The following is a 55,680-nucleotide window of genomic DNA, read 5'->3' on the forward strand; positions in this document are numbered from 1 at the left end:
GGGGCGTTCGGCGATCTTCAGCTTGCCGGAGCGCTTCTCCTCGAAGACCTTCACGCAGATCGGATCCCCCCTTGTTGACGGAGCCGGAACCGATGCTCTGCTTGCCGACAAGCAGAGCTGCAGTAGAGGCGTTTTCGACCGCGCTTCCGAGACCCCTTCTCTGCAAGGTCGATGGGTGACTTGCCATGTAGGAGTTGCGTTAGCACGGACCGACGTGCATGAAGGAATTGGGAGAACCGGCGAGAATCACCCCCGCCCAACCGAACCCTGAGCATGGCCTCGTCCATGAATCTTTCAACGTCGTTCTCCGCGTCGAATGAGGCAATAGCGTGGGTCTCAACGTAGGACCCGGCGCTGCGTCCTTGCTTGCTCACCGAGCTTCCTCCGAAGGGCATTGTTCCTTGCCCGAGTCATCGTCTCCACCATCATCGACTACGCCGCCCGGCTGGGCGGGCCTATGGAAACCGAACGCCGTGGCGAAGGCCCGATAGACCTCACGGGCGTCACTACGAGGAGCGCGCAGCAGCGCGGACACGGTAACCAGAACGATCGCCGCCACAAACACGGTCAGCATCCAGGCACTCGACGACGTCGCGGCGGCCAGAGCGGACAGAATTTTGTGCACAGGCACGGGAACCTCCTGAAACGACGAAAGGCCCTCGGCGTGCGCCGAGGGCCTTTCGGGATGAGCTGGGTGGAAGACCAAAAAACCCCAGCCGTTGGCTGGGGTGAGTTGCACATAGCTGTGCTGCTGGAAGGCAGCTTATCAACGAGGGCTCGAACTCACAAAGGTGCTGGTAGATCGAATGCTAAGGGCGACAATGAATTTCGTAACGCCCTCGGTTGTCCGGACATTCGGGATGCCTCGGCAGGCGGATGGCGCGGATTTCCTCGCCGGAGCGGCGGCTGAGCTCGTGGGCGCGTTTTCCGAACACGCGGAAGGCCCGCAGAAGCGATCTGCGGGCCTTCGATGCGACCGGACCGGGTGGCTGTTCGCCTCAGGCGGCGAGGGCGGCGGTGATCTTGCGGGTCATCTCGGCGGTGGCAGGGCCGGGCTGGGCGGCGGCGTCGATAGCGACCGCCACGGTGGTGGCGAAGTTGGTGGCCTCGGCCGGGTCCTGCTGCCCCAGCAGGTGCATCGAGGCGCTCAGCGCGGGCAGTACCTGGTCGGCGAGGGCGGCCACGGACTTGCCGTAGACGTTGACGTCGCGTTTCTTCTCGGACAGGACGTGCCCGACCGTGCCGGTGGCCGAGCACAAGGCGACCGAGCCGCGGGTGGCGGCCTTGTGCGGCGAGCCGCCGGTGGCCCCTGCCGCGGCGACCAGGGCGACGGCGCCGTAGGCGGCGGTGCGCAGGGTGGTCTTGTCCTGGTCGGTGAGGGTGATGGTGCTCATGGTCGTGGACTCCTCGTGATGTGGTGCGCCAAGCGGCTCGGTGGACGAGCGGGCTGGATTGTCCGCGTGGACTTTTCGTGGCCCGCCGGGCTGGGGTGCCCGTGTCGATGTGACTACTGTCGCCGGTCGCGCTGATAGCGACCTGACGGCGGCCTGACGCGCCACCTACACGCCCACACCGTGACCCGGGCCCGTGCCGCCGGCGACCGATCTTTTCCGAACATCGTCAGGCGCTGGGTTCCACTCGACAGCACCGCCCTCGGGCGCACCAGCAGGATCTGCCTGCTGGTGCCTGCTGACCCTGCAGATCATTTGTCGGGATGTAGAGGACCGGAAGGATCCCCTTCGGCCAGTTGGTGTGCGTACTCGCGCAATTGCTGAAGTTCCAGAGTGGCAAGCGATCTTGGGCCGACCTGGTCGACCTCATGTAGGTCGGCGTCCGTCGCGGCAAGATCGTCGTGGTCCGCCCTGAAGACGACCACGGCGCACCGGCCTACGCCAAGGACAAGCCTCGCACCTGCGTCTACCGCCGACCCGGCGACCCCTGCCGCCTGTGCGACAGCACCGTCCTCCACTCGGTCCTCGACGCCCGAAACCTGTTCTGGTGCCCCACCTGTCAGCCCGCCTGACTGCTCCTGTTGAACCTCTTCCCGTCAGGTCCGGTACGCCGAGCATGAATCGCTCCATGCCCTCGGCGCCGAGCGGCGCTTGCCGCAGAAGTCACTAGAGGTACGCATCTCCGTTTCACATTCGCCCTGCGAAGTTGTGATCGTGGGGCTAAATTGGTCACACGTCCAGGAGATCGCTGGACGGATCATTGCTTGTACTCGAAATCGACTGTCCTGCACCGTTATCGAGCAGGAGGCGTTTCGATGTGAATCACACGAGAGCAGCTTTTCCATGCGATACATCATTCTGATCACCGCTTCCCTCGCCCTCGCCCTCGCTGTCGGGGCTGGACCCGCCACCGCCGAACCGCTCACGGTGGAGGATCCCAGCGCGACACCGGTCGATGCGACGACCGATGTGGCGCTGCCGCCGGGCCAGGCCTGTCTGCAGAGTTTCCTCAGCGGCTGGGCCAAATCGGCTGCGACCGGGTCGGTTACCGGGTCCGCGACCGGGTTCCTCGGGGGATCCTCTGGTGGACCGCAGGCCGGATCCGCCGCCGGGTTGGCGGCCGGGATTCTCAGTGCTCTGACCAGTGGGTCCGGCGGCGGACTCGCCGCCTGTGGTCTCGACGAACTGAACAACGATGCGCCCGACGGCTTTACCGGCTCGACCACCGGTCCAGGTCGCGGATATCTGACCGGGTCGGCCAGCGGCTTCGCGTCCGGCTCCAGCAACGGTCTGCCGAGCGCACTGGGTGGCAGCGTGCTCTCCGGATTGTTCGGCGCATTGACCAGCGGCTCGAGTCAAGGATCGAGTCACTAGGAGAACGGGTTTCGGCATTGGTCGGGTCCGGACCCGGGGTCCGGACCCGACCTACGCGGGCGTCCACCTTCACGGCGCACCGCCGCGTCGACCGTTCACAGGTAGCGCATCTCGTTCAACACCCCTTCGTACGGGAGTTGATTTCCGGGAGGATACCGGTGGACCACAGCCCTCGGCTGACACTCCACAGCACCCGGCGCACGACACCACCACACCAAACCGCCACGGGCACAACCAGAAACCAACCGTCGGCCAGTCCTCGCAGCCGACCAACATCATCATCGGCAGCCAAGCACCAACTAGCCCCACGCGCATGCCGAGCGCGAAAACCGGTACCCAGCAGGCCGCTACGTCATATCCGCCCGATTTTCGGCGAATGCTACGGCTACCCCTGCTCACCGTATGCGGTGGCTTGCGCACTCTCGTTTGGCGAACGCTTCAAACCTAGGTACATTAGGTTTCACCCTCATCTGCCTAGGTTGATGTTGCGCCGCCGCCTGCGGTTGCCATCCAGTCCGAATTCGAAAGAGGAGATACCGCAATGAGATCCGAGATGTTGCGCGTACCCGGCGCGTCCCTCTACTACGAGGTGCGCGGCAGTGGGCCGCTGGTACTGTTCCTGCCCGGCGGCGGGGGTGACGCGGCCTCGGTCGATCCGATCGCCGAGGTGCTCGAGGATCGGTTCACGGTGGTGTCGCTGGATCCGCGCGGGTATTCGCGCAGCGTGCTGGACGGGCCGCAGCAGACACAGCGGGTCGAGGTGCAGAGTGATGACGCGTTCCGGCTGCTCGGCCATCTCACCGAGGAGCCCGCGTTCGTGGTCGGCGGCAGTGCGGGTGCGATCGTCGGGCTGGATCTACTGGCCCGGCATCCGGATCGGGTGCGCCTCCTGGTGGCGCACGAACCGCCGTGCTTCGCGGTGCTTCCCGATGCCGCCGAGCAGCGCGCCATGATCGAGGAGGTCTACACGCTGTTCCGCACCGAGGGTCCGGCCGCGGCGGGCGCGCGCTTCCTGGCCGGGATCGGCAACGCGATGAAGCCGTCTCCCGTACCGGCCGAGCTGCCGCCGCGCAGCGCCGAGATGTGGTCGCGGCTGGCAGCCAACGGTCCGCTCATGCTGGAGTACGAACTACGGGAATTCACCTCCTACCTGCCCGATTACGAGGCGCTGGCCCCGGTGGCCGACCGGGTGGTCCTGGCGGTCGGGCGCGAGACGCGGGGTTGCCTGCCGTACCGCCCCGCCGTGGAGATCGCCCGCCGGATCGGCAGCGAGGTCACCGAATTCCCCGGCGCCCACAATGGAATGCGCACCGAAGCACCCGAATTCGCCGCGCAACTGGCCGACGCCATGACCGCCCGCCTACGGGCCGAAAGCGCCGGCCGCTGTTAGCGTCAGCGCATGATCACCGGCGCACACACCATCCTGTATGCCGAGGACGCCGAGGCGGCGCGGGCCTTCTTCCGTGACGTCCTCGGCCTGGCCCACGTCGACGCGCACGACGGATGGCTGATCTTCAAGTCGCCGCCCGCCGAACTCGCGGTCCATCCCGCCGCCGCCCCGGACAGCGGCCGCGCCGAGCTGTACCTCATGTGCGACGACCTGGCAGCCGCCATGGACGACCTGCACGCGAAGGGCGTCGAATTCACCTCGGAGGTCACCAATGCGGGCTGGGGCATGCTCACCATGCTGAAGGTGCCCGGCGCCGGGGAAATCGGACTGTATCAGCCCCGCCACGCCACCGCCTACGATCTTCCCTGATTGCATTCTCGGATGCTTTGCGCCCGTTCGCTTTTCGTGACAGCCTGAACCAACGGCCGGTACCCGGCCCGGACGCGAAGGGCGTGGCATGATTCTGGTGACGGGCGCGACCGGCAATGTCGGCGCCGAACTCGTGCAGGTGCTGGCAGGTGGCGCGGAACCGGTGCGGGCGGTGGTCCGCAATCCCGTGAAGGCCGGCCTTCCCGCCGGTGTCGAGCCGGTCGCAGGCGACATGACCGCGCCGGACACCCTGGCGGCCGCGCTGGCCGGAGTCCGAGCGTTGTTCCTTCTTCCCGGCTACCCCGGGGTCGCGCAGGCAGCCGCCAAGGCCGGGGTCGAACACATCGTCCAACTGTCCGGCGTCTCCGCGGCGACCGGTGACACCGGCAATGCGGTCACCCGCTACATGATGGCCTCCGAACAGGAGGTCACCGATTGTGGCGCAGCATGGACGATCGTGCGTCCCTGCGCATTCGACTCCAATGCCCTGCGCTGGCTGCCGCAACTCCGCGCGGGCGATACCGTGCGGGTCCCGTTCCCGACCGTGCGAACCGCGAGCCTGGACGCCTTCGATCTGGCCGCTGTCGCCGCGCACGCCTTTGCCGACCCCGCACTGCGTGGCGAAATCCTGTGGCCCACCGGGCCCGAATCCCTGCTGCCCGCCGAACAGATCGCCATTCTCGGCGACGTGCTCGGCCGGGACCTGGAATGCGTCGGCCTGAGCGACGAGGACGCCCGCACCGACATGCTGAAATCCACACCCGTCGAATACGTGGACGCGTTCTTCGACTTCTACGTGGCCGGCGCGATCGACGAGTCGATCGTGCGGCCCACCGTCGAGCAGGTCACCGGCCGTGCACCGCGAACCTTCCGGCAGTGGGCCACAATTCACGCCGAAGCTTTCCGCCAGGCCGGCACGGACACATAGGTGGCCGCGCGCGACAGCCATTCGATCGTCAGGATCACCTCACGGGAACAGCGTGTGGCGCGCGACCGGCCACAGTGGTGGCGGATCGGGTTCAGTCACGCAGCAGGTCGATGAGTTTGGTTTCGGAGAGGTCGCCGTGCCCGGCGTCGACCAGGCGCTGGAAGATCTGCTCGGCGGTGTGGCCGAGGGCGGCCGGGGTGCCGACCGCATCGGCCAGTTCCACGCCGATCCGGGTGTCCTTCAGTCGGAGCGCGGCCGTGAAGGCGATATCGCGGTCGTGGACGCCGGCCGTCATCTCCTGGCACATGCGGATGACGGTGGGGCTGGCCGCTCCACCCCGCGACAGGGTGTCGGTGACGACGGCGAGGTCGAGTCCGGCGAGTTCGGCGGTGCGCAGCGCTTCGGCGGTGGCGGCGATCTGGATGGAGCCCAGCAGATTCTGGATGAGCTTGTAGCTCGTGCCCGCCCCGACCGCGCCGAAATGCACGATGTCGGTGCACAGCGGCGCCAGCAGTGGACGCGCCGCGTCCAGATGCGCAGCGTCCGCACCGACGAACAGCGTCAGCCGCCCCGCAGCCGCCGCATCCGGCAACCCGGTCACCGGCGAGTCGAGATAACGAAGACCTTGCGCTGCGGCATGTTTCGCCAGCTCCAGCACCCACGTCCGGGAGATGGTGGAAAACTCCACCGCGAACGCTCCGGACGCATACTCCCCCGCCAGCGCGCCATCCGCGCCCAGCCACGCCGTGCGCGAGGCGTCATCGTCGGCCACCATGGCGAAAACGGCCTCGGCGCCACGCACCGCCTCCCGAGGGGTCGCCGCGAATGCCGCTCCAGCCCCGATGAGTTCGTCCGCCTTCTCCGGCGTCCGATTGAACACCGTCACCTCGTGCCCGGCACCCATTAGCCGCCCCGCCATCCCCGCACCCATACGCCCGACACCCAGAAACGCAATCCTCGCCACCCGCCGAACCCTACCGAGCCCCGATGTCTCCGGATGAACGGAATTCGGCATGCACTCGGCACATTGGCCCAGACACGAGATCGAATCAGTGGCCGCCCGGCTCCCAGCCGCACTTCGGCTGCCCTTCGCCGAGGATTCTGAAGTTGCGCAGAGTCACCGTCGACCGCCGATGAAATTCGGCATGTCGGTAGGCGGTGCGAACGGCTCCGGGTCGTCCCCACCCGGCGGTCCGGCAGCCAGGAGCGCGGCAATGGCCTCGCGCTCGGTGCCCTGCAGGGCGGGCAGGGTCGCGGAGACCGAATCGAGCACACCCGTCCAGGGCGAGCCGGCCTCCCGCAGCGCCAGGCGCATGACCTCGATGCCCGCGCGGTGCTCGTCGAGCAGCCGCTGCCCGGGAACCGGATGCGCCGAGGCGAATTCGAGCACCACCGCCAGGTGGTCGGACAGCTCGTCGTCGCCGAGCACCACCCCGGCGCTGCGGTAGATCTGCTCGAACCGCAGCAGCGCCATGCCGCGTTTGCGGGTGTCGCCGTAGAGGAACCAGGTCAGGTACGGGCTGAAGCGCTTGCCATGATCGAAGGTGCCGACGTATTCGGCTGCCGCGGTGTGCGGTTGCGTGGTGTCGAGGTAGGACAGCACCGGATGCAGAGGTGCACCCACTGCCTCGGGCAGCGTCGAAACGGCCCGGGCCAGGATGGGCAGCGAGTCGAGCAGCGCCTCGTCGGGATAGCCGAGCAGCAGCGACTGCACCTGCCAGGCTGCGATCTGCTGGGCGTCACCGGGCTCGGGTCGAGCGGTCCTGCGGCTCATCTGCGATGCCTTCCCGGCCTCTCGGTCAACTCCTCGTCCACCACACCGCCGCCATTGTCTCGCGCCATCCAGACCTGCCTCTCACCGTGTCGCGGCGCCATCCGTCGCGCGATCGATTATCCGAGCACACGAACAATCCGAACCTGGTGGCAAATTTTAGGCAATTGACGAATTCCAGACTGGTCAGTTACGCGAGAGCGATCCGGTATTCGACCACGGCAATTGTCAGGCGGTTCCGACGACCTCGCGTTCCACCCGGACGCCGAGCAGGATTTCCGAGACACCCAGGGCAATGGTCAACAGGCCCACCACGATCGACAGCGATGTCAGCGACTCGAACCGGACCACCCCGACCACCACACCGGCGGCCAGCGTCAACAGCCCGACCGCCTCCAGCCGGCCCGCTCCCGCGAACTGCTCCGACCACACGCCCACAATGGCTTGCACGATGCCCCGTACCACCCAGGCCATCCCAATCCACAAGGACAGCAACGCAACCCACTCACCGCTGGTGAACGCCCAGGCGGCCAGCACCAGCGCGATGATCGCGCTCACCACCTCGAGTACCTTCAACGCGGTGGCGATCCGCGCCCCGAACGCGACGACGAACTGCACCGCCGACGACGCCATCAGCGTGAGCCCGTACAGAATCCCCGCCACCGTCTGCGATTTGTCCGGCCACACCGCCATCACCACCCCCAGCACCACCGAGCAGCCGCCGGTCACGACCAGCGACTGCCAAGCCCAGTCGGCGAATACATCGGTTCGCCCCTCGATCCGATTGGCGGGCATGCCTAAATGATATGACTGATTTACCCAGGTAACTGGACGTCTGCAATCTCGCCGGCACCGGCGCGTCGCCCGTCGGCGAATTGCCCGGCACCCGAGAGCACGCACGACAGCAGGCGGACGAGCTCGGCCTGCCGGCAGGTGCCGGTCTTGGCGAACACCTGGCGCAGGTGGGTGCGTGCGGTATTCACCGAGATATAGAGCTCCTCGGCAACCGACGCCAGCCCGCTGCCGCGCAGAACCTCGAAGGCGACCTGCGATTCGGCCCGGGTCAGCCCGTAGAGCTCGCGCAGGGTTTCGCGTCCGCCCGGCTCCTCGCGTTCGGGATCGACGATCACCATCAGCGCCGCGCGGCGCGGTGACTCCTGCGAACCCGGGCAGAGCGGCAGGATCGACACGGTCAGCGGCAGCCGGCCGCCGTCGCGTGGAATGAGCAGGCGGGCCGCGGCATTCGACGGGCCGGTCTGCGCGGCCGCCGCCAGCAGGCGACGCAGCCGACTCGACACCGCGGGGTCGTTCGATTCCAGGCGCGCCGGCGCGCCCAGGCGCAGACCGTCGCCGGCCCGCAATATCGCCAGCGCCGCCGGGTTGGCGTAATCGACCCGGCCGCAACCGGATACCAGGGCCAGGCCGTGCCGGTGGCGGTCCAGCACGCTGAGGGCGAGATCCCGGTCGATGACGGCATCGCTCAGCCGCGCGGCGATGCCGAGGGCGTGGTCCAGGTGCGGCAGGAACAACCTCAGCACCCGTTCGGCCAGGGCGCGGTCCAGGTTCCGGTCCGCGCGCGGATAGACGGCGATCCAGGAGCCCGGCGTCGCCAGCCGCGCGAACACGCCGTCCCCGAGCTCGTGTGGCGCGGCCCAGCCGGTGCAGAACGGATGCCGGCGCCCGCCATCCGGTGGGATCAGCTCGCTACCGGTGAGCACCGTTGCGGTGAGCGCGGATTCGAGTACGGCCGCGAACGGATCGATGCGCCCGTAGCGCTCGTTGTAGCTAACGCGCAGCCCCTCGGTGGTGCTCGCGATCATGTACCGCCGCCCGCCCTGTGCCGTGACGAGGCAGCCGTGGTGGCCGCCGAGGCTGTCGGTGATGGCTCGCAGTGCGCGTGTCCACGCGCCGGGCTGTCCTGTCGCACGGTTGATCTCCGCGATCAGCTCGGAAAAGCCAGCGAGCGAGATGCCCGTCTCCCCCATGTCCATTGTCCCGCCCCCCATCAAGAACGATCACGTCCCGGCCGCCGAGCCCCGGTCGAGGGTGATACCAGTTTATCGGCCGGGCGCAGCGAGTTATCACAGGGAAATTCATCTGTTCGGGTGAGGAATCGGACGGGCGATCCCGCTTTACTCGGGTCACAGCAAACGGACGGGCACCGGATCGGCTGTACCGCAAGGGGGGAGAAGACTCATGGCTTTCACCAGGTATTGGCCCATGGGCGCCGGGCGGGTGGTCACCTCGAGATTCGGGCCGCGCGACGACGGCTTCCACTGGGGCGTGGACTTCGGCAAGGACGGCGGCAGCGGGGGCGAGCCGGTGTACGCGTCGCAAGGCGGCACGGTCGTGTACGCCGGTGCCGCAACGGGTTTCGGCGGACCGGATCCGGCGGGCTGGCTGGTCGTCGACCATCCGGCGGCGGACGGCGGGGGCACCACGGTCTACGGGCACATCATCCGCGAGGTCGAGCTGGGCAGCCGAGTCGAGGCCGGGCACCGTATCGCCCACGTCAATCCCGATTCCGGCACCAATGGCGGCGTCCCCCCGCACCTGCACTTCGAGTGGCACCGGTACTCGTGGGTGCCGCCGGGCCCGGATCGCCTGGACCCGCTCACCATGCTGACCGGCGCCGCCGAACCGCCCGCGCCCGACCAGAACGGACCCGATATGACGTCCAGCGCAACGATTTTCGGCATCGACATCTCGAATTACCAGAACGGGCTCGACCTCACGGAGGTCTTCGCCGAGGGATTCGAGTTCGTCATCGCCAAGGTCAGCGAGGGCGACTACTACACCGACGACTCCTGGCCCGCGTTCCGCGACGCCACACTGGCGGCCGGCAAGATCCTCGTCGGCTATCACTACGTGCGCGGCGATGTCGACGCCGACGCCCAGGCCGCGCTGTTCGTCGATCACCTCGGTGATCACAGCATCCCGGCCATGCTCGACCACGAGCTGAACTCCGGCGACATCGGCGTGTTCGAGGAGGTGCGCACCGCTATCGAGAATCGTGGTGTGCACGTCGCCCTCTCGTACCTGCCGCACTGGTACTGGGAAGGCACGATGGGCTCACCCGACCTGAGCGGAATTCCGCCGCTGATGACCTCGAATTACGGCGACGGCCGCTCGGGCTACGCCTCGGTCATCTACCCGGGCGACGACGACATCGGCTGGCAGCCCTACGGCGGCGCCGAGGTCGCGGTGTTCCAATTCAGCGACAGCGGCTCGGTAGCCGGTCGCTCCCTGGACGTGGATGCCTTCCGCGGCAGCCCCGACCAATTCCGCGCCCTACTCACAGGAGACGACATGAGCTTCACCGACGACGACCGCCGCATGCTGCGGGACATCTGGGCCCAGTTGCTCGGACAGGACGGCCACGGCTGGCCCCAGCTCGGGCAGAACGCCCAGGGCCAGAACCTGACTCCGGTCGACGCCCTCAGCGAGATCAAGAAGGACATCGAACACGACTGAGCCACGGCCGGGTTCGCCCGGTCGCATACGGTAGGTCAGCGGCCGGACCGCGGCTACGGAGCGCTCAGGAAGACACCGCGCGACGGGGTGCCGTCCGCGGCCGACCACAGCGCGTCGACGTGGCTGCGGTCGCGCTCGAGCGCCGGTCCGGTGGTGAGGCGGCGGTGGACGCGGATCAGCTCCGCGCCCGCGTTGGTCGAGCGGTCGGAATCGAAGGCGATATCGGTGTGGGTATCGGTGTCGATGACCGTCGGACGGAATCCGGGTGCGGGCCTAAGAATATCGCCGGGGACCACGTGCACGGTCAGGTCGGGGGTGTCGCTCGTGCTCTGGTCCTGGGCGGTGGCCTTGCCGCTCAGCAGCAGAGCGGCCTGCTCGATGAAGACCGGGTCGTGCGCGGCGTCGTAGAGCCAGCGCAGACCCAGCACACCGTGTTCGGAGGTGCCGATCAGCGCGTGGTCGAGGTCCTCGGCCCGCGCACCGCGGTAGGTCATGGGAATCAGATACGCCACCGGCTCCGCGCCCGAGGCGTCGGTGACGACCATGAGCTCGATGCCGACCTCGCCGGCCGGATCGTCGAGACGGAAGCCGCCGGACTTGGACAGCACCGGCGACTCGGCGCCGGAGTACCAGTGCCGGGTGGGCAGCCACCGCGACAGCAACTCCAGCTTGGTGGGCACCATGGTCGTCCTGTGGATCTCGGCCATGCCGCCATCCTGCCAGAGATGGGCGGGATCGCGTCGGAACTTCTTGCGGCGGTGCGTTATTCGTTGGGTCCGCGCAACTTTCGAAAGAAGTCACGCAGATCGGCGGTCAGCAGATCGGGGGCTTCCATCGCGGCGAAGTGGCCGCCGCGATCGAATTCCGACCAGTGCACGATCGTGTTCCGGCGCTCGGCGACACCGCGAATACTGCTGCTGCCCGGGAAGACCGCGACACCGGTGGGTACGCCGGAATCGGCCGGTGCGGCACCCCATTGCCGGGATTCCTTGTAGAGCCGCATGGAGGAGCCGGCGGTATCGGTGAACCAGAGCGTCGACAGATCGGTGAGGAGCAGGTCGCGGTCGATCGCCGCATCGGGTGTCGGCTTCGCCGGATCCTTGTAGGTGTTGACCACATCCAGGACCCACGCCAGCATCCCGGCGGGCGAATCGGACATCGCCGGGGCGAGAGTCTGCGGGCGCGTGGAGTGCATGCCCGCGTAGCCGGATGTCTCCAACCGGTTCCAGTCCTGGTACCGGGCCAGCTTCTCCCGGTCTCGGGCGCTGAGGTCGGCCGGGTCGATATCCCCGGCCGGGATCGTGATCGGGTCGTTGAGGTGGACACCGGCCAGGTGCTGCGGCGCGATCCTGCCCATCTGCGGTGCGATGAAGGATCCGGCGTCGCCACCGTGCGCCCCGTATCGCCCATAGCCCAGCGCGGCCATGAGCTTCGTGATCAGTTCCGCGCTGCGCTCGGTCGAGGCGTCCCCCGGCCGGTGGGTGGGACCGGAGAATCCGAAGCCAGGCAGGGTCGGGATGACCAGGTGGAAGGCGTCTGCGGGATTGCCGCCGTGGGCGCGCGGATCGGTGAGCGGGCCGATCATGCCGGTGAAATCCTCGAAGGGCCAGCCGTGGACCAGCACCAGCGGCAGCGCGTGCGGCTCCGGCGAGCGGACGTGCACGAAATGCATACGCTGACCATCGATTTCGGTCAGGAACTGCGGGTGGCGATTGCGCTCGGCCTCGTGAACGCGCCAGTCGTAGCCGCTCCCCCAGTACTCGCAGAGCTCCCGCACGTAGGCCGTCGGAATGCCGTAGGTCCAGCCCACCCCGGGCAGGTCCGCGGGCCAGCGGGTGCGGGCCAGGCGGGTTCGCAGATCCTCGATGTCGGTGGCCGGGATGTCGATTCGGAAGGGCTCGAAAATCGTCATGCGTCCACGGTAGGAACCAACTAGGTCAGATGCTGTCCTATACCGTCAGCGGATTCCCCTCGGTTCGCCCGCGTTCTACGCTGTTGGACAAGCGTTTCAGCCGCAGCGAGGCGGCCGGGTGAAGGGATCAGGCATCGTGGGCACCGCTTTTCCACCGGGACCGCCACTGCCACGCGCGGTGCAGACCGCCCTCTACGGCAAATGGCGCGGGACCCTGGTGCGCCGGTCGGCACGCCGCTACGGCGACGTCTTCACGCTCCATCTGGTCGCGCCCTATGCCGAGAACCTGGTGGTGTTCTCGCGGCCCGAGCACATCCGCGAGATCTTCGCCGCCGACCCCGCGGATCTGCATGCCGGCGAGGGCAATCGACTGCTGGTGCACATCATGGGCCACCATTCGCTACTGCTCACCGATGAGGACGAGCACGCGCGGGCGCGGCGGCTGCTGATGCCGGCGTTCGTCGGCTCGTCGCTGCGCGGCTATCGCGGACTGGTCGACACCATCGCCGCGGCACATGTCGACCGGTGGGTGTCGGGGTCGACGGTGCTCACGCTCGACGCGATGAACGATCTGACACTCGATGTCATCATGCAGGTGGTGTTCGGCATGACCGACGAACGCCGCCGCGCCCAGCTGGCGCCGCGGCTGCGCCGGATCGTCAATATCGATCCGATCATCTTCTTCGGCTGGAAGTATCCGTTCCTGGAACGGCGCGGACCGTGGAAACGCTTCCGCGACAACCAGAACGCCATCGACGAGCTGCTCTACAGCGAGATCACGGAGCGGCGCGCGCATCCGGACCTGGGGGCGCGCACCGATGTGCTGTCGCGGCTGCTGGCGGTCGGCTCCGGCGAGAACTCCACCGACGCACCGCTGTCCGACGAGGAACTGCGCGACCAGCTGGTGACACTGCTGCTGGCCGGGCACGAGACCACCGCGTCGGCGCTGTCCTGGACCTGCCACGAGCTGGCCGCCAACCCGGACGTCCAGGACCTGGCGCGCCGGGCGGCGCACGACGGGGACGAGAAGTACCTCGAGGCGGTGCTGAAGGAGGCCATGCGCCTGCACACCGTCATCGGCGGGACCGGACGGCGACTCACCCGCGACATGACACTCGGTGGATACGAACTGCCGAAGGGAACCGTGGTCGCGACCTCGATCCTGCTGGCGCATCGGCGCACGGAAGCCTTCCCGGACGCCCTGACCTTCCGGCCCGAGCGGTTCCTGGACGGCTCGGTCGCCGCCAACACCTGGCTGCCGTTCGGCGGCGGAGTGCGGCGCTGCATCGGCGCGGGGTTCTCGCTCATGGAGGGCACGGCGGTGCTGCGGGAAATCCTGACCCGCTACCGGCTTTCACTGCCCGACGGGGCGGGCAGCGAACCGTCGCGGATGCGCAATATCACCCACGTTCCGGCACACGGCGCGCGCGTGGTGGTCACCACCGACAACACGGTCCGGGTGTAGCTACCGGACCTCACCCGGTGACCGGGTGCACGTGCAGGGCACAGCTGTCGATCGTCACTGCGACAGTGCGGGTATCGGTCGAATTCGGCGGCGTGACCTGCAGATCCGTGTACAGCGGGCAATGATTGCCGGAGGCGTCGACGGCGATGCCCTCGACGACCGCGGTGCCCGGACGATTGGATTCCAGTGTCACGGTGGGCGGTTCGTCGCTGCCCTGCGGCAGGCCGCCCATGTATCCGCGCGGGGTCCGATCGGCGTGCAGCAGTGGGCCGCCCGCGCCGGTGTCGACACCCGGATAGCCGGTCAGCGTGCAGGGGGCCGCGCCGGCGGCGAGGCTGAAAGTGAGTTTCACGCCCCGGTGCCCGGTGGCCGGGGACATGACGTCGGCGGTCACGTCGACCTGGCCTGCGCCGCAGGCCGCCTGCCGCGCCGGGGCCGTGGTCTTTGCCTGCTGAGAACTCGGCGGAGCGACCGGAGCCGCGGTGCTCCCGCCCGCGACCGTGGCGCCGCCCGTGACTGCCGGTGATGTCGCCGGTGGTGATGTGGTGGACGCACTCGACGAACAGGCGGTCAGGCCGAGTGCGAGGACTCCCAGCGCGGCGAGAATCCCTGTGCGATAGTGCATTTCCCAACTCCTCCCGGTCCGGGAACATTGGCGGGCGGCCCCCGGCGTCTCCACACCCTGTATCGGTTCACGCCGCGCGAGTGTGAGCGCTCACTGCACCACCCAGGCTACGGGCGGTCCGGGAACTCCGCGGCTCGCCGCGCGTGCGCCCGCGCCACGAACCCCGAGCAGTCGGGGCACTCGCTGATGATCGGATGGGTGCATTCGAGCAGGTGCTCGAGGAACCGGTCCGTCGCCTCCAGCAGTTCGATGCGCTCGCGCACCTCGGCGCGGCGGTCGGCGATCATGTCCCGCCGGCCGTCATACCCGCTCACCCCGAGCTGCCGGATCTGGTCCAGTGACAGTCCGGTTCGCTGCAAAGTCTGGATCATGCGGGCGTAGTCGAGGATGTGCTCGTTGTAGCTGCGGTGACCCGACGGGCTGCGCGGCGGCGCGAGCAGGCCGACCGACTCCCAGTGCCGCAGCACGTGTGTCTCCACACCGAGCGCGGCGGCGGCGTCACCGATTCTCATGTCCTGGACTATGGCCACGATTTACCCCTTTACTTCATGTCGACCTTAAGTATTAGCGTTCCAGCATGTCCGATCCAGTGCGCAAGTCCACCGTCATCCAATGCTGCACCGCGGCAGTGAGTTCCATTCACGGCGCGGTCCGGCCGCGGCCCATCGACCAGCGGTTCCTGCGGTCCATCACCGACGCCGGGCTGCCGGCGACCGAGCGCACCGTCACGGTCACGCCGCTGCCGCAGTTTCCACGCTCGGCGCCGACCGCGGCGATCGTGGAGGGGGTGTTCACACCGCGACGAATCGCCAGCTCGCTGACCTCCTTCGTCGTCCAGCACCCCGACGCCACCTTCATCGTCGATCCGAGCTATTGCATCGACGCGGAGCACCGCGCCATCGCGCAGCTGCCCGCGGCCATCCGTCCCGTCGTGCGCCCGCCCGTCGAGACCATCCCGACCATCACCGGCCTGCAGTCCGAGCCCACCCTGCCCGCGCTCGATTTCGCCCTGCCCACGCACGCGCATTGGGACCACGTCTGCGGACTTCTCGACTTCCCGGGGCTGCCGGTTCACCTCCACAGCACAGAGCGGGACTGGGTGATGACCGGGCCGGTCGCGCCGGTCGGCGGTGTGCGCGATGCGCTGGTGGACCGCCCCACGATCGAGTACGACCTCGACGGCCCGCCGGTGCTCACCTTCACCCGCAGCCGTGACCTGTTCGGCGACGGCAGCGTGGTCCTGGTGGATCTCGCGGGCCACACGCCCGGCAGCGTGGGCCTGCTCGCGCACACCGCGCGCGGATGGATCCTGCTGGCGGGCGATGCCGCCTGGCATGCGCTGCAGATCGAGAAGGTGCGCCAGAAGTCCGGCTTCCCAGGCATTTTCGTCGACGAGAATCGCGACCTGACCTTCAAAACTCTGCACCGGCTGCACCTGGCGCAACGGCTCCTGCCGGTTATCCCCACCCATGATCACGATGCGGCACAGCAGCTCGTCGCACCTCATACGGAGGCCGCCGAACAGCTACCGTGAACGCATGGGGATCACCGTGCGCCCGGCGCAAATGTCCGATATTCCCGAATTAGCGCGCGTGCTCGGCATCGCGTTCTCCGATGATCCACTCATCACGTGGCTGATCCGGGACGACGCCACCCGGGCCCGTCGCGCCGCCGCCCTCTTCGCCGCCCAGGCCCGCCACCACTTCGTTCCCCTGGGCGGCGTCGAGGTGGCCTGCAATGACGCGAATTCCGTAGTCGGCGCGGCACTCTGGGCACCGCCCGGCCACTGGCACGTCGCCGACACCGCGATGCCGCCCCAGCTGCCGGGTCTCGCCTACGCCTTCCGGCACCGCTTGTTCATGGCCGCCAGGCTCGCCGACCGCATGGCGGCTGCCCATCCTCGCGAACCGCACTGGTATCTCGCCGTCATCGGCGCGCTGCCCAGCGTCCGCGGTCAGGGGTACGGCCAGGCACTGATGCAGTCCCGCCTCGAGCGATGCGACGCCGAGGGCATCCCCGCCTACCTGGAATCCAGCAAACCCCAGAATGTCCCGTACTACGAACGCTTCGGCTTCGACGTCACCGGCACCCTCGACGTGACCCGCGGCGGTCCACCGCTGTGGCCGATGTGGCGCACTCCGCGCTGACACGCAGATGCGGTGTTGCCGACCGGGATTCGGCCGGCAACACCGCATGTGCCTGACAGGGTTACGGTTTGCGGGCCATGCCTCCGACCACCAGCTGTTCCCAGACTGTCAGTTCCGGATTGCCGGCGTCGGACTCCGAGGGATCGGGACGCCACTGGGCGCATGGGCACAGGCCGTCCTCCTCCAGTGTGAGTGCACCGAAGAGGAACTCGATCTCCGGTTCGGTGCGGAAACGACCGCGACCGAACGCTTCCACGATCTTGTTCGCGGTCGCCACGGCCTCGCGGGTGGCGCCGGAACGGAAGTGTGAGATATAGAACCGGCTACCGGAAGGAAAGCGATCCGACCAGTACCGAACCACGCCGGCCGGATCCTCTTCGTCATTGACGAAGCTGAGGGTGATCCCGAACAGGATGCCCACCGGCTCGTCGAAGTTGATCACACGCTGTACGTCGGCATGCTTCTGAATGCTGTCCGGATCACGAATATCCGCTTCCAGCACCACGATTCCGTCATCCACGGCGAGCAGCGCCCGCCCGTGGGAAGCCACGAACGGGTCGTCGTCCACATACACGACGCGGGCGTCCGGATACACCTGCCGCACCACCTCGTGCACATTGACGCTGGCCGGCAGGCCGCAACCCATATCGATGATCTGGCGAATTCCGGCCGCCGCCATGGCCTTCACGGCCCGCAGCACAGCGTCCCGATTCGTGATGGCCAACCGCTCGGATCCGGGTAGGTCCTCGATGAAGTAGTCACCGACATCCTTGTCGATACCGTAGTTGTCGCGCCCGCCGAGTACGTAGCTGTATACGCGTGCCACGCTCGGCCGGGACTGCCGCGCTCGCATGGCGTTGATGTTCAAGTGTCACACCCCTCTTTCCTCACCGACGATACCGCTATCCACCAGGGAAATCCCGCGCCATCCACGCGAACACCGCCCGCCGCCCCGAACGGCGGATCGTGCCTATTGTGTAGCGCCCGCGGCGGCCACGGTCGTGGGCGCCGCGGCGGTGGTTGTCGGTGCGGGAGTGGTGGTTTGGGGCGCGGTCGTGGTGGTGGTGACCGGTGCGGCGGTTCCCGGATCCGTGGTGGTGGTCGGGGCGACCGTGGTGGTCGGCGTCGGGATTATGGACGCCGAGACCGGATCGGGGCAATGGCCGAGTATCTCACCGAGACGGTTGATCTCGGCATTGCTGCGCGGGTCACCGACATAGTTGATCTTGTCGGTGCACTTGATGTAACCGTCGGGCGCGGGAGCTCCGCCGGGAGCCGAGTCGGACACCGGCGGGGTATCGGGCGACTCGCCCGGGGGCTGCTGCTGCGGCGCCACGCCGCCCGGCGAGCCCGCCACGGGACTTCCCCCGACCGGCTGGCCCGCACCCGGACTCGCCACGGGCGCACCGGAAGTAGTCGAGACCGCCACCGTGCTCGTCACACTGGCCGACGGCTTGACCGTCGTCGCGATCGCGGTCGATTTTCCCGAGTCGCTCGAGCAACCCGCCACCACCGCGACCACCGGTGTCATCATCAGCACTGCGATACGCGTGGCCGTTTGCAGGCGCGACCGACCACGCCGTTCCGCCAGAGCGGACATCGATTCCTCCTGAGGGTGCAGCCCCAGCCCCGACTCATCCGCTGCACGAGCATCTTTCGCCGATCCGGAACCGAATCGGCAACCTTGAATCCAGGGGCATCAACACCCCCGCTCGACCCTAAGGGCTCCAGGAACCGGACGCCATCGTGCTCGGTGCCCCTATTTCCGTGGGCCACTTATCGATCAGGTACCTGCGATTTATCGATTGAGTGCCGACTCTACCCTCACGGCTTCGCCGCCGAGGCCGGATCACGCTGCGCGAGCAGGGCATCCAGCTGCTTTTCGGCGCGTTCGGCACGGGCCAGGGTCTGGGTGCGGGCATCGTCCAGCGCGGCGAGCCGTTCGGCGGCCTCCTGCCGCGTCTTGTCGACGGCGGCCGCCGATTCCGTACGCACCGCGGCCAGGTCGGCGGCGGCCTGCCGGCGCACCTCGGTGAGTTCCGTCCGCGACCGGTCGAGCTCGGCGCGGGCCCCCTTCAGTTCGTCCCGGGTGTCGGCGACCGCCTGATTGCGTTCGGCCACAGCGGCTTCGGCCCGTTCAATGGTGCGCTCGGCATCGGCGGCACGCTGCACGGCCAGATCGCGTTCCGCGCCCGCCGCGGTGATCCGCTGGGTGGCGTCCCGGCGCACCTGCTCGATCTCGGCGGCCGCCTTCGAGCGGGCCAGCTCGATGTCCTCGCCGGCCTGCTGGCGCGCCCGCTCGATGTCCTCGGCGGATTCCCGCCGGATGGTGCGGATCTCGGCCTCGGCCTCCGCCCGCGCCGCGAACACATCGTCCGCCGCCTGCTTCGTGACCCGCTCGACTTCCTGCAACGCGTCGTCGCGCGCGGTGAGTGCCTCCGCGATCCGGCCCTCGGCTTCCTCCGCGGCCAGCGCCGCGTCCTCGGCCGCCGATTCGGCTGCCGCCCGCGCTTCTGCGGCCTCCCGCCGCGCCTGCTCGGCCGCCACAGTGGCCATCTCCGCCTCCGCGATTCGCCGGGCCGCATCCGCCTGCACGGCCTGGACCTGAGCTTCCGCGACGGCCGGATCGGCCAGCGTGGACAACTCCGCCACGGCGGTATTGAGCGTCGTCCCAAGCTGTTCGGCGATCGCACGAAACTGTCCGAGCAGCTCATCGGCCCGCAGCCGAGCCACGGTCACCGGCCCCCGTTGCGTCACAGTGACATTCGCCGGGGGTGTCTCCCCCTCGGCCTGTTGCTGCCGTTGCCGCTCTCGCCAGGCCCGCCAGCGGGTGTGCTCCGGGTGATCACAGTATTCAGACGGACGCCCCGGCCCTCCGCCACGCGTAATCGGTTTGGTGCAGCCGGGGTAGTTGCAGATGCTCGACACAACGGAAATCGTAGCGTTGGTTTCGTCAGATCTAACGGAACAACACGAAACGAAACCTGAAGCGCCTCAAATCGAACTCCGGTGTTCTGACCTCCGATAAGTGAACGTTATCGGCGGTCAGAACCCACACTCCCCCTGAAAACGCTTGATTCCGTTTCGTTTTCGTTTGGTTGGCCAGAACGCTACGTAAGTACAACGAAACCTCTCGAAAACTGGGCAGGCATGTACGGCCGTACCACTTCTCACGAGATGTGGCTGTCAGGTCTCCCTAAAGTGGCGGATTCTCAACCACACTGGCGAAAGCGTCGCGAGTTCTCCTCCGATATGGCGAGGATTGCTGCGTGCGGGAGGGCGACAAGGGGTTGACCGAAGACGCTCGCGAGTTCGATGCGGTGTACGTGACGGCCGCCGGTGAAGAGCGCCGAGTCCCGTAAGGCGATGGGCGACGCCAACACTGCTGGGGCGGACCGGTCTTCCGGCCCGCCCCAGCAGTGTCAGGCGCGATTGTCAGGCGCCACAGATCCCCTCGACGGCGATCTTCTGGAATGCAGTTGGGTAGGTAACGATCCCGTCGGGATACTTCGCTGCCCCCTGCTGGAACTCTGGGTTGGAGAAAGCCGCCAACAGTGCTGCGGAGGATTCCCACACTGCAATATTGGCGAACAGCCGGCTGCCGCCGATTCCGCGGTTCATTTGAGTGGAGATGAAGCCTGGCTGTGACTTCATGAAGGAAGCGTCCTCGGCCCAGATCTTCAAGAAGTCATCAGCCAACTCGGCCGGGACGACAAAGGTGTTGATGACGGTGATCGGACCGGTGTTTTCCTGCAACTGCACGGGGAGCGGGACCGCGGGATCCAGCGCCTTGAATTGGATCATTGTTTCAGCCTTTCGTTTCTACCTTCATTCGTAAATCCTGATATGCCCATCCGTCATACCTGGGCGGGTTCTTCCCGACTGGCCGTCACCGGCCGATACAGGCAGACGAAGAACAGCGCGAAACCAACGGTCAGGAGGATGTGTCCACCACCGGACAGATGGGCTAGCAACTCACTCTCGGAGTGGCCCAGCACGGTCCGAATGCCGATCATCGTCATGCAGGCCACCGACCAGAGGACACCTGCGTTGTACGTCCAGAAGAACCAGCCGTAGAGCCGCTGTGAGGAAAGTGCCAATTGCTTGTCCAGGGCCAGGACAATCAGGAAAAACAGCGTGCCGAGCGACAGGAGGTGTGTATGCGTGATCGCAAGTTCGGTCTTCCCGGTGAAATTGTGGGCCTTGGTGAAATCGCGATAGAACAACCCGGACACCAGTCCGAGCACGGTATAGAGGGTCGCCGCGTAGTAGAGCTGTTTCATCGAGGTCCTTGTCGGAGTGTTCGGTGCCGGCCACCCTTGGGTGCCCTGCCCGATCCTTTCGGCCGGTCGGCCATCATGACGACCACCACCCTAGAACAGATGACATCTAAATGGAACAGTGATCTAGTAGGTAGTCCAATGATCGCGTACAGTCGGTGTAGTACGAGCAAGTCGACAACGAGGGGCTCGATACGCTGACTGACTGCAGGTGAGGTTGTTGACAGGAGGAGTAGATGTCGGCGGAGCAATCCAGCGTGATCCGCTTGCGTGATCGACGTGAGCAACTGACGCTGCGGATCATCCTGACCACCGCACGCCGGCTATTCGCCGAGAGCGGATACACGGGTACGTCGATTCGGAGCATCGCCCGCGAGGCCGGGGTCGCACCGCAGACGATCTACTCGCACTTCGGATCCAAGGCCGGAGTGTTGCGGGGACTCATCGACCTGCTCGAGGAAGAAGCGGGGTTGATCGACCTGCGGGCCGAGTCCGAGCACCTCGACGATCCCATGGAGTTGATCCAGATACTGGCGAGAGGGAGCCGACAAGTCCGCGAGCGGTGCGGCGACATCCTCACCCTGCTCCACTCCGGCGCCAGCATCGATGCCGACATCGCTAACGCCAGGGCCGAAGCTATGCGACGCAACCGCATCGAAATCGACGCAGTCATCGGGCAGATTCGCGATGCCGGCAAAAACCTCGACGTCAACGCCACGGACGTCGCAGTTGCACTGATGACGGACGACGTCTATCACAGCTTGGTCACCGATGCCGGCTGGACGCCTGCGGCGTACGAGCGATGGCTCACGAACACGCTCGCGCTCCTGCTGTCGCACTCGGAGCCGGAAGCCGGCTGAGAATCTCGACGACCTCGTTGCCTCACCGTGGCTGGCGGACTGCAGGTCAGACGCTCGCTGTCCGCGAGATCGACTGAGAACTCACGAGATGCGGCGACTCGTCACCGGAGCAGCGACAAGATCACGCTGCGGCATACATTTGCGCAGTACCGCCCACCACCGACCCGGAAGGACGGGATCCGACGTGTCCGACGCAGAACGGATCAACTGGGACCATCTCAAGACTCGGCAGCCGACGGATGCCGAACGAGATGCGCTGCGAGCAGACCTTGTCGAACGGGCGCTTGCGGTCAGGCGGAACGGGTGGGACGACTACCGGTCCGTGTGGACGAGCGGCGAGATTGCCGGTGTCGCCTACCTGCTGGAGGAAGGCGACCTGCTGGAGGAACTCGACGAGCACGAGGGGTCGGTGCTGACCCGATTCGCGGGAGACCTGTACGGCTTCAAGGGCGCACGGAAAGACATCGAAGCCGGCTTGGTCGGCACCCAGGCGTGGTTCGCTACCGCCCGCGCCGAACTGGATGCCCGCAGTTCCGGCGCGAACGGATAAGCACTATCGGCTACTTCGCCTGTGACGCAGGCTGCGCCGGATCCTTGCAGTACGGGAGTTCGGGTGCGCAGGGGGTGAGGATGGTGGAGAAGTACTGGATGGCCGAGAAGAGGGTGATGGGTCCGCCGGCGAGGACGATGCCGGCCATGGAACCGACCGCGCCGAGGGTTGCCATGCCGAGCACGCATCCGGCGACGGTGGCGCCGACGAAGGGCACCAGCAGGGCGATGACCGGGCTGGAGATCACGGCGCCCGCGGCACCGCCGACCAGACAGCCGACACCGGCGCCGAGGACGGCACCGAGCACGGCGCTGACGGCCGCACCGATCGCGACGCGTTGCGCGAACGCACCCAGGGCTTGTGCGTCACGTGGCGTAAAGGATTCGGCCACTTGGGTTGCCGCTTGGTCGACGGTCACGACGTCGCGGGTATCTACCCGCGTGATCTGCTGCGGGTTGGCCTTCGACGGTGTGAGGGTCGCGGTCGAACCGTCGAGTCGGGCGGTGACAGGGTAGGCGGTGTCGTCGATGCGGTAGGTCAACGGGAGCGCGGCGACGGGTCGGTCGTGCCGGTCGAAGAGCACCAGCTGCTCATCGAGACGGCGCAGCGTGCCGTCACTGACGGTGAGAACAGCGGAGTCGCCCTGCCGGGTGACTTCGTATGCCACCGGCGCGGATTCGCCGCCTGCGGTCGGCTCCGCATAGGCCGTTGCGGCGGGAATGACCACCGCGGTCGCGGCGAACGCGGCGACCACCGCGGATTTCCTCATTTTCATGGGTACCTCATCATCATTGATGGAATCGGGCGCGACCCTGCGGTCCTCGCCCGTGATGAGCGGGGGCATCGCGCCCCCGCATCCGGCGGTCAGGCGCCGGAGGCTGTGTAGTTGGCGAGAACCGTTGTCGCCGTCGCGGTGTGGACCGCGACGTGTTTTCGACCCGGGCGCCGGCCGGTCAGGACGCGACGGTCAGCGGTGCGGCGGTGGCGGCACGTACTTGCGCCGCGGTGAGGCCGGGGGCGCATTCGCGCAGCATCAGCCCGGCCGGAGTGACATCGATGACGGCGAGGTTGGTGATGATGCGGTGCACAACCCGTTCGCCGGTCAGCGGAAGCGTGCAGTGAGACACGATCTTCGGCGCTCCGGTCTTGTCGGTGTGTTCCATGAGCACCAGGACGCGACCGGCGCCGTGCACCAGATCCATTGCCCCGCCCATCCCTTTGACCATGTGGCCGGGGACCATCCAGTTCGCCAGATCGCCGGCGGCCGAGACCTGCATACCGCCGAGGACGGCGGTGTCGATGTGCCCGCCGCGGATCATGCCGAAGCTGGTGGCCGAGTCGAAGAACGACGCTCCCGCCAGGGTGGTGACGGTCTCCTTGCCTGCATTGATCAGATCGGCGTCGACGTCCGCCGCTGCCGGATACGGTCCGGTGCCGAGGATTCCATTCTCGGAGTGCAGGGTGACGCGGACGCCGGCGAGCAGATGGTTCGGGATCAGGGTCGGCAGCCCGATGCCGAGATTGACGTATTCGCCCGGGCGGAGTTCGCGGGCTGCGCGGGCGGCCATTTCGGTGCGGGACCAGCCCAGATTCGTGGTGGCCGTGGTCATGTGGACTGCTCCTGGGCGACGGTTCGTTTCTCGATGTGTTTGAGCTGTGGTCCGGTGTGCACCACCCGATCGACGAAGACGCCGGGCAGGTGGATGCGCGCCGGATCGAGATCGCCCGCGGGAACCATATACTCGACCTGCGCGATGCAGCAGCGTCCGGCCATGGCGGCCAGCGGGTTGAAGTTGCGGGCCGACTTCTCGAACACCAGGTTTCCCTCGGTGTCGCCGATGCGGGCGTGCACCAGCGCGAAGTCGGCGGTGAGCGCTTCTTCGAGCACGTAGCGCCGCTCACCCCAGCCGCCGCCGAAGGTGCGTACTTCCTTGGCGGGCGAGGCCACCGCGACCGATCCATCCGCGGCATAGCGCCACGGCAGTCCGCCATCGGCGACCGGACTGCCGACCCCCGCCGGCGTGAAGAACGCCGGAATGCCCGCGCCGCCGGCCCGCAGCTTCTCCGCGAGGGTGCCCTGCGGGGTCAGCTCGACCTCCAGTTCGCCGGCCAGATACTGGCGGGCGAACTCGCTGTTCTCGCCCACATAGGAGGCGGTGATGCGGCGGATGCGCTTGTCCGCCAGCAGAATTCCGAGGCCGTGCGCATCGGTGCCGCAATTGTTGGATATCACCTCGAGATCGGTGACCTCGCGGGCGGCGAGCGCGTCGATCAGTGCGTCGGGGATACCGCACAGGCCGAATCCACCCACCGCGAGCGAGGAGCCCGAGGTGATGTCGGCGACGGCGGCCGCGGCCGACGCGGCGACCTTCGTCATCGGGTGGCCTCCGGTGCGGCCGCCGCCGGCGTCGTCTCCTCGACGAGTTCTCGCAGCAGCGCCGTCGCGCGCGGCCAATCCCCGTATCCCGAGGCGGGATTGAGGTGGCCGACGTCGCCGAGATCGACCAGACGACTCCCCCAGGCCTCCGCCATTGCGGAGACTCGCCGGTAGGTGGCCAGCGGGTCGGTGGTGGAGGCGGCGACGATGCTGGGAAACGGCAAGCGCCGCCACGGAATCGGCGTCCACCCGTTGGCGTCCAGTTCCTCGCGTGAGGGATACCCGTCCGGTAGCGGGGTCTCGAAATCCGGGGGCGTGGCCAGCAGCGCACCCTGCACGGGCCGGGTGGACTGCTGCGCCCAGCGCACGGTGATCATGACGCCGGCGCTGTGGGCGACGAGCACGACGGGCCCGTCGATCTCGGTGAGCACCGCGTCGAGGGCGGCGACGCGGGCGGCGCGGGAGAGCTTGTCCCGCTCCAGCGGCGGCACCGTGCGGACCCGGTCGAGCTGGTCGGCGAGCCGGGTCTGCCAGTGGTCGGGGACGTGGTCGCGCAGCCCGGGCACGATCACAACGGTCGGTGTGGTGGTCTCACTCATGGGATACGGCAAGTCCTTTCGATGGTCGATGTGATGCGCCGGAGTCGAGCGCGGCAAGCCTGCGCAGCCCGGCGGGATAGGCCCGCTTGCCCAGTACGAGTGCGGCGATGGCGAGCAGATAGGTGAGCGGCGCGAGCCGCAGCGCGTTCGCCAATCCGAGGTGATCAGCGAGGACGCCGACGACGAACGGGCCCAGAGCCAGGCCGAGCAGACTGTTGGCCAGGGTGAGGGTGCCGAAGGCCGAAGCCCGGACGGAGGGATGGGTGAGGTTGGCGACCATGGCCGCGGCCGGTCCCGACGAACCGCCGGAGAAGAACGCCCCGACGCCGATCAGCAGCAGCTGCAGCGGTCCGCGGCCGACGGCGAAACCGATGGCGAGGCAGGCCAGGGCGATCGCGCAGAACACGATGGCCGTGGTCCATTTGCGGGACATGTCGGTGCGGCTGACCCGGTCGGTGATCATCCCGCAGCCGACCATTCCGGCGCCGACGAGCAGCACGAACACCGAGGCGACCACGCCGGCCCGGTCCGGGGCCAGGTCGTAGTAGCGGCCGAAGAAGCTCGGCATCCACGACAGCAGCACCGCTGCGGTGAAGATCTGCAGGGCACTGCCCACATACGCGCACAGGACCGCCCGATTCGTGAACAGTGTCGAGACCGGAACCCGCAGGCCCGCTCCACTTTCCGAACTCGGCGCCGGGTCGGCGGCATGCCGGGCGAGCTTCTCGTCGCTGACGGCCGCCCGGAACAGCGCCGCCAGGACCAGCCCGAAGACCGCCATGAGAGCGAACGACCAGCGCCATCCGAAGTGCACGGCGATCACCCCGCCGAACGCCACGCCCAGCACCGAGCCGAACGATCCGCCGGCCATGAACGCCCCGCTCAGCGCGGCATGCATGCGGGGTGCGAACACGCTGAGCACCACGGCGATTCCGACGCTGCCGTAGGCCGCCTCACCGACACCGACGAGAAAGCGCGCGCCGAGCATCTGCTGATAGTCGGTGGCGACCGCGCACAGCAGGGTGGCCGCGCTCCACAGCACCGCCATCAGGACCAAGCTGCGTACCCGGCCCCAGCGGTCGGCCAGCAGCGAGAGCGGTAGGGTCAGCAGACCGACCATCAGCGCGACCACGCTGCTGAGCGAGGCCAGCCGTGAATCCGATAGTCCCCATGCGGTTTTCAGGAACGGGAAGACCGCGCTGAGGACTTGGCGTGACATGTAGTCGGCCAGCAGCAGACCGAAGGCCAGCGCGAAGATGAGCCACGGATACGCCCGGCGTGTCCGTGCGGCCGCCGTGGCCGGCACGGCGGCCGGAGGGCCGTCCGTCCCGGCGGCGGTAGTGTGCAACTCCATTGGTGCTCCTACGTATCCGGTGTGCGAGACAGTGGCGCACCCCGGAGTTCGAGAGGGATCCGGGGGCACCCGGCCTCGGCCGCGTGCCCCCGGAAGTCGGGCGCTGCCTGATCAGCAACCCGAGATGGCCTGGCGCCCCGGCCGGGGCGACCGGATCAGGCGTGGTGGGTGAAGCCGACCTGGCCCGGCTTGCGGTTGGGCGCGAATCCGAGCTTGGCGAGGGTCTCGTCCGCGTCGGCGTAGCGCTCGCCGAGCTTGTAGATCTCGCGCGCCTCCTTGCCGGTGGCGACCTCGCGACCCAGCTCACCGGCGATGCGCACCAGCTGCTGGACCTGCTGCACCGAGGTCATCTTCTGGCCCTTGCGACCCCAGAGGGTGTCCTCGTTACCGCAGCGCGCGTGCAGACCCATCGCGATGGCCATGGTGTTGACCGGCAGCACACTGCGCATGAGCGTTTCCAGGGTCAGCACCGCGCCGTCGGGGACCCGGCGGATGAACTCCATCATGTTGTAGGGGTTGGGTCCGTCGAAGCCGCCGCCGATGCCGACCCAGGTCACCATGAGCGGGCCGGTGTAGATGCCGCGGCGGATCAGCCGTTCCACGGTCTCGAGCTGGGCGATGTTCGCGAGCTGGAAGTGCGGCTGAATTCCGGCCGCCTGCAATCGCTTCAGGTGCTCCTCCACCCAGCCCGGTCCTGCCGGGACGTGCATCTCGCGGTAGGCCTCGTACACCTCCGGGCGGGTGAACGAGGTGCCCGCGATGTCGTCGGCGGTCATCAGCTCGACGATGTTCATCTGATTGGTGTTGATGGCGATGGTGACCTGATCCGGCTTGGGATCCAGCGCGGCGAGCATGTGGCGTGCGTCGTCGGAGAGCCATTTGGCGTCCGCGCCATCGCCTTCCGGCGCGAACGAGATGGAGCCGCCGACCTGCAGGATCATGTCCGGCACCGCCTCCCGCAGCCGGCCCAGCAGCTCGTTGAATTTCGAGAGCCGCTTGGAGCCCTTGCCGTCGAGTTCCCGCACGTGGATGTGCAGGACCGTGGCGCCCGCCTCGTAGCAGTCGACCGCCTGCTGGACGTGCTGGTCCATGGTCAGCGGCAGGTCCTCGCTGAAATCCTCGGGCTCCCACTCCGGACCGTAGGGGGCCACGGTGATGACCAGCTTCTCCTGGACCTCCGGGAACAGCGCATCGTCATGAAAATGCATGGGTTTACTCCAATGTGGGTGGACTGGAAGGGATGTCAGTAGGGGAGGTCGCCGATGATCCCGGCGCGCTCCATCTTTCGGACCGCGGGCCAGTAATCCTGGACCGCGTAATGCTGGGTGCAGCGGTTGTCCCAGATGGCGAAGCTGTCGGGTGTCCACCGCCAGCGCACCTGGAACTCGGGGACCGCGGCCTGCCGCATCAGGTAGTGCAGCAGCTCCGCCGCGCCCGGCGCGTAATCGAAGCCGAAGCGCACGTGCTCGGGGGTGTGGTAATTGACCAGGTGCGTGGTGAAAGAGTTGACGAACAGGATCTGCTCGCCGGTCTCCGGGTGTGTGCGTACCACCGGGTGCTCGGCGTCCGGAAAGCGTTGCGCCAGTTCGTGACGCTGCTCCAGCGGCATGGCCGCGCCGAAGCTGGCCTCGATGCTGTGCCGGGCGCGCAGGCCCTGGATGCGGTTCTTGACCTCGTCGGGCAGACGCCGATACGCCTCGGCCATATTCACCCAGATGGTGTCGCCACCGACGGGCGGCGCCTCCACGCAGCGCAGCACCGAACCCATCGGCGGATGCTGTCGCCAGGTGGCATCGCAGTGGTAGGCGTTCTCGTAGTGTTCCGGCGCGCTGTCCAGATCCTTGTAGATGCGCACCAGGCCCGGGTGATCGGGGTCGCTGCCGGCGACCGGATGGTCCTCCAGCTCGCCGAAGCGACGGGCGAGCGCGACGTGGTCGGCGCGACTGATGTCCTGATCGCGGACGAACAGCACCTTGTATTCGAGCAGCAGGGCGCGCAATTCGGCGAAAAGGTCGTCGTCGTGCGCCGCTGCGGCCAGATCGACGCCGGACAGCTCGGCGCCGATGGTGCAGGTCAGCGGCGTCACGCCGATCGACGAGCGCAGGGTCGAATCTTCCAGCGGGGTAAGGGTTGTCATGACAGTCCTCCAAGGGGGTGTGAGCCGCGGCAACGGGCGGCCTGAGTGTCAGAGCACGAAGACCGAGGTGCCGACGCTGCGACCGGACTCCAGGTCGCGGTGCGCCTGCTGCGCGTCGGGCAGCACGTAGCGCTGGTTGATGTCGACGCGGATGCGGCCCGCGGCGACGTGGGAGAAGAGCTCACCCGCGAGTTCGGCTCGTTCGGTGGGGTCGGCGATGTAGTCGGCGAGCGCGGGGCGCGTCACGAACAGCGAACCCTTCACCGCCAACTGCATGGCGTCGATCGGGGGGACCGGGCCCGACGCGGTGCCGAAGCAGACGAGCAGGCCGCGCCGCGCCAAGGAATCCAGAGACGACTGATAGGTGGTCTTTCCGATGCTGTCGAAGACCACGGGCACGCCCTTGCCGTCGGTGATCTCCCGGACTCGTTCGGCGACGTTCTCGCGGGTGTAGAGCACCACGTGATCGCAGCCGTTCGCTCGGGCGATCGCGGCCTTCTCTTCGCTCGACACCGTCCCGATCACCGTGACGCCCAGCAACTTCGCCCACTGCGTGAACAGCGAGCCAACGCCGCCGGCGGCCGCGTGCAGCAGCACGGTGTCCCCGGCGCGCAGCGGGTGAATGCGCCGCAGCAGGTAGGCGGTGGTGAGTCCGCGCATGGTCATCGAGGCGGCGGTCTCGAACGGGATCTCCTCCGGCAACCGGATCAGGTGCTCGGCGGGCATCACTCGTTCGGTGCTGTAGGCACCGAGTGGGCTGCCGGTGTAGGTCACGCGATCACCCGCCCGGAAATCGGTGATGTCCGGACCGACCGCCTCGATCACGCCCGCCGCCTCGACGCCCATGCCGGCCGGCAGCGCCGCCGGGTAGAGGCCGGTGCGGAAGTAGGTGTCGGCGAAGTTCAAGCCGACCGCTTCGTGCCGAATCCGGACCTCGCCCCGTCCGGGCTCGCCGACTTCGGCTGTCTCCCACCGCAATACATCGGGTCCGCCGGTTTCGTAAAAGCGAACAGCTTGTGCCACAGTGCATCTCCTTTTGGACGCGACCGCGCCGGGGCGGCGATCGGCGTTCTGGGTCCGACAGGGGTACCCGGCACCGACCCGTCGCGTGCCCGCGGCTGCGGGGACGCTCGGAGGCCCGGGCTATCGAGAACGAAAGACCGGCCGCAGAATCCGGGCCGGGTGCGCTCACCGACCGCGATGTCCTGCTTTTCCGCTGGTCAATTCGTTGTGATGAACCCAGAGTAAGCCGGATCACACTCGATTGCTTATCCTCTCGGGACAGGAATCCATTCACTTCGGGACACAGGAGGATGCCCGGTGAAGCCGCTCGCCCGCTATGCCGCGTTGAGCAACTACGTGGAGCTGGGCCGATCCGTCGGCCTCGATCCGGTCCGCCTGGTGCGCGAATCCGGACTCGACCCGGCGAGCCTGACCCTGCAGGACCGCTGGGTGCCGGCCGCCACCATCGCCGAGCTGCTCGAACGCTCCGCCGCCGCCGGGCAGTGCGAGGACTTCGGGCTGCGCCTGGCCGAGCGGCGGCGCATCGCGAACCTCGGCCCGTTGAGCCTGGTCATCCGCGAGGAACCGGATGTGCGCAGCGCGCTACGGATCATGTCCCGGCACGCGCACATGTACAACGAGGCGTTGCACACTCGCCTCACCGAACGCAACGGCCTCGCCACCATCCGGCTCGGGCTCGACATCGGACAACCCGGCGAAACCCGCCAGTCCATCGAACTCGCCATCGGAGTGCTGCACGGCCTGTTGCGCGGATTCCTCGGCAGCGGCTGGCAGCCGGTGGAGACCCGATTCACCCACGCCGCGCCGTCCGACCGCAGCACCCATCACCGCATGCTCGGGCCGAGCATCACATTCGGTCAGGAATTCAACGGAATCATCATCTACACAACCGATCTCGATGCGCGCAACGCCATGTCGGACCCGCTGCTGCGCACCTACACCCAGCAGTTCCTCGATTCCGCCGACCTCGCCCCCGCCACCACCATCGACCGCGTGCGGGAACTGATCGAACTCCTGCTGCCGACCGGACGCTGCTCGATCGAACAGATCGCTCGCAGCCTCGGGGTCGACCGCCGCACCATCCACCGGCACCTCGCCGCCGAAGGCGAAACCTTCACCACCCTACTGGATTCCACCCGCGCCGAACTGGCTCAGCACCTGGTCACGAATCGCCGCCACTCCTTGACCCAGATAGCCGAAATGCTGGCCTTCTCCTCCCCCAGCAACTTCACCCGCTGGTTCACCAAACGCCACGGCTGCAGCCCGCGAACCTGGCGCGCCCAGGGCAAGCCCCCCGAACCGCGGTAGGCCTCACCCGTGTGCGGCACGCAGTCAACACCGTCGCGGCACAGGATGTCATCGATCGACGGCCGAGTTGGCTCCGAGGTCGAATTCTCATGTGCGGGCGAACCTGGTTACGAATTCGCCTACCGCCGTTACCAATCCGCCCTCCCGACCGATCTCTTCCTCCGTGCCGGCCACCACCCGGACCTTCTCCTTCAAGCCAGCACCCCCGGAACCCACCAGCCACGCTGACGACGTCTTCCGCCGGATCTTCGATCCAACCCCGGCCGACCGCTGAACGCCATCCGAGCCGGAGTCCAGGCCAATCCGATGCGGTTGTGTCCGAGCCTAAATGGCGATTCCCGAGCGTTCTGCCAGCGCGACGGGGCCGCTCCTACTGCCTTCCATGGTTCAGACGGATCTGCGCTACCAGGGCGCGGTGGTCTGAGCCCCGTAGGTCCGCTGTCTCCACGGTCACCGTTCGCCCCTCGGCGATGAGGATATGGTCGATACCGACCACGGGCGGCCACCGTTTGTCGGTGGGATAGGTGACCAGATGCCCGGCACCGGCTTGTACGGCGGCATCGGCGAAACGTCCTGACAACCAGGCGCGGTACTGCCAATGATCGTAGGTCGCGTTGAAGTCACCACCGACGATCACCGGCCGATCCGATGGCGACCGCTCGAGAATCTCGTGCAAACGGGACAACTCGTCGGCCCACACCTGGGTGCCGAACACCGGTGGTACCGGATGGAAGGCGTACACCGTGACCGGTCCAGCGCCTGGAATGTCTGCGGTCGCCGAGAGCTGGTTCAGCACGAACCCGTCATACTCGACAGTCTCCGACAGCGGATAGCTGCTCCAGATTCCCGTCCCGGCCGCGGTTCTGCCCGGGGAGAGATACCGGTAGGGCAACACTTGGTCGAGCCCCGCACGGCCGAGACCCTCAATCTCCGCCGGAGTGAGTTCGTTGACGGTCAGCACACCGATGTTCCGCGCGCGCACCTGGTCGACCAGCGCCCGAGGATCCGCTCCGTCGAACAGAAGATTGGCCTGCATCACCATCACCGCGGGCCCTTCGCCACCACCCGAGCGATGGACGTACAGCGGAGCTTGAGTCCACACCGCAGCGGCCACCACCACGACCGCCGCACCCGCACTGATCCAACGTCTCATGGCTACGAACGCCACAGTCCCAACGAGCGCGGCACCCATCAGATACGGCGCACCCGAAGCCGCCAAGACCAACACTCGCGACCCAGACCGACTGAAGTGCAACGCGACCCCCGCGGCTCCCGACAGTGTCGCAACCCACGCGAGCACGCCGACACCGACCCGAACCAACCTCGACATCACCCCCACAGACAAACACACAAGTCCCACAACACATGTCGAGGGCCAACCGGAGACAGGAGACCAGGACAGGCGAAAACGCGACTTACTCGGTTGTCTGCGCCGGGCGCGACGATGTAGCCGGGCGGCGTCCGGCGTCTCCACTGCCGGTCAAGGCAACTTCATTGTTTGTCGCGCGATTTCCACCGGAACCCCGCTTCCCGCCGACCCCAGGTCCAGGCGGTTGAGGAGGTTCTGGATAACGACGTACGGATTCATCGGCCGGTCCTTCGTCTGGAAATTCGTGCCAACTGGTTGTGACAGCCGTCACGGTGTGCTCTCATCAAGATACACAGATACATCTCATGTCTCTCTGTATCAGACTCACGAACAGGAAATCGGCATGGATGCACACCGTCTCAGCAGGCGCGACGCATTGAGGACAGGTGGCGGTTTGTTGGGCGTCGTCGGTGCGATGGCACTGACCGCGCGTACCGCGAGGGCGGAGCCATGGAGGTGGTCGCCCGCCGATTCGGTGGTCGGCGCCGGTGGCGGCGCCGACCCGTTGACCGTGTACGACCCCGATGCCGATTCCGTCTTGGCGGACGTGATCGACCACGCCGATGTGCCCGAGGTCAACAGGCTGCTGGCGACCTGGGTCTACAACGACCAGCCCCTGCCCGCCGGCCTGCCGAAAGGCTTGGCGGACTTCATCGAATCCGCTCGTCGGCTGCCCTCGTGGACCGACCAGGGCAAGCTGACCAGTTCCTTCGAGTTCAACAAGAAGCGCGGTCTGTATCTCGGCGTGCTGTATGCGTTCGCCAGCGGCATGATGTCCACGGTCATCCCGCACGAGGCGCTCGCGGTGTACTACTCACGCGGCGGATCGCACCTGAAGGAGCGCATCGCCAAGACCGCGAAATTCGGGTACGACATCGGCACCGTCAACGCCTACGGAGACGGTGGCGAGATGATCGTGACCTGTGTGAAAACCAGGATCATCCACGCGTCCGTGCGGCATCTGCTGCCGCAGTCGCCGCACTGGCCCGCAGGCGTCACGCCGATCAGTCAGGACGACATGATGGTCACCTGGCACAGCTTGGCCACCACCATCATGCGGACCCTCACCGCGTGGAAAGTCCCCATCCCGGCCGCGGAATCCGATGGCTACCTGCACAGTTGGCAGCTGGCCGCGCATCTGCTCGGCATTCGCGACGAGTACATCCCGGCGACCTGGGAGCAGGCCGACGCGCAGGCAAGCCAGCAGCTCGACCCGATCCTGGCACCGACCGCCGAGGGCAACGACCTGGCCAACCAGTTGCTCAACCTCGGCGCCGATCTCGACCTGACGCTGCTCAGCCGCGGCATTCTGGGCGCGTTCACGCGATTCATCATGGGAGACAAGGTCGCCGACTGGCTCAACATTCCTCGGGAACCGGTCTGGAGCCCGCTGCTCGAGGTGGCGTGGGGCCCGTTCGTCGCGGTTCGGGAAGGAGTGCTGTCGGTGGCGCCGGTGGTGGACGCTCCCTACTGGATGTTCGACGAGTTCCTGCGCCAGTTCGCCCTGTGGTATGTGGCCGAACTACGGATGCCCCTGAGTATCGAAATCCCGCTGACCAACCGATGATTCGCCGTCCTCGCCCAGGAAGATTCCGGTACGGACGACACTCGGCCCGGCGCGTGATACCCCGCTGGACTCGATGAAACAGCTAACGTACCCGCGTATCAACAACGATGTGGAGTGTGTGCAACGCGAACATCAGGCGAAGCGCGATCGCGGCGCAGCCCGAGAACTGACGCAGGACAAGATGTTTCAGGAGGACACCGTGGAATCTGCGCCGCCCGCGAATGAGCTCCCCGCCGGGAAATCCCTGCTCGAACGCGCCTACCTGCAGGCCGTCGAACAGGTCGACGACACCGACCCGATGCGCACCCGCATCCTCGACGCGGCCGAGGAACAATTCCGGCGGTGGGGTATCCAGCGCTCGACCATGGAGGACGTCGCGCGCACGGCGGGGATCTCACGGATCACCGTCTACCGCCGCTTCGCCACCAAAGAAGAACTGGTCGAACGCGTCATCCTGCGTGAATTCCGCCGGTACTTCGACACATTCCTCGTCGATATCGCGGCGGCGACGAATGTCGGCGACCGCGTCGTTCTCGGATTCGTGAGCTCCCTGCGCGCACTGCGCGGCAACCCCCTCATCGGCGCACTGATCACCGCCGAACCCGACCACTTCGTCAGCTCACTGGTCGGCGACGACGGACGAGCGGTCGCCATGGTCCGGGAATTCGTAGCCCATCAGCTCCGCCAGGAACAGCGGGCCGGCACCATTCCCCCGGACCTGCACATCGAACTGGTCGCCGAGTTGATGGTCCGAATCTGCGCCTCGTTCTTGGCAATTCCGAGCCAGGTCGTCGACCTCGACGACGACGAACAACTCGCCGCCATCGCCCGCCAATTCCTGGTCCCCATGCTCGGCCCGCACGGGCGATAGCGCGCGAACACTGGCGATCGTCTTGCGAAGTCCGGTTTTGTCACGGTGGCCGAACCGTCATCCGCGATCGGTGCGGGGATTCATGGTCGCGGATATCTGGTTGACCAGGCGCCAGGGGCGGTCGGCGTCGGCCTGGGCCTTGCCGCTGGTGAGGATGGCGCCCGACAGATTGCGGGCACGATCGGACCAGCCGTATTGGGTGGTGAGGCCGCTGCGGCCGAAGTGGGATTCGGTGTCGCGGCCGAACTTCGAGCGGCGGGCGCCCAGTTCGTAGCCCGCCACGGAGACCCGGCCCGCCATGCCGGGCAGCCAGGGGGCGGGTTGGATTGCGGCGGCGAGGGTTTCGGGGCGCATGATGCGGATTCCGTCGAGTTCGCCGCCGCGGGTGAGGATTTCATAGAAGCGGGAGAGTTCGGCGGCGGTGGTGACGAGGTTGCCGGAGGGGAGTTCGGCGGTGAGGAAGGCGCGGGCGGCGGCCGGGTCGGTCGGGCCGGAGAGGCCGCCGCCGAGGGCTCGGCCCGCCAGGTGGCGCCAGAGTTTGGAGGGTCCGGGGCCGACCTTGACGCTGGGCACCACCTGGTCGACGTCCTCGGGGCGGACGCCGAAATTGGTCCAGCGGAAGCCGAGTGGCTCGAGGACCTGTTCGCGCAGATGGTCGCGCATGGCTTTGCCGGTGGCACGCTGGACCACCAGGCGCTGGATCAGTCCGCCGGTCAGTGCGTGATACACGCGAAACCGGTTGGGCGGCCAGCTCGGAACCAGGTCGGCCAGGCCCTGGACGGCGAGTTCCTCGTCGAGGACCAGGTCGGAGCCGCGGTGGGGAGGGGTGATGAACGGGACGCCCGCGGAATGGGAGAGGACGTCACCGATGGTGATGCGGTCCTTGCCATGGCCGGCGAATTCGGGGATGTAGTCGCGCACCGGGTCGGTGAGCGCGAAGGCGCCCTGTTCGATGAGCATGAACATCAAGGCGGCGGATACGCCCTTGGCCGTGGAGAATCCGCAGAACGGCGAGTCGGGGGTCACCGGGCGTTTGTCGGCGTCGGGGGAATCCTTGGGCGCATTGCCCCAGCCGTGGCCGATCGCCCGGTTCAGCACGATGTGACCGTGACGGCGCAGGCACACCTGGATGGCGGGTGTGGTCCCCATGCGGTACCAGTCCTGCACGGATCGCCAGATCGCCTCGATATCGCCGGGCGCGAGTCCGGCATCGGCGGGGTCGGCTTCGGGTCCGAGGGTGGTCACCGCGTCGAGGTCCGGGTCGATCCGCACCAGCGCTGTCATACCTGGGCTCATCCGACCAGCATAGGGAGATCCCGGTTCACAGGAAGCTCCCAGCAAGGAGTCAGGGTCTTCACCGGCTGGCGCGACACACTCCCGCGGTGAGCGTGACCACTGCCGAGCTGGCCCCGTCCGAACCGACCGCCCCGCCGTCCGAGACATCATCGGAAGGCCTCTCCCCTGCCCGCCGCTGGGAACGGCCGGCGCTGGCGCTGCTGCTCATCGGCACCGCCATCGCATACCTGTGGAACATCACGGTCAACCAGATGGGCAACGGCTTCTACGCGGCGGCCGCCTGGTCCGGATCGCAGGACTGGAAGGCATTGCTGTTCGGGTCGCTGGATCCGGGCAACTTCATCACCGTCGACAAGCCGCCGGTCTCACAGTGGGTCATGGGCCTGTCCGGGCAGCTGTTCGGGTTCAGCAGCGCGAGCATGCTTGCGCCGCAGGCAATCATGGCGGTGGGTGCGGTCGCGCTCATGTACGGCGCGGTCACCCGGGTCACCCGCAGCCGCGGCGCGGGCCTGCTGGCGGGTCTGGTGCTCGCGGTGACGCCCGTGGTGGCGTTGATGTTCCGGTTCAACAATCCGGACGCCGCCATGGTGCTGCTCATGACCGCCGCGGCCTACTGCACGGTGCGCGCGCTGCCGCGGGCGAGCCGGAAGTGGATCGTGCTGACCGGTGTCGCACTGGGATTCGCATTCCTGGCCAAGATGCTCGAGGGCCTCATGGTGCTGCCCGCGCTCGGGCTGGCCTATGTGATCGTCGCGCCGACCACGCTGCGCAACCGGCTGCTGCACTCGCTGGCGGCGCTGGGCGCGCTGATCGTCTCTTCCGGCTGGTACGTGCTGCTCACCATTGTCTGGCCCGCCGATTCGCGCCCCTACCTGGCGGGATCGAAGGACAACACCTTCATGGACCTGGTGCTGGGCTACAACGGTTTCGCCCGCTATCTGGGCAAGAACCACATGGGCGGCAACGCCAAGAACCCCTTCGAACTACCCGAGGGCTACCAGATTCCGAAGGCGCTCGAGGGCGGGGGGTTCGGTGGCGGGTTCGGCAACGGGCCGGACCGGATGTTCACCGGTGAGATCGGTTTCGAGATCTCGTGGCTGCTGCCGGCGGCGCTGCTCGCGTTCGTGCTGGTGCTGGTGTCGCGGGGGCGCCGGCCGCGCACCGATCTGATCCGCGGCACGGCGCTGGTGTTCGGTCTGTGGCTGGTCATCGACGGGGTGCTGTTCTCGGCGATGAAGTCGGGCATGCACGCCTACTACACCCTCGCCGTCGCCCCGGCGATCGCGGGCTGCTTCGCCATCGGCGCGTACGAGGTGTGGCGGCGACGGGCCGAGGCGTTCGGCCGCGTGGGCGGCGCCGGCCTGATCCTCTCGGCGGGGATCTGGGGTTTCGTGCTGCTGCAACGCAATTCCGACTGGCAGCCGTGGCTGCGCTGGACGGTGCTGGCGGTCACGGTGATCTCGGCGCTGGGATTGCTCGTGCTGGCGCTGCCGATCGCGGCCCGCTGGGACCGGCTGCGCGGCCGCGGGACCACGGTGCTGCTCGTCGTCGGTGTGATCGCGGGCCTGACCGGCTCCACGGCGTATGCGGCCGCGACCCTGCCGCAGTCGCACACCGGCGGCGGCCCGACCGTGGGCCCGCCTCGGCCCAAGAAGGCCGGACCGGCCGACCAGTTCCGCAAGCAGCTCGAGACGCTGTTCGGTGGTCAGACCGATCCGCAGCTGGTCACGCTGCTGCAGCAGACCAATACCAAGTGGTCGGCCGCCATCGACCGTTCGTCGCCCGCGGCCGGGCTCGAATTGGCCAGCCGCACATCGGTCCTCGCCATCGGCGGCTTCACCTCCGAGGACCCGGTGCCGACGCTGCCCCAGTTCGAGGACATGGTCCGCAACCACGAGATCACCTACTACCTGGCTCCCGAGGTCCCGCTGCCCGACTCCTGGCGGGTGGATCCGAAGCCCGCTGACACCGCCGCGCCCGCGCAATCGGGTGCGAAGCAGGGCGTCTGGCGTCCGACGGGCAACAAGGAGATCCTCGACTGGGTGACCGCCCACTACACGGCGACCCAGCACTTCGGTTACATGGCGGCCTACGACCTGACGGTCCAGCCGCACTGATCCCTACGGCGGCGTCCCCGAATTCCGGCTCGGCCCACCGAGTCCCATCGATCCGGGGACGCCGCCGAGGCCTTTCCGGGCCGGCCATGGAGAACCTCGTGAACGCGCGCTGCTCCGGTCAGGCCCGTGGTGCAGTAGCACTCGGACCGACCCAGGCGCTGAGCGCTTCGAAAAGACCTGTGTCGCAGGGTTCATCCGCGGCCCATGCCACGTAGCCGTCCGGCCGGACCAGGACTGCTGTCGGCGCGGGGATGTCGCCGAGGCCGGGTACCGGCCACCGGCCCGCATCGCAGCGGGCGTGGACGACGTCGATGTGACCTTGCCAATCGCCGAGTCGCGGGCGGATTCCGTTCAGGGACAGCAGGACCGGACGGCCGCTGCGGAGTAGTTCGTGGACGCGCGTACCGCCGGTGGGCAGCGTGAGGTCGACGTCGGGGACGCGATAGCCGGACAACGGGTGGCCGTCGCCGACGTCGTAGCGGATGTCCAGGCCGAAGAGCATGTCGCCGAGGCGGTTTCGGACCTCGTCGATGTCGAAGAGTCCGGCGAACGTTTCACGCAGCGCCTCGGTGTGCGGCCCTGGGCGCATGAGCGCGATCTGGGCGCGGGTGTTCTGCAGGACGCGCGCGGCGACCGGCCGGCGTTCGGATTCGTAGGTGTCGAGCATGGCCTCGGGCGCGCGGCCGTGCAGAACGGCGGCCAGCTTCCAACCCAGATTGGCGGCATCCTGCACCCCGGTGTTCAATCCCTGGCCGCCGGCGGGGAAATGGATGTGCGCGGCATCGCCCGCCAGCAGTACGCGGCTCGAACGGTAGCGTTCGGCCAGGCGGGCCGCGTCGCCGAACTGCGACACCCAGCGGGGACTGTGCATCCCGTAGTCGTTGCCGGCCACCTCGCGGAAGGATGCCCGGAAATCTTCGAAGGAAGGTTGGGCCGCGTGGTCGAGGACGCGGTCGTGCCGGTTGACCATGAGCCGGAACCAGCCGGGCTGCAATGGAAGGACCGAGAAATCACCCGGCCCGCGACGCTCGGTCAGGATCCAGCCGGGCGGCGGGTCCGCCAGTTCGGCGTCGGCGATCATGCCGACCATGGTCGCGTCGGTCCCGGCGAACTCGATCCCGGCCAGCTTGCGGACCGCACTGCGGCCACCATCGCAGCCGACCAGATATGCGGCCCGGACGCGGCGGCCGTGCGCTCCACCGACCCGGATCTCGACACCATCGGAGTCCTGCTCGAGGCCGACAACCGGTGAATCCCATCTCACGGGTGCGTCCAATTCGGTTGCGTACCGGTCGAGTTGGGTCTCGAGATCGGCCTGAGTGATGACCAGTCCGGTCGGATACCGGGTGGCCAGATCGCCGAACTCGATGGGCAGCCCGGCGAAATGCCCCGGACCCCGGCCGCGGAACACATAGCCGTGCGGCAGCACTCGCTCCATCAGCCCGCGCTGATCGAGGATCTCCATGGTCCGGGCATTGATGCCACCCGCCCGTGACTGTCCGGTGCGGGCGGTGAGGGCATCCAGCAGGACCACTTCGATTCCCGCGAGCCGCAATTCGCAGGCGAGCATCAGCCCGGTCGGACCGGCTCCGGCGATGACGACACCGGTCTGGTAAACATTGTTCACCAGACGAAGGCTAAGGGAGGTGATCCGTATCGTCAACCACGCAAACCCGGCCGCCGCGTGCCCACCGCTAGGCTCTGGACCGATGGTCAAACGCGGATTGAGCCGGGATCGGCTGGTAGACATCGCCCACGAGTACGTGTCGGCGAACGGATTGGACGCGCTCACCATGCGGCGACTGGCGGCGGCCGCCGAGGTGACTCCCGGCGCGCTGTACAAGCATCTGAAGGATCGCCGAGATCTCCAGCGCGCCATGTCCGATGCCGTCTACGCCACCATCGACCTGTCCGATATCGACCTCGACGCCCCGACGCTCGCCCAGGTCGTCGCCTGCTGCGAGCGCATGCGCGCGGCGATGCTCCGATTCCGTGACGGCGGTCGCATCGTCGCGGGCTCCTACTCCCCCTTCGCGGCCACGGTGGAACTGTCGGGCACCCTCATGACACTCCTGCAGGGCATCGTCGTACCGCCCTTCGAACCCGGCGACCTGCAATCGGTCCTGCGCTCCTACACAACCGGTTTCGTCATCGAGGAACAGGCCTACCTGGAACTCGAGCGGTCCGGCGAATGGCAGCCACTGGTCTCGGCCCTCACCGCCGGCGCCCCACGCCCGAACCCCACCGGCGACACCATCTCCATCATGACCGGCGGACGCGACCGCAGATTCACCGCCGGCCTCACCGCCATCCTCGCGGGGACGGTCCGCGAGGACCGCCGCCGGTAGCCCGAGTATCGCCCGATCAGGGGGTGACGATCGGGAATGTCGGCTCGAAATCGTCCAGCAACGTGGCGAGTTCGCCGAGTGCGGTCACATCACCGTCGAGGGTGATGGCGCCCGAGCGGGCGAGTTCCCCGGCGCTGCCCGGGGTCAGCAGCACCTCGACGAGCGCCGCCTTCGGGCCCGACACCGTCACCCGGACATCGTCGGCGCGCCCCTGGCGGGCGTTGAGAACGCCGCGGCGCACCCACATCGTCCACTGCTGTCCGGAATCGGTGAAATCGAGATTGATGCCGATGTTCGCGCCGGTGGCCTTTTCGCCGATCACGTGGACCGCGACGAAGTCGAAGAGGATGTCGATCGGCATGGCCAGAATCGAGTCCGGGCCGGCCGTCACATAGGGCGGCGGCTGCACACCCGCACGCAATTCCTTTGCGGCGCTGAGGAAGACGCCCCGCCACTGCGGCCCCTCGGCCTGATACCCCATCTGCTCGTAGGCGTCGGCCTGCAATTCCCGGGCCGCGGTATTGCCCGGATCGGCGAAGACCAGTTTGTGCAGGATCTCGGTCGCCCACCGATAGTCGCCGGCCTCGAAAGCGCGCCGGCCTTCGGCGAGAATCGCGTCGGCTCCGGCGAATTCGACGAAGCGGGTGGCCGAGTCGACCGGCGTGTGCGGGTGCAGCGACACCGGATCGCCGTCCCACATGCCGAGCTCCTTGGTGAACACCGCGCGCACATTGTGATGCACGGTGCCGTGATAGCCGCGATTGGCCCAGTTGCGGCCCAATTCATCGGGCAGTTCGATGATCTCGGCCGCCTCCAACGGGGTATATCCCTTGTTGGCCAGCCGCAGCGCTTGGTCGTGGATGTACTTGTAGGTGTCGCGTTGTGTTTCCAGCAGGGCACACACCTGGTCATTGCCCCACACCGGCCAGGTGTGCGGTCCGTAGTGCACCACGGCATCGTCGCCCCACCGTTCCAGTGACTCGTCGAGGTAGCGGGCGAAATTGCGGGCATCGCGGGTGCGGGCGCCACGCAGGGTCTGAATGTTGTGCAGCGCATGGTTCGCGTTCTCCGCGCAGGTCAGTGCCTTCAGCTCCGGAATCCAGATGTGCAGTTCCTCGGGCGCCTCGGTGTCGGGGGCGTAGAGGAATTCGAACTCCAGTCCGGCGATCTCGCGCCGCGTGCCGGTCTCGGTGATCGAGTCGGTAGGCGAAATGTAGGAGACGGTCGCGCCTTTGGTGGAGATGATGCCGATGCCGCAGGTGATGTGCCCGGTGGCGTTCAGGTCCAGCAGACCGCCGAAGGCGTAGAAACTGCGGCGCGACATGGCATTTCCGGCGATGACGTTCTCACCGATGGCGAACTTGTCGAACGACTTGATCGTGCCCGGGGCGATGATCGGAACCTTCCCCGACGCCACGTCCGCGGGATCGATCACGCCCTTCACGCCGCCGTAGTGGTCGACGTGCGTGTGGGTGTAGATGACGGCCGCGACCGGTTTGTCGGAAACGTGCGCGCGGATCAGGTCCATGCCCTGCTTCGCCGACTCCACCCCGAACATGCAGTCGACCACGATCAATCCGTCGTCGCCCTCGATGACGGTCAGGTTGGCCATGTCGTTGTTACGGACCTGGTAGATCCGATCGGACACCTGATACAGGCCACCCAGTTTGATGAGCTGACTCTGCCGCCACAGGCTCGGATCGACCGTGTCGGGCGCGGGCGCACCCTCTTCGATCCAGTCCAGGGCGTGCGGGTCGAAGATGACCGAACCGTCACCGGCGATGACACTCCCCGGCAGTTCGGCGATCAGGCCGCGTCGCACATCCGAGTAGTCCTGCACGTTCGCCAGGTCGTAGCGCGCAGCCGCGTCACGATGCACGCGGGCGGTCTCCGGGGTCGCAGGTTTCGGCTGGGTGCACATATCGACTCCATTCTTCGATCCGTGTTGCCCGAAGTGTTGCCGCGCCTTGAAAACTACGCCTCAGCCGTTGGGGCGCGAATCGGTCGGGTGGGGGTCGCGGTAGTAATCGCGCGAAGAACAACACATATGGCTGGACCGGCAGCGATGTGTGAGGCGGCGGCATGCGTGGACGAGTTCGGGTGGGTGGAGTTCGGTGAGTTCGGTGTCGAAGGTGGCGAGGATGCCGGCGATGCCGGCCCAGGACCAGGCGCCGAGAGTGAGTCGGCAGTGCTCGGTGTCGAGGTGTTCCACGACGGAACCTCCTGGTGCCCAGCGGGCCACGATGTGAGCGGGCAGGTTGAGCCGGGCGGTGCCCGTGTATGGCCAGTCTGCAGGGGTGTCGCCGCGGTCGTGGGTGCTCATCACGAAGTGGGCGAGGTCGTCGCCGGGAAGCGCGCGGGCGGAGAAATGCTGAGTAGTGGGGCGGGTGTGCAGTCGGTCGACGCGGTGTACTCGCCATCGATGGTCGGTGACGTCGTAGGCGACCAGGTACCACCGGGCGGCCCAGACGACCAGGTGATGGGGCTCGATGCGGTGGGCGGGCAGGAAGTCGGGGTCACCGGGTTCGGGGCGTGTGCCGTCGGGACGCAGTGTCTCGGTGACCAGTAGGTGGCGGTGGCGGACCGCGGTTCCGACGGTGGTGAGGGCGGCCGGGTCGATCGGGGGCGCGGGGAACTCCCAATAGTTCCGCAGCCGGGTCAGGCGCAGGGATTCCATGGATGCCCGCAGCGCGGGGGGCATGACTTGGTGCAGAGTGGCCAGTGCCCGCGCCGCGTCGTCTCCGAGGCCGAACATCGTGCTGGGCGCGGTCTGCAGAGCCACCGCGATCGCGAGGGCCTGGTCGTGATCGAACAGCAGCGGCGGCAGGGTCCGCCCGGCGCCGAGCCGGTAGCCGCCGTCGGGGCCGTGGATGGTGGTGATCGGATAGTCGAGCCGGCGCAGGGTTTCGATGTCGCGGCGGATGGTGCGTTCGCTGGCCCCGAGCCGGGTGGCGAGCTCGCGCAGCGACCACTGCTGGCCTGTTCCGAGCAGGGACAGCAGTCGCAACGCCCGGCGTGAGGTGTTCGCCATCGTCCCATCATGACCGGGTTGTGGCCACTCGGTGGCCACAACCGGTGTCAGTGTGGGGTTCTGTTTCGGACGGGCAGTGGTGGAGAGGACGGTCAGGTATGCGGGTAGTCGTGGTAGGTGGCGGGATCGGTGGGCTCGCACTGGGGGCGGGTCTACGTCGCCGGGGGTTCGAGGTAGCGGTATTCGACCGCGACACCGATGTAGCGGCGACGGGCGGTTACCACATCACCTTGGATGAGCGGGCTCAGTCGGCGCTGACAGATCTGGTGGAACCGAAGATCATGCGGCGGTTGCTGGCATCGGGTTCGGCGCTGCGGCTGCGCGAGCGTGACGCGTTCTGGGACCGCTGTGGCCGGCTGCTCGGTTACGGACCGGATCTGAGCGGCAGCGGCAGCATCGACGTCGATCGCATCACCCTGCGGACGCTGCTGGCCGAAGCGGTCGGAGATGACCTGCACCTGGGATGCAGCGTGTCCGGTGTCGGCCACGACGACCACGGCGCGCCGCAGGTGTTGTTCACCGATCAGGCGCCGGTCTCGGCGGACCTGGTGGTGGGCGCGGATGGCGCCCACTCGGTGGTCGGCCGCCACCTGGCGGGAGGCCCGACCAACAGCCCGGCAGGCATCATCGGGTTCTGTGGCCGCACCCTCCTGCAAGACCTCAGCCCCAGCGAGCAGCGGCGACTGAAACCACGATCGGGGACAGCGATCGGCCCGCGGGGAGCAGCACTGTATGTCGGGTTCCTCGACCCGGTCGGCAACACCGCGCTCGACGCCCCCGAGCTGAGGATGTCGATCACCACCGGACCCACCTACATCTGGGGCGCCATGTTCCCCGAATCCGCCGTCCGCGATTCCCTGCGTGACCTGCGGGGCGGCGAGTTGCAGGCCGCGCTGCTCGGCATGTTCTGCGAGCGACGCTGGGCCGAGCACACGCTCGAGGTCATCGCCCGGGCCGACGCGCACAGCGTGGCCGGGTTCCGCTTCAACGCCGCCTCCACCCGCGCAGCCGATCTCGCGCCCTGGCCTGCGGGTCGTATCACCGCACTCGGCGACGCTGTCCACGCCACACCACCCACCGCCGGAATGGGAGCGGGCGCGGCCATCCGCGACGCCGCCAGCCTGCTCGAGCACGTCAGCGCCGCTGCCCACGGCACCACCACCCTCACCGACGCCGTGGGCGATTTCGAGGCCGGTATGCGCCGGCGTGGCAGCGAAGTTCTCACCCTGGCCATGAAAACCGTCCGGTGGATCCTGGCCACCGACACCACACTCGGCGCCGCAGCCACCGCCATGAGCACCCCGATTCTGGCCGCAGCCGCTCGGCTGCGGCACTGACCAGCCACACGACGCCCGTGTCCCTGGGCTCGATCACGATGTCAGGTACTCGCCGGGTCGCCGGCCCGGCGTAGCCGGCCGGTTGATGGCCGGGTCAGAACAAGGTGTCGCGCACCCGCAGAGGTCGATAGCCGGTGGGGCCGAGCTGGGCAAGTTCGGCGTCGATGTCGACCTCGATCGCGCCGGAAGGCGATGTTCTCGCTGCGGGCTGGCGAGATATGGGACAGTACATCGTCATCGATGCGGCGGCCCTCGCGTGAAGGGCCAGACCGAACAGGCATGGTGCCCGACCCTCGCCGCGAACGCGGTAATCGCCTGGACCACAGAGTATTACGGGCTCGCGGTCGAGCAGATGCGGCGCTCGCGCGGATCATTCCCCGTGGGCGTACAGCAGGTCCCGCCGCAAGGCGTGCAAGGATTCGCCCTTGTTGAGCTGGCGGGCGATGCGGCCCGATGGGGATCTTCGTCGAACTGATGGACGCGGCGTTCGAGCCGCAGGCGTGACGCCCCGACCCACTGCCCCGCGACCACTGCCCGTGCACATTGCCAGTGCGCAGGCAGTCGCCGTTCGCGACGAACGAAACGATCGGAACCTAGCCGATGCTCCGGTCGAATCCATCGAACATGGCGGTCAGCCCGATGTCGAAATAGTCGCCGGCCGCAGCGTCGGCCGCGGCGGCGAGTTCGTTGTATTCGGGCGAATCGCGCGCCGGCTTGCGGCCACGCCCTGCCGCTGCCACCCGGCTGAGGATATGGCCTATCGCGAATTCGCGGAGACAACGGGACAATTGCAGCGCCGCCGCGGGCGCGAAGCCGGCCGCCGTCAGCTGCGTGATCATCCGATTGCCGACGTCGATGGCCGCCGCGCTGCGCACCGGACGGGTGGCGAAGATGGGTACCGCATCCGGGTGCCGGGCCAGGATGGAACGCAGCCGATGCGCGTAGGTCCGCATCATCTCGCGCCAATCCGCTTGCCAGGGCAGCTTTTCCAGTTCCAGCTCGTCGAACATCGCCGCGGCCATGCCGTCGAACAGGTCCTGTTGGTCGGTGAAGTGCCGGTAGGCCGCCATCGGATCCGCACCCAGGGCGGTTCCCAGTTTGCGCATCGAGAACTTATCCATACCGATCTCATCGACGAGCGCCAGCGCACGCATCGCAATGTATTCGCGGTTCAATACCGTCCGGGTCGGCGGAGCGAGCCGCTTATCCGCAGTCACCACGATGTCAACTCCCCCAGCAGCCCGCTCAGCCGCGCACCGAACTCCTCGGGCTGCAACAGATATGCCACGTGCCCGCCCGGGAACTCCTCGCACACCATCCCCAGTTCGTCGGCAAGAGCCTCGGTCGATAGGTAGTACGACCGGCCGACGCTGTCCCGGCCGGTCGCCAGGCGCCAGGGCACCTCAACCTTTCGCAGCGCATCCACATCGGGCCGATAACCGAAGCAAAACGCCGGCATTTCCCGTGTCAGCAGCAGATTCGCATTGAGCAGTTGGCGAGTCATCGTGGACGGCCGGCGGCCGGTGATCCGCCGAACCATCGATCCCACCGTCAGCGCCGCCTGGCTCGCGCCGGCCAGCACAGTCTGACCCGCGGTCGTTCGCAACACTGCGGGCATGTTCGGCGCTGTCAGAGCGCCGAACGCGGCATAGCCGCGCATCAGGCTCTTCTCCACGGCGAGCCGGCTGATGTTCAGCAGTTCCTGCCGAGCGGGACTGTCCTCCGGCAGCAGCTGGATCACCGGCGGTTCGTGCACGACCGCGGCCACCAGCCGATCACCATGCCGGGCAAGCACTTCCAGTGCGACAATGCCGCCGCCACTATTGCCGAACAGAGACGCGCGGTCGATCCCGTAGGCATCCAGGACAGCGACGACATCGTCGGCCTGGGTCGCGGGATCGATCGCAGCATCGGCCGTGGTGAACGGACTACGCGAATTCCCCCGCCGGTCGAACGTGATGACGGTGTACCGCTCGGCCAGCAACGGCACCACTTCCTCGTACATCCCCGCATCACCCCCGCCACCGGAGACGAGCACCAAGACCGGACCGGTCCCGGCCGATTCGGTGTACAGCCGGGCGCCGGGCACCTCGACCATTCGCGAAGCATCGCTACGAGCCACGATCACCACTCCTCCACGTGTTATCTACATCGTAGACTACATCTACACTGTAGCGAAGTGGATCTCGGATCCGGCTTGCGGGCACACACTGTGCTGGGAGCGGCGGCGAGGCTGGGTGATCCGGACTACCTCCGGTCTGGCGCCCCGGGCGCAGAAGCCGCCGGTGGCTGCTCGACGCCGAACTTGCCGCCCTCTGGATCGATCCGACCGCCCTCACATCAGAAGTTGACCACGATGACGCCATCGGTCTCTGTCGCGTGCTCGCTGATCGGCAGATCCGTCGCGTTGCCCAGGATTTCGTCCAGCACGTAATGGGCTTCGCGACGGGTGGTGACGATGACCTCGGTGCCGTAGGTGGTGCGCTGATCGGTCACGTGGGTACTCCCGCAGCCGCGCCAACTCCTCAGCGGCGAACACCTGCGTCGCCACGAATCCCGACCTCCAGCACACCGACCAACCTCATCGGCAGCCACGCCGAGCGCCTACCGCACCCGCCCGCAGGCCGAACCGATCACAACGCCATCGCTGCTGGTCCGGACATATGTGTTGTTTTTCGCGCGATTACTACCGAGACCCGGGTGAGCGGGACACGCGGACAACAGACCGTCAGGTATGCGAACATATGTTCGTGTCCGGTTCGATCACGAGGATGAGCGCGCGCCCCGAGCGGGCCGCGATTCTGCATGCCGACCTGGACTCCTTCTATGCGTCGGTGGAGCAGCGCGACAGTCCGCGGCTGCAGGGGCGGCCGGTGCTGGTCGGCGGCGGAGTCGTGCTGGCCGCCAGTTACGAGGCGAAGGCGTTCGGGGTGCGGACGCCCATGAATGTGCGTCAGGCACTGAGCTTGTGCCCCAATGCGATCGTGGTGCCGCCGCGGATGTCGGCGTATTCGGAGGCCAGCAAGGCGGTGTTCGAGATCTTCCGCGACACCACGCCCGAGGTGGAGGGCATCTCCATCGACGAGGCGTTTCTCGATGTGGCCGGACTGTGGCGGATCGCCGGCACTCCGGTCGATATCGCGCGCGGGCTGCGGGCGCGGGTGCGCGCGGAGGTCGGACTGCCCATCTCGGTCGGGGTGGCGCGCACGAAGTTTCTGGCCAAGGTGGCCAGCGCGGTATCCAAACCCGATGGGCTGCTGGAGGTTCCGCCCGACCGGGAACTGGAATTCCTGCATCCCCTGCCGGTGGAACGCCTGTGGGGCGTCGGCGAGGTGACCGCGCGGGAGCTGCGCGAACGCGGCATCACCAAGGTCGGGCAGCTTGCGGACCTGGGTGAGGGGCCGCTCGCGGCGGTGCTCGGTCCGGCCACGGGCAGGCATCTGCACGCCCTGTCATGGGCGCGGGACCCGCGCCGCGTGGACACCGGGCGACGCCGGCGCTCGATCGGCGCGCAGCGGGCGCTGGGCCGCCGTCATCGCAGCGACGAGGAGCTCGAGGCGTATCTGCACGGTCTCGCCGACCGGCTCGGGCACCGGCTGCGCAAAGCCCGGCGGGTGTGCCGAACGGTGGTGCTGCGCATGCGTTTCGACGATTTCACGCGCGCCACCCGCTCGCACACGCTGGCCGAGGCGACCGACAGCGGCGAGACCGTTCTGCGGGCGGCACGTACTCTGCTGGCCACGACCCTGCCGCTGATCCGGGAGCGCGGCGGCCTCACTCTCATCGGCCTGTCCCTCACCAATCTGGACGACGCCGACACCATGCAGCTGTCGCTGCCGTTCGAGCCGCGTGCGGAATCCACCCTCGATTCGACCCTGGACGCACTGCGCGATCGCTTCGGCGCGGGCACCGTCACGCGTGCGGCCCTGCTGCGGAAGGGCGAAGGGCTGTCGGTGCCAATCCTTCCCGACTGATCGGTCCTGTTCGGCGGCGCGGGTAGCCTGTGACGCATGGCTCTCGACCACGGCGACCCGGGCGACGCGCCCTCGACTCCCCCGCCGCTGACCCCCATCGCGATCACCACCCGGCCGTCCGCGGCGGATGAGGCCAGAACCGTTGCCGCGGCGACGAATACGGCCACCCTGGCCACCCTGTCGGCCGACGGTGGCCCCTGGGCCAGTTTCGTCACGTATGGACTGCTTGCGGGACAACCGGTCCTGTGTGTGTCCCGGATGGCCGAGCACGGCCGAAATCTGGCGGCCGATCCGCGCGCCAGCCTGTCCATCGTGACCCCGGAATTGCCGGAGGACCCGCTGGCCGGAACGCGATTGACGCTCGCCGGTGCCGCGGAACGCCCGCAGGGCGAGGAGGCGGTAGCGGCCCGCGAGGCCCACCTGGCCGCGGTCCCGGCGGCCAAGACCTACATCGACTTCAGCGATTTCACGGTGTGGGTGCTGCGTGTGCAGCGGGCCCGCTGGGTCGGCGGGTACGGCCGCATGGATTCCGCGACCGCCGACGAATACGCGGCCGCCCAGGCCGATCCGATCATCCCCGGTGCGGCCCGTGCCATCGCACACCTCAATGACGATCACGCGGACGCGTTGCTGGACATGGCCCACGCCCGCGGCGGCTACCCGGACGCGACCGCCGCGGTCTGTGAACGCGCCGACCGCTTCGGCCTCGACCTGCGGGTCACCACCCCGCGTGGCATCGCGGTCACCCGTATCGGCTATCTCGCACCGATCGACAGCATCGCCGACTTGCGTACGGCCACTGTCGATCTGGCCCGGGTCTCGCGACCGGAGTGACCGACCGGACCATGCCGCAGCGGTGATCGTCAGTGCGCGGTCTGTGAGGCGGCGGCGGTCTCGTCGAGATCGGCGAGCGAAAGCAGGTGGCGGGGTGCGGAATCCCGAATGATGCTGGACCGCACGTCCAGACGCCCGTCGACGTGGAGCAGTTCGCCGGAGGCGAGGAGCCGCCATCCGGGGTCGTCGTCTATGCGTTCGCTGGCGATGACGACAGCGGGATAGTCGGTCAGCGCGCCACTGCTGGTGCGAATGCCCCTGTGACGGTGACTCGCGTGGTCGAGCCGCCGATCGCCCTGTGCGCCACCGGCGGCGCGCTCGAGGACATACAGCTCGTGGGTGTCGGGATAGCGCAGGGCCCACAGCTCGGTCGCGGTGGTGAGTATCAGGTTGAGCGCGTAGAGCGGCAGCCGGTCGGCGATCCAGCCGACCGCGTCGGTGATGCCCGCGGTGACATCGCCCGCATGATGGTCGATCCGGGCGGTGATCAGGGCGAAGAAGCGCTCGGAGTCGGTGTCGCCGTGGACGAGTCGGCGATAGTCACCGAGCTCGTGGTCCAGCGCGTCGAGCCCCTGCAGCACTCCGTTGTGCGCGAACAGGCGCCCGTGCTGCTCGAACGGATGGGTATTGCGCATCATCAGTCCGCCCGTGGAGGCGAAGCGGACATGCGCGACGAAGGTTTCGGATTCGCGTTCGCGGGCCTCCTCCGCGAAGAGCTTGTCCTCGTAGGCGGCGATCGGCTGCTTCTCCACCAGCGGCGCGCCCGCGGCGGTGAAGGTGCCCAGGCCGACACCGTCGGGTTCGCGGTGACTTTGCTGGGACAGGCTGTCCGGCGCCTTCAGCAACCAGAAGGTGGCGTGCACCCGCTGCGGCGCGGCCGAGAGTCCGAACAGACGACACATGACCAACTCCTCTCACGAGAGGCGAAGACGCGTGGACTGGACGACAGCACGGCCGGGCTGGGGGATGATTGGGCCATGTCGGACACGCCGTCGGTACTCGAGCATCATCGTATGCCCGAGCATGACGCCATGCGCCTCTCGGGCACGGTGGAAGCCATGATGTGGATCCACCGCAACTGCGTCGAGGGCGAGGGTGACACCGAGCAGTCGTGTGGTCGCCGACAGCAGTTACTGGAGCTGCGCATGCAGAACCGGTGGACCTGGCCGCTTCCGAAACCGGATGCGGAATGGCGGTTGCAGCACTGAGGCGGATTCGCCGCCGGGAGCGGAATACCCACGGCGGCAACACAGTTGATGCCGACCATGACCGACGTTGCGCGTCAGCGACTGCACGAAGAAGTGATCGAGCAATTCCGGGCCGGGGGCGGACAGGTCGGCGGGCAGTTCGCCGAGCGTGATCCCCTGTTGCTGACCACCACCGGGGCCCGCACCGGGCAGGAGCGCACCTGGCCGCTGGCCTATCAGCGCGACGGCGACCGCCTGGTGGTCTTCGCCGCCAATGGCGGCCGGCCGCACCGGCCGGGCTGGTATCACAACCTGGTGGCGAACCCGGCCGGGACGGTCGAGGTGGGCACCGAGACCTGGCCGGTCATCGCCGTGGTCGCGAGCGGGTACGAGCGGGCGCGGCTGTGGGACCGGCAGCTCGAGGTGACGCCCTTCATCGCGGATTTCCAAGCGAAAGTGGCGTGGGAGATTCCCGTCGTCGTGCTGACCCGCACGGCCGCAGCGTGAAAATGTCGCGTTTCGCCGGATCACGGCAAGACCCCTGACCCGATTTCCGCCGCCGTTCCGTGGGGGCTTGCGAGCGACCTCCCCGCAAGCCCCATCGCAGAGGGGGCGCAAGGCTAGCGGCGGTCGCGGAAGGTGCGGCGGAGGTCATCGGTCCATTCGGCCGGGACCTCCCAGGGGATGAAATGGCCGCCGTGGTCGTGGGCGGTCACATTCACGAGGTGGTACCACGCGCCACGGTCGCTGTCGCGGAAGTGCCGCGCGCGTTGGGCAGTGGTGACGCCGGGCGGGTTCTCGTGGGCGACGAAGGTGAGGCCGGTGGGGGCCTCGATCACGGGCCAGCGGTCGTGGGACGGGGTCCAGGGGTAGCGATTGTGGTTGGCGTAGAGGCGCATCGAGCTGCCGATACAGTTGGTGGCCCAGTAGATGGTCGCGTGGGTCAGCACCTCGTCCTTGCTGAACACGGATTCGAAGTCGCCGCCGCGGTGGTCGCTCCAGCGCATCCAGCGCTCCAGGATCCAGGCCAGCATGCCCGCGGGTGAATCCGACAGGCCGTGCGCCAGGGTGGCGGGGGCGAGCATCTGGGCGGTCAGGTGGACCGCGAATCGCTTCTCCAGCTCGATGATTCGCGCGTGCACGTCGCCGGGCAGGCCTTCGGGAATCGGGCGGCCGCCGGTGATGTCCCAGGCGCGTTCGCCGTTGAACAGGTCCAGGCGCTGACCCGAGCCGATATGGATCCCGTAGAGGGCGTCGGCGTATTTGTGGCCGAGCTGGCCGGTGACCAGGGCGCCGACATCGCATCCGGCGGCGGCGTAGGTGCGATGGCCCAGCACATCGGTCATGAGGGTGTGCCAGAGGTCGGCGATCTTCCAGAAGTTCAGATCCGGGCGCGACCGGATCGGGGTGGAGAAGCCGAAACCGGGCAGCGAGGGGACGATGACGTCGAACGCGTCGGCGGGATCGCCGCCGTGTGCCGCCGGATCGGCCAGCGGGTCGATCACCTTGGACCAGTGCCAGAAGGTCCAGGGCCAGCCGTGGGTGAGAATCAGCGGAATCGGGTTGTCGCCGACGCCGGGTTTGCGCAGGAAGTGGATGGGGACGCCGTCCACCTCGACGCGGTGGTGCTCGTAGGCGTTCATGGCCTTTTCCTGTGCGCGCCAATCGAAGTCGGTGCGCCAGTGGTCGACCAGCTCGCGCAGGTAGGCGGTGGGCACACCGTAGTGGCCGTCGGCATTGCCGTCGTCATCGAACCAGCGGGTCCGGGCCAGGCGCTGCCGGAGGTCGTCGAGGATGTCGTCGGAGACGTGAATCGGGGTCTGCTGCAACGGGAGCACGTATTCAATCTAGGGTCGGGGACATGCCAGATCCGACGGAGGTCACCGAGCCGGTGGAACAGGCCGCGGTGATCGCGGTGCCCGACGAGGTGCGCGGCGAATTGCGACGCGGGGTGCGCAGTGTGCTGGTCGACGCGGCGGCGCTGCGGCTGGTGCGCGATCGCTTCGACGAGGTGCAGGCCGGATCGCTGCGGCGATATCTCGAGGCGTCGCAGTCGGCGAATACCTTGCGCGCGTACCGGACCGACTGGATCGCGTGGGCGGCCTGGTGCGCGGCGGAAGCGCGGCAGGCACTACCTGCGGACGCCCTGGATGTGGCGGTGTATCTGGCCGCGGCGGCGGACGCGCGGCGGGAGAACGGCGAATGGGCCTTCAGCGCCGCCACTTTGGAGCGCAAGGCCGCGGCGCTGGCCGCCGTGCACGCCGCCAACGGATTGCCCTCCCCCACCCGTGGCGACGTGGTGCGGCTGACCCTGCGCGGTATCCGCCGCACCCGGCGCAGCCGGCCCAAGCGGAAGCGGCCGGTGCTGCTGCACACCCTCGATCAGCTGCTGAACGAGTTGCCGGACGCGCAGTGGCCCACCGAACCGGCCCGCCGCCGCGACACACTGCTGTTGCTGGTCGGATTCGCGGGGGCGCTGCGCCGCAGCGAGATCGCCGCGCTACGGGTCGCCGATGTCGCGGTCACCACCGACCACACCACCGGCGAGCCGCTGCTGCTGATCCAGCTGCCCGCCACCAAGACCGACGCCACCGGTGTCAACGAACAACGCGTCGCCCTGCCCCGCGGTCAGCGCCCGCACACCTGCCCCGTCTGCGCCTTCGCCGACTGGACCCGCCTGCGCGAGGCACACGCGGCCACCGACCTGCGCGCCTGGCTCGACGCCACCCCGCCACCCGACCCCCACATCCACCGCTGCCACGGCTTCACCGGCACCACCCTCACCGACCCGAATCTGCCGCTGTTCCCGACCATTTCACGCCACGGCGGCATCGCCGCCACCGCCATGTCCGGCCGCGCGGTCGCCGAACTCGTCAAACGCTACGCCGCGCGCGCCGGCCTCGACCCCACCCTCTTCTCCGGTCACTCCCTGCGGGCCGGCTTCGCCACCCAGGCCGCCCTCGGCGGCGCCAGCGACCGCGAGATCATGCGCCAGGGCCGCTGGTCCAACCCCCGCACCGTCCACGGCTACATCCGGACCGCCAACCCGCTCGAGGACAACGCCGTCACGAAACTGGGCTTGTAGCGGCGATTTCGACGGGCCGGCTACCTCTACTGATCGGCCATCGCTGCGGCGGCCGCAATGCGCCGCTGGCGTTTGCCGCCCTTGATGGCGGTGTAGGAGCCCGGTTTGCGGGCTTCGCGGGCGAGGCCCCACACGGTGGATTTGCAGATCGCCTCCTTGACGGTGGCGGCAACGCGGCCGGCCAGGTAGGCCCGACGAGCGGTGTCGTCGAAGTGGGCCAGCTGCATGGTCGCGCGTTTGCGGCCCAGACTGATGCACTGGCCGATGAACGCGATATCGATTGCGGCGGGCTCGGATTCGGCGAGGCGGCTCAGGATGGTTCCGGCGGCATGGGCACCGAGCGGGATGGCGGCCTGGCAGCTCATGCGCAGGGGTTGGCCGGAGGGGGCGGCGGCGTCACCGGCGGCCAGGATGCGGGGATCATCGATGCTGGTGAGGGTTTCGTCGGTGAGCAGGCGGCCGACGGCGTCGGTGCTCAGGCCGCTGCGGGCAGCCAGGTCCGGCACGCCGAAACCGGCCGTCCACACCGTGATCGGGCTGGGCAGTTCGCGACCGTCGGCCAGCACGACGCTGTGCGGGTGAACGGCGGTGACTTTGGCATCCGGACCGTCGACGATGGCCACGCCGAGTGCGGTCAGTTGCCGGGCGACCGAGCGGCGGGCGGCCGTTGTCAGGCACGGGCCGAGCAGGCCCCCGCACACCAGGGTGACCGGGCGGCCCTGCTCGGCGAGCTCGGCGGCGGTTTCGATGCCGGTGGGCCCGGCACCGACCACGGTCACCGGTGCGGCCGCGCCCGCACCGGCCAGCGCATCGCGCAGCCGCTCGGCATGCTCGAATTCCGCGATGTCATAGGCGTATTCGGCTGCGCCCGGGACGGCCGGGGGCGCCCCGTGGCTGCCGACGGCGTAGATGAGGTAGTCGTAGGCCACATTGCCTCCGCTCTTCAGCGCCACGCTGCGCCGCACCCCATCGATCACCGTCGCCTCATCGATGATCAGCCGGATCCCCGCGCCGAGCAGCGCGTCGTACTCGACCGCGGCGGAACCGGAACCGGCGACCAACTGGTGCAGCCGAATTCGCTCCACGAATTGCGGCCGCGGGTTGATCACCGTGATCTCCACATCCTCCCGAGTCCGCAGCCGGTTGGCCGCGATGATCCCCGCATATCCGCCGCCGACCACGACGACCCTGACGACCCGCTCCATGTCCGCCCTCCTTCACCGTTGGTGGTATCGGACATGAAGACACCATTCGAGCCCGATGTGTGACA

At 67.8% G+C, this 55,680-nt stretch carries 56 protein-coding genes and 2 pseudogenes (1 of these 58 cut by a window edge); 23 read left to right on the forward strand and 35 right to left on the reverse strand.

Annotation, left to right across the window (positions count from 1 at the left end; genetic code table 11):
* The 3 genes from ABZV44_RS06900 to ABZV44_RS06910 all read right to left on the reverse strand — a co-directional run.
* On the reverse strand, positions 1 to 54 hold the start of the coding sequence (locus ABZV44_RS06900) for a hypothetical protein (protein WP_354832842.1). It extends 258 nt beyond the left edge of the window; 54 of the gene's 312 nt are visible here — the first part of the coding sequence; it begins with the start codon at positions 52 to 54; its stop codon lies off the left edge, out of view.
* A gap of 316 nt (positions 55 to 370) precedes the next feature.
* Positions 371 to 631: a hypothetical protein gene (locus tag ABZV44_RS06905; protein WP_354832843.1), complete on the reverse strand. Its 261-nt coding sequence runs from the start codon at positions 629 to 631 to the stop codon at positions 371 to 373.
* Between the two features lie 367 nt (positions 632 to 998).
* Positions 999 to 1,394: a hypothetical protein gene (locus ABZV44_RS06910; RefSeq protein WP_354832845.1), complete on the reverse strand. Its 396-nt coding sequence runs from the start codon at positions 1,392 to 1,394 to the stop codon at positions 999 to 1,001.
* A gap of 370 nt (positions 1,395 to 1,764) precedes the next feature.
* Here ABZV44_RS06910 and ABZV44_RS06915 point away from each other — a divergent pair.
* From ABZV44_RS06915 to ABZV44_RS06935, 5 genes and pseudogenes are all read left to right on the forward strand, one after another.
* A pseudogene (locus ABZV44_RS06915) lies at positions 1,765 to 2,023 on the forward strand (zinc finger domain-containing protein); the annotation flags it as partial.
* Positions 2,024 to 2,294: 271 nt separating this feature from the next.
* The gene (locus tag ABZV44_RS06920; protein ID WP_354832847.1) at positions 2,295 to 2,825 is read left to right on the forward strand and encodes a hypothetical protein; all 531 of its coding nucleotides are present in this window, start codon (positions 2,295 to 2,297) and stop codon (positions 2,823 to 2,825) included.
* Between the two features lie 541 nt (positions 2,826 to 3,366).
* Positions 3,367 to 4,215 carry an alpha/beta hydrolase gene (locus tag ABZV44_RS06925; RefSeq protein WP_354832849.1) on the forward strand — a complete coding sequence of 283 codons (849 nt, stop codon included), beginning with the start codon at positions 3,367 to 3,369 and terminating at the stop codon, positions 4,213 to 4,215.
* 9 nt (positions 4,216 to 4,224) lie between these two features.
* Positions 4,225 to 4,584, forward strand: a complete 360-nt coding sequence (locus ABZV44_RS06930) for a VOC family protein (protein WP_354832850.1) — start codon at positions 4,225 to 4,227, stop codon at positions 4,582 to 4,584.
* Between the two features lie 88 nt (positions 4,585 to 4,672).
* Positions 4,673 to 5,512 (forward strand): NAD(P)H-binding protein, encoded by an 840-nt coding sequence (locus ABZV44_RS06935; protein WP_354832852.1) that lies wholly within the window; start codon positions 4,673 to 4,675, stop codon positions 5,510 to 5,512.
* 91 nt (positions 5,513 to 5,603) lie between these two features.
* Here ABZV44_RS06935 and ABZV44_RS06940 read toward each other — a convergent pair whose 3' ends face one another.
* The 4 genes from ABZV44_RS06940 to ABZV44_RS06955 form a co-directional block, all read right to left on the reverse strand.
* Positions 5,604 to 6,476, reverse strand: a complete 873-nt coding sequence (locus tag ABZV44_RS06940) for an NAD(P)-dependent oxidoreductase (RefSeq protein ID WP_354832854.1) — start codon at positions 6,474 to 6,476, stop codon at positions 5,604 to 5,606.
* A gap of 153 nt (positions 6,477 to 6,629) precedes the next feature.
* A complete protein-coding gene (narJ, locus tag ABZV44_RS06945; RefSeq protein WP_354832855.1) occupies positions 6,630 to 7,286 on the reverse strand; it encodes a nitrate reductase molybdenum cofactor assembly chaperone in 657 nt (218 codons plus the stop codon).
* A gap of 225 nt (positions 7,287 to 7,511) precedes the next feature.
* Positions 7,512 to 8,078 (reverse strand): DUF308 domain-containing protein, encoded by a 567-nt coding sequence (locus ABZV44_RS06950; protein WP_354832857.1) that lies wholly within the window; start codon positions 8,076 to 8,078, stop codon positions 7,512 to 7,514.
* Positions 8,079 to 8,098: 20 nt separating this feature from the next.
* The gene (locus ABZV44_RS06955; protein WP_354832859.1) at positions 8,099 to 9,268 is read right to left on the reverse strand and encodes a helix-turn-helix transcriptional regulator; all 1,170 of its coding nucleotides are present in this window, start codon (positions 9,266 to 9,268) and stop codon (positions 8,099 to 8,101) included.
* Between the two features lie 211 nt (positions 9,269 to 9,479).
* On the opposite strand from ABZV44_RS06955, the gene ABZV44_RS06960 reads away from it, so the two are divergent.
* Positions 9,480 to 10,757 (forward strand): GH25 family lysozyme, encoded by a 1,278-nt coding sequence (locus ABZV44_RS06960; RefSeq protein ID WP_354832861.1) that lies wholly within the window; start codon positions 9,480 to 9,482, stop codon positions 10,755 to 10,757.
* A gap of 53 nt (positions 10,758 to 10,810) precedes the next feature.
* On the opposite strand, the gene ABZV44_RS06965 is transcribed toward ABZV44_RS06960, so the two are convergent.
* Both ABZV44_RS06965 and ABZV44_RS06970 read right to left on the reverse strand, forming a co-directional pair.
* Positions 10,811 to 11,464: a 1,4-alpha-glucan branching protein gene (locus tag ABZV44_RS06965; protein ID WP_354832863.1), complete on the reverse strand. Its 654-nt coding sequence runs from the start codon at positions 11,462 to 11,464 to the stop codon at positions 10,811 to 10,813.
* Between the two features lie 56 nt (positions 11,465 to 11,520).
* Positions 11,521 to 12,669: an epoxide hydrolase gene (locus ABZV44_RS06970; protein WP_354832865.1), complete on the reverse strand. Its 1,149-nt coding sequence runs from the start codon at positions 12,667 to 12,669 to the stop codon at positions 11,521 to 11,523.
* 136 nt (positions 12,670 to 12,805) lie between these two features.
* On the opposite strand from ABZV44_RS06970, the gene ABZV44_RS06975 reads away from it, so the two are divergent.
* A complete protein-coding gene (locus ABZV44_RS06975) occupies positions 12,806 to 14,134 on the forward strand; it encodes a cytochrome P450 (protein ID WP_354832867.1) in 1,329 nt (442 codons plus the stop codon).
* 10 nt (positions 14,135 to 14,144) lie between these two features.
* Here the strand turns inward: ABZV44_RS06975 and ABZV44_RS06980 are convergent, their stop codons facing one another.
* A complete protein-coding gene (locus ABZV44_RS06980) occupies positions 14,145 to 14,759 on the reverse strand; it encodes a DUF4232 domain-containing protein (RefSeq protein ID WP_354832869.1) in 615 nt (204 codons plus the stop codon).
* 107 nt (positions 14,760 to 14,866) lie between these two features.
* Positions 14,867 to 15,271 carry a MerR family transcriptional regulator gene (locus tag ABZV44_RS06985; RefSeq protein ID WP_354832871.1) on the reverse strand — a complete coding sequence of 135 codons (405 nt, stop codon included), beginning with the start codon at positions 15,269 to 15,271 and terminating at the stop codon, positions 14,867 to 14,869.
* Positions 15,272 to 15,336: 65 nt separating this feature from the next.
* On the opposite strand from ABZV44_RS06985, the gene ABZV44_RS06990 reads away from it, so the two are divergent.
* Positions 15,337 to 16,293 (forward strand): MBL fold metallo-hydrolase, encoded by a 957-nt coding sequence (locus tag ABZV44_RS06990; protein ID WP_354832873.1) that lies wholly within the window; start codon positions 15,337 to 15,339, stop codon positions 16,291 to 16,293.
* Between the two features lie 4 nt (positions 16,294 to 16,297).
* Entirely contained in the window at positions 16,298 to 16,906 is a 609-nt protein-coding gene (locus ABZV44_RS06995) for a GNAT family N-acetyltransferase (protein WP_354832875.1), read from the forward strand.
* A gap of 61 nt (positions 16,907 to 16,967) precedes the next feature.
* Here ABZV44_RS06995 and ABZV44_RS07000 read toward each other — a convergent pair whose 3' ends face one another.
* The 5 genes from ABZV44_RS07000 to ABZV44_RS07020 form a co-directional block, all read right to left on the reverse strand.
* A complete protein-coding gene (locus ABZV44_RS07000; protein WP_354832879.1) occupies positions 16,968 to 17,759 on the reverse strand; it encodes an SAM-dependent methyltransferase in 792 nt (263 codons plus the stop codon).
* Positions 17,760 to 17,876: 117 nt separating this feature from the next.
* Positions 17,877 to 18,506 (reverse strand): hypothetical protein, encoded by a 630-nt coding sequence (locus ABZV44_RS07005; protein WP_354832881.1) that lies wholly within the window; start codon positions 18,504 to 18,506, stop codon positions 17,877 to 17,879.
* A 224-nt stretch (positions 18,507 to 18,730) separates the two neighbouring features.
* The gene (locus ABZV44_RS07010) at positions 18,731 to 19,663 is read right to left on the reverse strand and encodes a hypothetical protein (protein ID WP_354832883.1); all 933 of its coding nucleotides are present in this window, start codon (positions 19,661 to 19,663) and stop codon (positions 18,731 to 18,733) included.
* Positions 19,664 to 20,341: 678 nt separating this feature from the next.
* Positions 20,342 to 20,710 carry an antibiotic biosynthesis monooxygenase family protein gene (locus ABZV44_RS07015; RefSeq protein WP_354832885.1) on the reverse strand — a complete coding sequence of 123 codons (369 nt, stop codon included), beginning with the start codon at positions 20,708 to 20,710 and terminating at the stop codon, positions 20,342 to 20,344.
* Between the two features lie 53 nt (positions 20,711 to 20,763).
* Positions 20,764 to 21,189 (reverse strand): DUF2871 domain-containing protein, encoded by a 426-nt coding sequence (locus ABZV44_RS07020; protein ID WP_354832887.1) that lies wholly within the window; start codon positions 21,187 to 21,189, stop codon positions 20,764 to 20,766.
* Between the two features lie 233 nt (positions 21,190 to 21,422).
* On the opposite strand from ABZV44_RS07020, the gene ABZV44_RS07025 reads away from it, so the two are divergent.
* On the forward strand, positions 21,423 to 22,046 hold the full coding sequence (locus tag ABZV44_RS07025) for a helix-turn-helix domain-containing protein (RefSeq protein ID WP_354832889.1): 624 nt from the start codon (positions 21,423 to 21,425) through the stop codon (positions 22,044 to 22,046).
* 184 nt (positions 22,047 to 22,230) lie between these two features.
* Positions 22,231 to 22,596 (forward strand): hypothetical protein, encoded by a 366-nt coding sequence (locus ABZV44_RS07030; protein ID WP_354832891.1) that lies wholly within the window; start codon positions 22,231 to 22,233, stop codon positions 22,594 to 22,596.
* Between the two features lie 10 nt (positions 22,597 to 22,606).
* On the opposite strand, the gene ABZV44_RS07035 is transcribed toward ABZV44_RS07030, so the two are convergent.
* The 8 genes from ABZV44_RS07035 to ABZV44_RS07070 all read right to left on the reverse strand — a co-directional run bounded on the left by ABZV44_RS07035 (position 22,607) and on the right by ABZV44_RS07070 (position 30,086).
* Entirely contained in the window at positions 22,607 to 23,371 is a 765-nt protein-coding gene (locus ABZV44_RS07035) for a hypothetical protein (RefSeq protein WP_354832892.1), read from the reverse strand.
* 178 nt (positions 23,372 to 23,549) lie between these two features.
* Positions 23,550 to 24,206: a 3-oxoacid CoA-transferase subunit B gene (locus tag ABZV44_RS07040; protein WP_354832893.1), complete on the reverse strand. Its 657-nt coding sequence runs from the start codon at positions 24,204 to 24,206 to the stop codon at positions 23,550 to 23,552.
* Positions 24,203 to 24,973: a CoA transferase subunit A gene (locus ABZV44_RS07045; RefSeq protein ID WP_354832894.1), complete on the reverse strand. Its 771-nt coding sequence runs from the start codon at positions 24,971 to 24,973 to the stop codon at positions 24,203 to 24,205. Before ABZV44_RS07045 ends, ABZV44_RS07040 begins: the two co-directional genes overlap by 4 nt.
* Positions 24,970 to 25,572, reverse strand: a complete 603-nt coding sequence (locus tag ABZV44_RS07050; protein WP_354832896.1) for an alpha/beta fold hydrolase — start codon at positions 25,570 to 25,572, stop codon at positions 24,970 to 24,972. Before ABZV44_RS07050 ends, ABZV44_RS07045 begins: the two co-directional genes overlap by 4 nt.
* Complete coding sequence (locus ABZV44_RS07055; protein WP_354832898.1) at positions 25,565 to 26,926, reverse strand: MFS transporter; 1,362 nt, start codon at positions 26,924 to 26,926, stop codon at positions 25,565 to 25,567. Before ABZV44_RS07055 ends, ABZV44_RS07050 begins: the two co-directional genes overlap by 8 nt.
* Positions 26,927 to 27,081: 155 nt before the next feature.
* Positions 27,082 to 28,134, reverse strand: coding sequence for a 3-keto-5-aminohexanoate cleavage protein (locus ABZV44_RS07060; protein ID WP_354832900.1), 1,053 nt, complete (start codon positions 28,132 to 28,134; stop codon positions 27,082 to 27,084).
* Between the two features lie 35 nt (positions 28,135 to 28,169).
* Entirely contained in the window at positions 28,170 to 29,063 is an 894-nt protein-coding gene (locus ABZV44_RS07065; RefSeq protein WP_354832902.1) for a TauD/TfdA family dioxygenase, read from the reverse strand.
* 48 nt (positions 29,064 to 29,111) lie between these two features.
* Positions 29,112 to 30,086: a quinone oxidoreductase gene (locus tag ABZV44_RS07070; protein WP_354832904.1), complete on the reverse strand. Its 975-nt coding sequence runs from the start codon at positions 30,084 to 30,086 to the stop codon at positions 29,112 to 29,114.
* 297 nt (positions 30,087 to 30,383) lie between these two features.
* Between ABZV44_RS07070 and ABZV44_RS07075 the strand changes: the two genes are divergently transcribed.
* Positions 30,384 to 31,394 (forward strand): AraC family transcriptional regulator, encoded by a 1,011-nt coding sequence (locus tag ABZV44_RS07075; protein WP_354832906.1) that lies wholly within the window; start codon positions 30,384 to 30,386, stop codon positions 31,392 to 31,394.
* A 370-nt stretch (positions 31,395 to 31,764) separates the two neighbouring features.
* Here ABZV44_RS07075 and ABZV44_RS07080 read toward each other — a convergent pair whose 3' ends face one another.
* Positions 31,765 to 32,514 carry an endonuclease/exonuclease/phosphatase family protein gene (locus tag ABZV44_RS07080; protein WP_354832908.1) on the reverse strand — a complete coding sequence of 250 codons (750 nt, stop codon included), beginning with the start codon at positions 32,512 to 32,514 and terminating at the stop codon, positions 31,765 to 31,767.
* 592 nt (positions 32,515 to 33,106) lie between these two features.
* On the opposite strand from ABZV44_RS07080, the gene ABZV44_RS07085 reads away from it, so the two are divergent.
* Both ABZV44_RS07085 and ABZV44_RS07090 read left to right on the forward strand, forming a co-directional pair.
* Positions 33,107 to 34,330 carry an oxygenase MpaB family protein gene (locus ABZV44_RS07085; RefSeq protein WP_354832910.1) on the forward strand — a complete coding sequence of 408 codons (1,224 nt, stop codon included), beginning with the start codon at positions 33,107 to 33,109 and terminating at the stop codon, positions 34,328 to 34,330.
* A 199-nt stretch (positions 34,331 to 34,529) separates the two neighbouring features.
* The gene (locus tag ABZV44_RS07090) at positions 34,530 to 35,201 is read left to right on the forward strand and encodes a TetR family transcriptional regulator (RefSeq protein ID WP_354832912.1); all 672 of its coding nucleotides are present in this window, start codon (positions 34,530 to 34,532) and stop codon (positions 35,199 to 35,201) included.
* Positions 35,202 to 35,258: 57 nt separating this feature from the next.
* On the opposite strand, the gene ABZV44_RS07095 is transcribed toward ABZV44_RS07090, so the two are convergent.
* On the reverse strand, positions 35,259 to 36,497 hold the full coding sequence (locus ABZV44_RS07095; protein ID WP_354832914.1) for a serine hydrolase: 1,239 nt from the start codon (positions 36,495 to 36,497) through the stop codon (positions 35,259 to 35,261).
* Positions 36,498 to 36,583: 86 nt separating this feature from the next.
* Between ABZV44_RS07095 and ABZV44_RS07100 the strand changes: the two genes are divergently transcribed.
* A complete protein-coding gene (locus ABZV44_RS07100) occupies positions 36,584 to 38,614 on the forward strand; it encodes a glycosyltransferase family 39 protein (protein ID WP_354832916.1) in 2,031 nt (676 codons plus the stop codon).
* Between the two features lie 118 nt (positions 38,615 to 38,732).
* Here ABZV44_RS07100 and ABZV44_RS07105 read toward each other — a convergent pair whose 3' ends face one another.
* A complete protein-coding gene (locus ABZV44_RS07105) occupies positions 38,733 to 40,241 on the reverse strand; it encodes an FAD-dependent monooxygenase (RefSeq protein WP_354832918.1) in 1,509 nt (502 codons plus the stop codon).
* 82 nt (positions 40,242 to 40,323) lie between these two features.
* Between ABZV44_RS07105 and ABZV44_RS07110 the strand changes: the two genes are divergently transcribed.
* Complete coding sequence (locus tag ABZV44_RS07110; RefSeq protein WP_354832920.1) at positions 40,324 to 40,962, forward strand: TetR/AcrR family transcriptional regulator; 639 nt, start codon at positions 40,324 to 40,326, stop codon at positions 40,960 to 40,962.
* A gap of 16 nt (positions 40,963 to 40,978) precedes the next feature.
* On the opposite strand, the gene ABZV44_RS07115 is transcribed toward ABZV44_RS07110, so the two are convergent.
* Both ABZV44_RS07115 and ABZV44_RS07120 read right to left on the reverse strand, forming a co-directional pair.
* Positions 40,979 to 42,883: an alkyl sulfatase dimerization domain-containing protein gene (locus ABZV44_RS07115; protein ID WP_354832921.1), complete on the reverse strand. Its 1,905-nt coding sequence runs from the start codon at positions 42,881 to 42,883 to the stop codon at positions 40,979 to 40,981.
* Between the two features lie 60 nt (positions 42,884 to 42,943).
* The gene (locus tag ABZV44_RS07120) at positions 42,944 to 43,993 is read right to left on the reverse strand and encodes a WYL domain-containing protein (RefSeq protein WP_354832923.1); all 1,050 of its coding nucleotides are present in this window, start codon (positions 43,991 to 43,993) and stop codon (positions 42,944 to 42,946) included.
* Between the two features lie 98 nt (positions 43,994 to 44,091).
* On the opposite strand from ABZV44_RS07120, the gene ABZV44_RS07125 reads away from it, so the two are divergent.
* On the forward strand, positions 44,092 to 45,330 hold the full coding sequence (locus ABZV44_RS07125; RefSeq protein WP_354832925.1) for an FAD-dependent monooxygenase: 1,239 nt from the start codon (positions 44,092 to 44,094) through the stop codon (positions 45,328 to 45,330).
* Between the two features lie 256 nt (positions 45,331 to 45,586).
* The gene (locus ABZV44_RS07130; protein WP_354832927.1) at positions 45,587 to 45,805 is read left to right on the forward strand and encodes a hypothetical protein; all 219 of its coding nucleotides are present in this window, start codon (positions 45,587 to 45,589) and stop codon (positions 45,803 to 45,805) included.
* A 118-nt stretch (positions 45,806 to 45,923) separates the two neighbouring features.
* On the opposite strand, the gene ABZV44_RS07135 is transcribed toward ABZV44_RS07130, so the two are convergent.
* From ABZV44_RS07135 to ABZV44_RS07145, 3 genes and pseudogenes are all read right to left on the reverse strand, one after another.
* Positions 45,924 to 46,550 (reverse strand): TetR/AcrR family transcriptional regulator C-terminal domain-containing protein, encoded by a 627-nt coding sequence (locus ABZV44_RS07135; protein ID WP_354832929.1) that lies wholly within the window; start codon positions 46,548 to 46,550, stop codon positions 45,924 to 45,926.
* A complete protein-coding gene (locus tag ABZV44_RS07140) occupies positions 46,544 to 47,428 on the reverse strand; it encodes an alpha/beta hydrolase (protein ID WP_354832931.1) in 885 nt (294 codons plus the stop codon). Before ABZV44_RS07140 ends, ABZV44_RS07135 begins: the two co-directional genes overlap by 7 nt.
* A 173-nt stretch (positions 47,429 to 47,601) precedes the next feature.
* Positions 47,602 to 47,832 (reverse strand): annotated as a pseudogene (locus ABZV44_RS07145) (Tn3 family transposase); the annotation flags it as partial.
* Positions 47,833 to 48,101: 269 nt separating this feature from the next.
* Between ABZV44_RS07145 and dinB the strand changes: the two are divergent.
* On the forward strand, positions 48,102 to 49,304 hold the full coding sequence (dinB, locus tag ABZV44_RS07150) for a DNA polymerase IV (RefSeq protein WP_354832933.1): 1,203 nt from the start codon (positions 48,102 to 48,104) through the stop codon (positions 49,302 to 49,304).
* Positions 49,305 to 49,340: 36 nt separating this feature from the next.
* Entirely contained in the window at positions 49,341 to 50,138 is a 798-nt protein-coding gene (locus ABZV44_RS07155; protein WP_354832935.1) for a DUF2470 domain-containing protein, read from the forward strand.
* A 29-nt stretch (positions 50,139 to 50,167) separates the two neighbouring features.
* On the opposite strand, the gene ABZV44_RS07160 is transcribed toward ABZV44_RS07155, so the two are convergent.
* Positions 50,168 to 51,040, reverse strand: a complete 873-nt coding sequence (locus tag ABZV44_RS07160) for a class II glutamine amidotransferase (RefSeq protein ID WP_354832937.1) — start codon at positions 51,038 to 51,040, stop codon at positions 50,168 to 50,170.
* 111 nt (positions 51,041 to 51,151) lie between these two features.
* Between ABZV44_RS07160 and ABZV44_RS07165 the strand changes: the two genes are divergently transcribed.
* On the forward strand, positions 51,152 to 51,346 hold the full coding sequence (locus ABZV44_RS07165; protein WP_354832939.1) for a hypothetical protein: 195 nt from the start codon (positions 51,152 to 51,154) through the stop codon (positions 51,344 to 51,346).
* A 57-nt stretch (positions 51,347 to 51,403) separates the two neighbouring features.
* On the forward strand, positions 51,404 to 51,832 hold the full coding sequence (locus ABZV44_RS07170; RefSeq protein ID WP_354832941.1) for a nitroreductase family deazaflavin-dependent oxidoreductase: 429 nt from the start codon (positions 51,404 to 51,406) through the stop codon (positions 51,830 to 51,832).
* Between the two features lie 113 nt (positions 51,833 to 51,945).
* Here ABZV44_RS07170 and ABZV44_RS07175 read toward each other — a convergent pair whose 3' ends face one another.
* The gene (locus tag ABZV44_RS07175) at positions 51,946 to 53,163 is read right to left on the reverse strand and encodes an epoxide hydrolase (protein WP_354832942.1); all 1,218 of its coding nucleotides are present in this window, start codon (positions 53,161 to 53,163) and stop codon (positions 51,946 to 51,948) included.
* A 23-nt stretch (positions 53,164 to 53,186) separates the two neighbouring features.
* On the opposite strand from ABZV44_RS07175, the gene ABZV44_RS07180 reads away from it, so the two are divergent.
* Positions 53,187 to 54,410 carry a site-specific integrase gene (locus tag ABZV44_RS07180; RefSeq protein ID WP_354832944.1) on the forward strand — a complete coding sequence of 408 codons (1,224 nt, stop codon included), beginning with the start codon at positions 53,187 to 53,189 and terminating at the stop codon, positions 54,408 to 54,410.
* Between the two features lie 26 nt (positions 54,411 to 54,436).
* Here the strand turns inward: ABZV44_RS07180 and ABZV44_RS07185 are convergent, their stop codons facing one another.
* On the reverse strand, positions 54,437 to 55,615 hold the full coding sequence (locus tag ABZV44_RS07185; RefSeq protein ID WP_354832946.1) for an FAD-dependent oxidoreductase: 1,179 nt from the start codon (positions 55,613 to 55,615) through the stop codon (positions 54,437 to 54,439).
* Between the last annotated feature and the right edge of the window lie 65 nt (positions 55,616 to 55,680).

The organism is Nocardia sp. NPDC004860, assembly GCF_040609015.1.
Taxonomy (GTDB): Bacteria; Actinomycetota; Actinomycetes; order Mycobacteriales; family Mycobacteriaceae; genus Nocardia.

Coding starts and splice junctions, on each gene's coding strand:
- narJ (WP_354832855.1), bottom strand. CDS start 7,286: ATGAGCCGCAGGACCGCTCGACCCGAGCCCGGTGACGCCCAGCAGATC.
- dinB (WP_354832933.1), top strand. CDS start 48,102: ATGAGCGCGCGCCCCGAGCGGGCCGCGATTCTGCATGCCGACCTGGAC.
- ABZV44_RS06965 (WP_354832863.1), bottom strand. CDS start 11,464: ATGGCCGAGATCCACAGGACGACCATGGTGCCCACCAAGCTGGAGTTG.
- ABZV44_RS06920 (WP_354832847.1), top strand. CDS start 2,295: ATGCGATACATCATTCTGATCACCGCTTCCCTCGCCCTCGCCCTCGCT.
- ABZV44_RS07045 (WP_354832894.1), bottom strand. CDS start 24,973: ATGACGAAGGTCGCCGCGTCGGCCGCGGCCGCCGTCGCCGACATCACC.
- ABZV44_RS07155 (WP_354832935.1), top strand. CDS start 49,341: ATGGCTCTCGACCACGGCGACCCGGGCGACGCGCCCTCGACTCCCCCG.
- ABZV44_RS06985 (WP_354832871.1), bottom strand. CDS start 15,271: ATGAGAATCGGTGACGCCGCCGCCGCGCTCGGTGTGGAGACACACGTG.
- ABZV44_RS07000 (WP_354832879.1), bottom strand. CDS start 17,759: ATGCGAGCGCGGCAGTCCCGGCCGAGCGTGGCACGCGTATACAGCTAC.
- ABZV44_RS07055 (WP_354832898.1), bottom strand. CDS start 26,926: ATGGAGTTGCACACTACCGCCGCCGGGACGGACGGCCCTCCGGCCGCC.
- ABZV44_RS07185 (WP_354832946.1), bottom strand. CDS start 55,615: ATGGAGCGGGTCGTCAGGGTCGTCGTGGTCGGCGGCGGATATGCGGGG.
- ABZV44_RS07025 (WP_354832889.1), top strand. CDS start 21,423: ATGTCGGCGGAGCAATCCAGCGTGATCCGCTTGCGTGATCGACGTGAG.
- ABZV44_RS06925 (WP_354832849.1), top strand. CDS start 3,367: ATGAGATCCGAGATGTTGCGCGTACCCGGCGCGTCCCTCTACTACGAG.
- ABZV44_RS07140 (WP_354832931.1), bottom strand. CDS start 47,428: ATGGTCGAGGTGCCCGGCGCCCGGCTGTACACCGAATCGGCCGGGACC.
- ABZV44_RS07005 (WP_354832881.1), bottom strand. CDS start 18,506: ATGTCCGCTCTGGCGGAACGGCGTGGTCGGTCGCGCCTGCAAACGGCC.
- ABZV44_RS07180 (WP_354832944.1), top strand. CDS start 53,187: ATGCCAGATCCGACGGAGGTCACCGAGCCGGTGGAACAGGCCGCGGTG.
- ABZV44_RS07050 (WP_354832896.1), bottom strand. CDS start 25,572: ATGAGTGAGACCACCACACCGACCGTTGTGATCGTGCCCGGGCTGCGC.
- ABZV44_RS07110 (WP_354832920.1), top strand. CDS start 40,324: ATGGTCAAACGCGGATTGAGCCGGGATCGGCTGGTAGACATCGCCCAC.
- ABZV44_RS07165 (WP_354832939.1), top strand. CDS start 51,152: ATGCCCGAGCATGACGCCATGCGCCTCTCGGGCACGGTGGAAGCCATG.
- ABZV44_RS06960 (WP_354832861.1), top strand. CDS start 9,480: ATGGCTTTCACCAGGTATTGGCCCATGGGCGCCGGGCGGGTGGTCACC.
- ABZV44_RS06930 (WP_354832850.1), top strand. CDS start 4,225: ATGATCACCGGCGCACACACCATCCTGTATGCCGAGGACGCCGAGGCG.
- ABZV44_RS07015 (WP_354832885.1), bottom strand. CDS start 20,710: ATGATCCAATTCAAGGCGCTGGATCCCGCGGTCCCGCTCCCCGTGCAG.
- ABZV44_RS06970 (WP_354832865.1), bottom strand. CDS start 12,669: ATGACGATTTTCGAGCCCTTCCGAATCGACATCCCGGCCACCGACATC.
- ABZV44_RS06955 (WP_354832859.1), bottom strand. CDS start 9,268: ATGGGGGAGACGGGCATCTCGCTCGCTGGCTTTTCCGAGCTGATCGCG.
- ABZV44_RS06990 (WP_354832873.1), top strand. CDS start 15,337: ATGTCCGATCCAGTGCGCAAGTCCACCGTCATCCAATGCTGCACCGCG.
- ABZV44_RS07060 (WP_354832900.1), bottom strand. CDS start 28,134: ATGCATTTTCATGACGATGCGCTGTTCCCGGAGGTCCAGGAGAAGCTG.
- ABZV44_RS06980 (WP_354832869.1), bottom strand. CDS start 14,759: ATGCACTATCGCACAGGGATTCTCGCCGCGCTGGGAGTCCTCGCACTC.
- ABZV44_RS07035 (WP_354832892.1), bottom strand. CDS start 23,371: ATGAAAATGAGGAAATCCGCGGTGGTCGCCGCGTTCGCCGCGACCGCG.
- ABZV44_RS06995 (WP_354832875.1), top strand. CDS start 16,298: ATGGGGATCACCGTGCGCCCGGCGCAAATGTCCGATATTCCCGAATTA.
- ABZV44_RS07115 (WP_354832921.1), bottom strand. CDS start 42,883: ATGTGCACCCAGCCGAAACCTGCGACCCCGGAGACCGCCCGCGTGCAT.
- ABZV44_RS06935 (WP_354832852.1), top strand. CDS start 4,673: ATGATTCTGGTGACGGGCGCGACCGGCAATGTCGGCGCCGAACTCGTG.
- ABZV44_RS07085 (WP_354832910.1), top strand. CDS start 33,107: ATGGATGCACACCGTCTCAGCAGGCGCGACGCATTGAGGACAGGTGGC.
- ABZV44_RS07120 (WP_354832923.1), bottom strand. CDS start 43,993: ATGGCGAACACCTCACGCCGGGCGTTGCGACTGCTGTCCCTGCTCGGA.
- ABZV44_RS07170 (WP_354832941.1), top strand. CDS start 51,404: ATGACCGACGTTGCGCGTCAGCGACTGCACGAAGAAGTGATCGAGCAA.
- ABZV44_RS06950 (WP_354832857.1), bottom strand. CDS start 8,078: ATGCCCGCCAATCGGATCGAGGGGCGAACCGATGTATTCGCCGACTGG.
- ABZV44_RS07095 (WP_354832914.1), bottom strand. CDS start 36,497: ATGAGCCCAGGTATGACAGCGCTGGTGCGGATCGACCCGGACCTCGAC.
- ABZV44_RS07040 (WP_354832893.1), bottom strand. CDS start 24,206: ATGACCACGGCCACCACGAATCTGGGCTGGTCCCGCACCGAAATGGCC.
- ABZV44_RS06910 (WP_354832845.1), bottom strand. CDS start 1,394: ATGAGCACCATCACCCTCACCGACCAGGACAAGACCACCCTGCGCACC.
- ABZV44_RS07065 (WP_354832902.1), bottom strand. CDS start 29,063: ATGACAACCCTTACCCCGCTGGAAGATTCGACCCTGCGCTCGTCGATC.
- ABZV44_RS07160 (WP_354832937.1), bottom strand. CDS start 51,040: ATGTGTCGTCTGTTCGGACTCTCGGCCGCGCCGCAGCGGGTGCACGCC.
- ABZV44_RS07125 (WP_354832925.1), top strand. CDS start 44,092: ATGCGGGTAGTCGTGGTAGGTGGCGGGATCGGTGGGCTCGCACTGGGG.
- ABZV44_RS07020 (WP_354832887.1), bottom strand. CDS start 21,189: ATGAAACAGCTCTACTACGCGGCGACCCTCTATACCGTGCTCGGACTG.